46 protein-coding genes and 1 pseudogene (2 of these 47 cut by a window edge) are annotated in these 57671 nt (G+C 61.5%); 24 read left to right on the top strand and 23 right to left on the bottom strand.

Annotation, left to right across the window (positions count from 1 at the left end):
* Positions 1 to 993 carry the final stretch of a 1,4-alpha-glucan branching protein GlgB gene (gene glgB / locus ACLH0H_RS26995; protein WP_411380397.1) on the top strand. The gene continues 1245 nt to the left of window position 1, outside the view, so 993 of the gene's 2238 nt are visible here — the last part of the coding sequence; the start codon falls outside the window, past its left edge; it ends in the stop codon at positions 991 to 993.
* Between the two features lie 156 nt (positions 994 to 1149).
* Positions 1150 to 2220: a GGDEF domain-containing protein gene (locus tag ACLH0H_RS26990; RefSeq protein ID WP_411380396.1), complete on the top strand. Its 1071-nt coding sequence runs from the start codon at positions 1150 to 1152 to the stop codon at positions 2218 to 2220.
* Positions 2221 to 3086: 866 nt separating this feature from the next.
* On the opposite strand, the gene ACLH0H_RS26985 is transcribed toward ACLH0H_RS26990, so the two are convergent.
* The 3 genes from ACLH0H_RS26985 to ACLH0H_RS26975 all read right to left on the bottom strand — a co-directional run bounded on the left by ACLH0H_RS26985 (position 3087) and on the right by ACLH0H_RS26975 (position 7568).
* Positions 3087 to 5267 carry an ATP-binding protein gene (locus ACLH0H_RS26985; RefSeq protein ID WP_411380395.1) on the bottom strand — a complete coding sequence of 727 codons (2181 nt, stop codon included), beginning with the start codon at positions 5265 to 5267 and terminating at the stop codon, positions 3087 to 3089.
* Between the two features lie 153 nt (positions 5268 to 5420).
* On the bottom strand, positions 5421 to 6272 hold the full coding sequence (locus tag ACLH0H_RS26980) for a CAP domain-containing protein (protein WP_411380394.1): 852 nt from the start codon (positions 6270 to 6272) through the stop codon (positions 5421 to 5423).
* Positions 6273 to 6353: 81 nt separating this feature from the next.
* Complete coding sequence (locus ACLH0H_RS26975) at positions 6354 to 7568, bottom strand: MFS transporter (RefSeq protein WP_411380393.1); 1215 nt, start codon at positions 7566 to 7568, stop codon at positions 6354 to 6356.
* A 112-nt stretch (positions 7569 to 7680) separates the two neighbouring features.
* Between ACLH0H_RS26975 and ACLH0H_RS26970 the strand changes: the two genes are divergently transcribed.
* Together ACLH0H_RS26970 and ACLH0H_RS26965 are read left to right on the top strand one after the other, a co-directional pair.
* Positions 7681 to 8589, top strand: coding sequence for a LysR family transcriptional regulator (locus tag ACLH0H_RS26970; protein WP_411380392.1), 909 nt, complete (start codon positions 7681 to 7683; stop codon positions 8587 to 8589).
* Positions 8590 to 8609: 20 nt separating this feature from the next.
* Positions 8610 to 9275, top strand: coding sequence for a GNAT family N-acetyltransferase (locus ACLH0H_RS26965; protein WP_411380391.1), 666 nt, complete (start codon positions 8610 to 8612; stop codon positions 9273 to 9275).
* Positions 9276 to 9439: 164 nt separating this feature from the next.
* On the opposite strand, the gene ACLH0H_RS26960 is transcribed toward ACLH0H_RS26965, so the two are convergent.
* On the bottom strand, positions 9440 to 10033 hold the full coding sequence (locus ACLH0H_RS26960; protein WP_411380390.1) for a TetR/AcrR family transcriptional regulator: 594 nt from the start codon (positions 10031 to 10033) through the stop codon (positions 9440 to 9442).
* An 81-nt stretch (positions 10034 to 10114) separates the two neighbouring features.
* Here ACLH0H_RS26960 and ACLH0H_RS26955 point away from each other — a divergent pair, with 81 nt between their 5' ends.
* Positions 10115 to 10714 (top strand): NAD(P)H-dependent oxidoreductase, encoded by a 600-nt coding sequence (locus ACLH0H_RS26955; RefSeq protein ID WP_411380389.1) that lies wholly within the window; start codon positions 10115 to 10117, stop codon positions 10712 to 10714.
* Between the two features lie 2 nt (positions 10715 to 10716).
* On the opposite strand, the gene ACLH0H_RS26950 is transcribed toward ACLH0H_RS26955, so the two are convergent.
* The 3 genes from ACLH0H_RS26950 to ACLH0H_RS26940 all read right to left on the bottom strand — a co-directional run bounded on the left by ACLH0H_RS26950 (position 10717) and on the right by ACLH0H_RS26940 (position 13027).
* Positions 10717 to 11106 carry a hypothetical protein gene (locus tag ACLH0H_RS26950; RefSeq protein WP_411382470.1) on the bottom strand — a complete coding sequence of 130 codons (390 nt, stop codon included), beginning with the start codon at positions 11104 to 11106 and terminating at the stop codon, positions 10717 to 10719.
* Positions 11107 to 11137: 31 nt separating this feature from the next.
* Entirely contained in the window at positions 11138 to 12394 is a 1257-nt protein-coding gene (aroA, locus tag ACLH0H_RS26945) for a 3-phosphoshikimate 1-carboxyvinyltransferase (RefSeq protein WP_411380388.1), read from the bottom strand.
* Positions 12395 to 12472: 78 nt separating this feature from the next.
* The gene (locus ACLH0H_RS26940) at positions 12473 to 13027 is read right to left on the bottom strand and encodes a UPF0149 family protein (RefSeq protein WP_411380387.1); all 555 of its coding nucleotides are present in this window, start codon (positions 13025 to 13027) and stop codon (positions 12473 to 12475) included.
* Between the two features lie 185 nt (positions 13028 to 13212).
* Here ACLH0H_RS26940 and ACLH0H_RS26935 point away from each other — a divergent pair, with 185 nt between their 5' ends.
* Positions 13213 to 14025 (top strand): crotonase/enoyl-CoA hydratase family protein, encoded by an 813-nt coding sequence (locus tag ACLH0H_RS26935; protein ID WP_411380386.1) that lies wholly within the window; start codon positions 13213 to 13215, stop codon positions 14023 to 14025.
* 5 nt (positions 14026 to 14030) lie between these two features.
* Positions 14031 to 14864 carry an NAD(+) diphosphatase gene (nudC, locus tag ACLH0H_RS26930; RefSeq protein WP_411380385.1) on the top strand — a complete coding sequence of 278 codons (834 nt, stop codon included), beginning with the start codon at positions 14031 to 14033 and terminating at the stop codon, positions 14862 to 14864.
* Here nudC and ACLH0H_RS26925 read toward each other — a convergent pair.
* The 6 genes from ACLH0H_RS26925 to ACLH0H_RS26900 all read right to left on the bottom strand — a co-directional run bounded on the left by ACLH0H_RS26925 (position 14832) and on the right by ACLH0H_RS26900 (position 21012).
* Complete coding sequence (locus ACLH0H_RS26925; RefSeq protein WP_411380384.1) at positions 14832 to 15611, bottom strand: TSUP family transporter; 780 nt, start codon at positions 15609 to 15611, stop codon at positions 14832 to 14834. The two genes, nudC and ACLH0H_RS26925, sit on opposite strands and share 33 nt — an antisense overlap.
* 127 nt (positions 15612 to 15738) lie before the next feature.
* A complete protein-coding gene (pcsA, locus tag ACLH0H_RS26920; protein WP_186691341.1) occupies positions 15739 to 16455 on the bottom strand; it encodes a phosphatidylcholine synthase in 717 nt (238 codons plus the stop codon).
* 148 nt (positions 16456 to 16603) lie between these two features.
* A complete protein-coding gene (locus ACLH0H_RS26915; RefSeq protein WP_411380383.1) occupies positions 16604 to 17518 on the bottom strand; it encodes a class I SAM-dependent methyltransferase in 915 nt (304 codons plus the stop codon).
* 50 nt (positions 17519 to 17568) lie between these two features.
* Positions 17569 to 18057 (bottom strand): DUF1289 domain-containing protein, encoded by a 489-nt coding sequence (locus ACLH0H_RS26910; RefSeq protein WP_411380382.1) that lies wholly within the window; start codon positions 18055 to 18057, stop codon positions 17569 to 17571.
* Between the two features lie 61 nt (positions 18058 to 18118).
* Complete coding sequence (locus tag ACLH0H_RS26905; protein ID WP_411380381.1) at positions 18119 to 19369, bottom strand: ribonucleotide-diphosphate reductase subunit beta; 1251 nt, start codon at positions 19367 to 19369, stop codon at positions 18119 to 18121.
* A 227-nt stretch (positions 19370 to 19596) separates the two neighbouring features.
* Positions 19597 to 21012 carry a PLP-dependent aminotransferase family protein gene (locus tag ACLH0H_RS26900; RefSeq protein WP_411380380.1) on the bottom strand — a complete coding sequence of 472 codons (1416 nt, stop codon included), beginning with the start codon at positions 21010 to 21012 and terminating at the stop codon, positions 19597 to 19599.
* 123 nt (positions 21013 to 21135) lie between these two features.
* Here ACLH0H_RS26900 and ACLH0H_RS26895 point away from each other — a divergent pair, with 123 nt between their 5' ends.
* Positions 21136 to 21765 (top strand): LysE family translocator, encoded by a 630-nt coding sequence (locus tag ACLH0H_RS26895; protein ID WP_411380379.1) that lies wholly within the window; start codon positions 21136 to 21138, stop codon positions 21763 to 21765.
* A gap of 40 nt (positions 21766 to 21805) precedes the next feature.
* The gene (locus tag ACLH0H_RS26890; RefSeq protein ID WP_411380378.1) at positions 21806 to 23035 is read left to right on the top strand and encodes a M20/M25/M40 family metallo-hydrolase; all 1230 of its coding nucleotides are present in this window, start codon (positions 21806 to 21808) and stop codon (positions 23033 to 23035) included.
* Positions 23036 to 23206: 171 nt separating this feature from the next.
* Here the strand turns inward: ACLH0H_RS26890 and ACLH0H_RS26885 are convergent, their stop codons facing one another.
* From ACLH0H_RS26885 to ACLH0H_RS26870, 4 genes are all read right to left on the bottom strand, one after another.
* Positions 23207 to 23509: a contact-dependent growth inhibition system immunity protein gene (locus tag ACLH0H_RS26885; protein ID WP_411380377.1), complete on the bottom strand. Its 303-nt coding sequence runs from the start codon at positions 23507 to 23509 to the stop codon at positions 23207 to 23209.
* On the bottom strand, positions 23506 to 28221 hold the full coding sequence (locus ACLH0H_RS26880) for an RNase A-like domain-containing protein (RefSeq protein ID WP_411380376.1): 4716 nt from the start codon (positions 28219 to 28221) through the stop codon (positions 23506 to 23508). Before ACLH0H_RS26880 ends, ACLH0H_RS26885 begins: the two co-directional genes overlap by 4 nt.
* A 110-nt stretch (positions 28222 to 28331) precedes the next feature.
* Entirely contained in the window at positions 28332 to 31415 is a 3084-nt protein-coding gene (locus tag ACLH0H_RS26875) for an efflux RND transporter permease subunit (RefSeq protein ID WP_411380375.1), read from the bottom strand.
* A 2-nt stretch (positions 31416 to 31417) separates the two neighbouring features.
* Positions 31418 to 32524, bottom strand: coding sequence for an efflux RND transporter periplasmic adaptor subunit (locus tag ACLH0H_RS26870; RefSeq protein ID WP_411380374.1), 1107 nt, complete (start codon positions 32522 to 32524; stop codon positions 31418 to 31420).
* 98 nt (positions 32525 to 32622) lie between these two features.
* Between ACLH0H_RS26870 and ACLH0H_RS26865 the strand changes: the two genes are divergently transcribed.
* The 7 genes from ACLH0H_RS26865 (at position 32623) to ACLH0H_RS26835 (ending at position 42950) form a co-directional block, all read left to right on the top strand.
* Positions 32623 to 33828 (top strand): multidrug effflux MFS transporter, encoded by a 1206-nt coding sequence (locus ACLH0H_RS26865; protein WP_411380373.1) that lies wholly within the window; start codon positions 32623 to 32625, stop codon positions 33826 to 33828.
* Positions 33829 to 33904: 76 nt separating this feature from the next.
* Positions 33905 to 34771 (top strand): pirin family protein, encoded by an 867-nt coding sequence (locus ACLH0H_RS26860; protein WP_411380372.1) that lies wholly within the window; start codon positions 33905 to 33907, stop codon positions 34769 to 34771.
* Between the two features lie 166 nt (positions 34772 to 34937).
* Positions 34938 to 36383, top strand: a complete 1446-nt coding sequence (locus ACLH0H_RS26855; RefSeq protein ID WP_411380371.1) for a mechanosensitive ion channel domain-containing protein — start codon at positions 34938 to 34940, stop codon at positions 36381 to 36383.
* 159 nt (positions 36384 to 36542) lie between these two features.
* Positions 36543 to 37061, top strand: coding sequence for a sigma-70 family RNA polymerase sigma factor (locus tag ACLH0H_RS26850; protein WP_411380370.1), 519 nt, complete (start codon positions 36543 to 36545; stop codon positions 37059 to 37061).
* Positions 37058 to 37978 carry a FecR domain-containing protein gene (locus ACLH0H_RS26845; RefSeq protein WP_411380369.1) on the top strand — a complete coding sequence of 307 codons (921 nt, stop codon included), beginning with the start codon at positions 37058 to 37060 and terminating at the stop codon, positions 37976 to 37978. Before ACLH0H_RS26850 ends, ACLH0H_RS26845 begins: the two co-directional genes overlap by 4 nt.
* A 175-nt stretch (positions 37979 to 38153) precedes the next feature.
* Positions 38154 to 38369, top strand: a complete 216-nt coding sequence (locus ACLH0H_RS26840; RefSeq protein ID WP_003173733.1) for a molybdopterin-binding protein — start codon at positions 38154 to 38156, stop codon at positions 38367 to 38369.
* Between the two features lie 198 nt (positions 38370 to 38567).
* Complete coding sequence (locus tag ACLH0H_RS26835; RefSeq protein ID WP_411380368.1) at positions 38568 to 42950, top strand: hypothetical protein; 4383 nt, start codon at positions 38568 to 38570, stop codon at positions 42948 to 42950.
* A 49-nt stretch (positions 42951 to 42999) separates the two neighbouring features.
* On the opposite strand, the gene ACLH0H_RS26830 is transcribed toward ACLH0H_RS26835, so the two are convergent.
* On the bottom strand, positions 43000 to 44145 hold the full coding sequence (locus ACLH0H_RS26830; protein WP_411380367.1) for a MalY/PatB family protein: 1146 nt from the start codon (positions 44143 to 44145) through the stop codon (positions 43000 to 43002).
* Positions 44146 to 44245: 100 nt separating this feature from the next.
* Positions 44246 to 45097, bottom strand: coding sequence for a LysR substrate-binding domain-containing protein (locus ACLH0H_RS26825; RefSeq protein WP_411380366.1), 852 nt, complete (start codon positions 45095 to 45097; stop codon positions 44246 to 44248).
* 243 nt (positions 45098 to 45340) lie between these two features.
* Between ACLH0H_RS26825 and ACLH0H_RS26820 the strand changes: the two genes are divergently transcribed.
* The 7 genes from ACLH0H_RS26820 (at position 45341) to ggt (ending at position 53615) form a co-directional block, all read left to right on the top strand.
* Positions 45341 to 46162 (top strand): transporter substrate-binding domain-containing protein, encoded by an 822-nt coding sequence (locus ACLH0H_RS26820; protein WP_411380365.1) that lies wholly within the window; start codon positions 45341 to 45343, stop codon positions 46160 to 46162.
* A 3-nt stretch (positions 46163 to 46165) separates the two neighbouring features.
* Positions 46166 to 46900 carry an amino acid ABC transporter permease gene (locus ACLH0H_RS26815; RefSeq protein ID WP_411380364.1) on the top strand — a complete coding sequence of 245 codons (735 nt, stop codon included), beginning with the start codon at positions 46166 to 46168 and terminating at the stop codon, positions 46898 to 46900.
* On the top strand, positions 46890 to 47573 hold the full coding sequence (locus ACLH0H_RS26810; RefSeq protein ID WP_411380363.1) for an amino acid ABC transporter permease: 684 nt from the start codon (positions 46890 to 46892) through the stop codon (positions 47571 to 47573). The genes ACLH0H_RS26815 and ACLH0H_RS26810 overlap by 11 nt, the downstream gene beginning before the upstream one ends.
* Positions 47560 to 48384, top strand: a complete 825-nt coding sequence (locus ACLH0H_RS26805) for an amino acid ABC transporter ATP-binding protein (protein ID WP_411380362.1) — start codon at positions 47560 to 47562, stop codon at positions 48382 to 48384. The genes ACLH0H_RS26810 and ACLH0H_RS26805 overlap by 14 nt, the downstream gene beginning before the upstream one ends.
* Before the next feature lie 16 nt (positions 48385 to 48400).
* Positions 48401 to 48997, top strand: coding sequence for a cysteine dioxygenase (locus tag ACLH0H_RS26800; RefSeq protein ID WP_411380361.1), 597 nt, complete (start codon positions 48401 to 48403; stop codon positions 48995 to 48997).
* 86 nt (positions 48998 to 49083) lie between these two features.
* Entirely contained in the window at positions 49084 to 51798 is a 2715-nt protein-coding gene (gene metC / locus ACLH0H_RS26795; protein ID WP_411380360.1) for a cystathionine beta-lyase, read from the top strand.
* 92 nt (positions 51799 to 51890) lie between these two features.
* Entirely contained in the window at positions 51891 to 53615 is a 1725-nt protein-coding gene (gene ggt, locus ACLH0H_RS26790) for a gamma-glutamyltransferase (protein ID WP_411380359.1), read from the top strand.
* Positions 53616 to 53938: 323 nt separating this feature from the next.
* Here ggt and ACLH0H_RS26785 read toward each other — a convergent pair whose 3' ends face one another.
* From ACLH0H_RS26785 to ACLH0H_RS26770, 4 genes and pseudogenes are all read right to left on the bottom strand, one after another.
* On the bottom strand, positions 53939 to 54463 hold the full coding sequence (locus ACLH0H_RS26785; protein ID WP_411382469.1) for an AAA family ATPase: 525 nt from the start codon (positions 54461 to 54463) through the stop codon (positions 53939 to 53941).
* Positions 54460 to 55023 carry a nicotinamide riboside transporter PnuC gene (gene pnuC / locus ACLH0H_RS26780; protein WP_411380358.1) on the bottom strand — a complete coding sequence of 188 codons (564 nt, stop codon included), beginning with the start codon at positions 55021 to 55023 and terminating at the stop codon, positions 54460 to 54462. The genes ACLH0H_RS26785 and pnuC overlap by 4 nt, the downstream gene beginning before the upstream one ends.
* Positions 55024 to 55231: 208 nt before the next feature.
* Positions 55232 to 55966: a methyl-accepting chemotaxis protein gene (locus tag ACLH0H_RS26775; protein WP_394329493.1), complete on the bottom strand. Its 735-nt coding sequence runs from the start codon at positions 55964 to 55966 to the stop codon at positions 55232 to 55234.
* 120 nt (positions 55967 to 56086) lie between these two features.
* A pseudogene (locus ACLH0H_RS26770) lies at positions 56087 to 56776 on the bottom strand (cache domain-containing protein); the annotation flags it as partial.
* A 308-nt stretch (positions 56777 to 57084) separates the two neighbouring features.
* Here ACLH0H_RS26770 and ACLH0H_RS26765 point away from each other — a divergent pair.
* On the top strand, positions 57085 to 57671 hold the 5' portion of the coding sequence (locus tag ACLH0H_RS26765; RefSeq protein ID WP_411380357.1) for an undecaprenyl-diphosphate phosphatase. The gene runs 244 nt beyond the window's last position; 587 of the gene's 831 nt are visible here — the first part of the coding sequence; its start codon is at positions 57085 to 57087; its stop codon lies off the right edge, out of view.

Genomic DNA, 57671 nt, shown 5'->3' with positions numbered 1-57671 from the left:
TTCCACATCGACGGCTTGCGCGTGGACGCCGTGGCGTCGATGCTCTACCGCGACTATTCACGCAAGGCCGGCGAATGGGTGCCCAACCGCCACGGCGGTCGCGAGAACCTGGAAGCCATCGAATTCCTGCGCCATTTGAACGACGTAGTCGCCCTGGAAGCGCCTGGCGCGCTGGTGATCGCCGAGGAATCGACCGCCTGGCCGGGAGTGAGCCAGCCGACGCAACAGGGCGGCCTGGGCTTCAATTACAAATGGAACATGGGCTGGATGCACGATTCCCTGCACTACATCCAGCAGGACCCGGTATACCGCGCCCACCATCACAACGAGCTGAGCTTCGGCCTGGTGTATGCCTGGTCCGAGCGTTTCATCCTGCCGATCTCCCACGATGAAGTGGTGCACGGCAAACATTCGCTGATCGACAAGATGCCCGGCGACCGCTGGCAGAAGTTTGCCAACCTGCGCGCCTATCTGGCCTTCATGTGGATGCACCCTGGCAAGAAGCTGCTGTTCATGGGCTGCGAATTCGGCCAATGGCGCGAGTGGAACCACGACCAGCAACTGGACTGGTACCTGCTGCAGTACCAGGAGCACCAGGGCGTGCAGAAGCTGGTGGGCGACTTGAACCGCCTGTACCGCGAGGAGCCTGCGTTGCACGAGCAGGATGACGCGCCCCAGGGCTTCCAATGGCTGATCGGCGACGACGCGCTCAACAGCGTTTATGCCTGGCTGCGCTGGGGCAAGGATGGCAAGCCGGTGCTGGTGGTGGCCAACTTCACCCCGGTGCCGCGTGAGGCCTACACCGTCGGCGTGCCTTTCGCCGGACGCTGGAAGGAAGTCATCAACACTGATGCCGAGATGTACGCCGGTTCCAATTACGGAAATGGCGGCGAAGTCAACACCCTGGATGAGCCGCGCCACGGCCAACCGGTGTCGCTGTCGTTGAATGTGCCGCCGCTTGGGGTGCTGATCCTGCGACCGGAAGCGCACTAAAGGCTCTACCGCGCTGGATTCTATTGTCCGCGCTACTGGCAGGGTGCCACAATGGCGCCTTTGTCATGGCAGTCGGATCAGGCGGATCTCATGAATGGCCTTGGGCGTGGGCAGGATCAGGATTGCTTTATAGAGGAGCAGGTGCGAACTGACCGTTTGCATCAGCTCTTCCGGCAGTCTTTCGCCGCCATTTTCGGCAGCTACATAGCGGCGGTGATGCTGTGCTGGCTGTGCTGGGATCGCTTTGATAGCCAGGTCATCCTGATCTGGCTGGTGGTGCTGGCAGGCTCATCACTGTTGCGCGTGAAGATGTTCGTGGAATGGTTTCGTTGCCCAGAGGCCGAGCGTACGCCAAGGCGCTGGGAGCGCCGTTACTGGATCACATTGGTGCTCTCCGCCGGCATCTGGGGCCTCGGCGCCCTGGCGGTGATGCCTACCGATGACCGCTTGTCCCAGGCGCTGGTCATGCTGTTTACCGTGGGCATGTCGGTCGGCGCGGTTTCCTGTTACTCGGCTTATCGCTATATGTCGCTGGTCTCCATGGGCCTGGTGCTGTTGCCGTGCACCCTGTGGTTGTTGGTCCAGCCCTCTTCGATGCAGGTTGGCGTGGCCATTGCGGTGCTGGTGTTTTCGACCTTTGTGATCAGTGCCACACACAAGTTGTCCGATGCCCTGGAGAAGGCGTTTCGCCTGACCCGGCAGATGGAGCGTGCGCATACTATTTCCACGCGCGCCGCACAGACCGATGAACTCACCGGCCTGATGAATCGTCGCGCGTTTTTCCATCATGCCCAAGTGCTGTACGAGCGCTGCCGCCATCACCAGCAACCGCTGTGTGCGCTGATGCTGGACATGGATCACTTCAAGGCGATCAACGACACCTATGGCCACCAGGCCGGGGACCAGGTGCTGCGCCAGATTGGCGGGGTGATCACGGCCTCGTTCCGCCAGGCCGACGTCTATGGCCGGCTGGGCGGCGAAGAGTTTGCGGTATTGCTGCCCAACACCTCGCTGGAAACCGCGCGGGCGATTGCCGAACAACTGGTCAAGGCGATCGCCGGCCTCGCCTGTGAACCCGTGCATGGGTTGAGCGCCAGCCTCGGCGTGGCGCACACCGATGCTCAGGACCAAGACCTGCACAGCCTGATGAACACCGCCGACAAGGCGCTGTACCGCGCCAAGGCCCTGGGTCGTAATCAGGTGGCGGTGGCGGCCGAGCAGGGCTGAGCCCAAGGCGCCCTAAGCTTTAATGTGTGTGTCGAGCGCAGAGGCTGCGAAGGCGGCGGCACTGCTGGCATTTTCTTCGCCTGACCCACCGCTTTCGCAGCCTCGCTAAAGCTCGACAGCTCCCACAGGGGATCGCTGTGTTGCTTGGATTTGCGGCTTAGCGGCTGGCCCCATTTTCAGCAGCACCGCCGCTCAACTGTGGGAGCTGTCGAGCCCCAGCGAGGCTGCGAAGGCGGCGGCATTGCTGGCATTTTCGTCGCCTGACACTGCGCTATCGCTGCCTCGCTAAAGCTCGAGAGCTCCCACAGGGATCGGCTGTGTGGGTTGCATTTGGCGTGTGGCTGCGGGCGCTTTCTCAGCAGCGCCGCAACTCAACTGTGGGAGCTGTCGAGCCCCGGCGAGGCTGCGAAGGCGGCGGCACTGCTGGCATTTTCTTCGCCTGACACTGCGCTATCGCCGCCTCGCTAAAGCTCGAGAGCTCCCACAGGGGATCGCTGTGTTGCTTGGATTTGCGGCTTAGCGACTGGTGCCATTTTCAGCAGCACCGCCGCTCAACTGTGGGAGCTGTCGAGCCCCGGCGAGGCTGCGAAGGCGGCGGCACTGCTGGCATTTTCATCGCCTGACCCACCGCTTTCGCAGCCTCGCTAAAGCTCGACAGCTCCCACAGGGGATCGCTGTGTTGCTTGGATTTGCGGCTTAGCGGCTGGCCCCATTTTCAGCAGCACCGCAGCTCAACTGTGGGAGCTGTCGAGCCCCGGCGAGGCTGCGAATGCGGCGGCATTGCTGGCATTTTCATCGCCTGACAGTCCGCTATCGCTGCCCCGCTAAAGCTCGAGAGCTCCCACAGGGATCGGCTGTGTGGGTTGCTAGAGCATCGCCTTGGCCAGCGCTCGTGCCACCTGATCGGCGGAGTAGGGCTTGGGCAGGAACTCGAACCCTTCGTAGCCGCTGTCGGCCAGCTCTTCGCTGTAACCGGAGGTGAGTACCACCGGCAAATCCGGGCGACGTTCACGCAGCAGCCTGGCCATCGCAACGCCGGTCATGCCTGGCATCACCACATCCGAGAAAATCCCGTCGAACGCCAGGGCGTCTTCGCCGGCCAGGGCGAGGGCCTGTTCGGCATTCGTGGCCCATGTAGTCTGGTAACCCAGGTCCTGCAGGATCTGATTGGCGAAGCGGCCCACTTCCAGGTTGTCCTCCACGATCAGGACGTGGTGCTGCGTCGTGTCCTGGAGCTGAGGCTCATCTTCCTGAGGGAGAGGGTGCTGCTCTGCCTGCGGCGTTACTTCGGGCAGGTACAGGGTAAAGACCGCGCCCTGGCCGAGCTGGCTGGCCACGTCAACGTTGCCGCCGGACTGCTTGGCAAACCCGAATACCTGGGACAACCCAAGCCCAGTGCCTTTGCCGACCGCCTTGGTGGTGAAGAACGGCTCGAAAATATGCTCGAAGGCGTCAGGGGTGATGCCGTTGCCGGTGTCGGCCAACGAGATGCTCACAAACGGTTGCTGGGACGCTTCATCGCCTCGGATGCGCGGCATTCCTGCAACCTTGGCGACGCGCAAGGTCAGGGTGCCTTGGCCGTCCATCGCATCCCGGGCATTCAGGGCGATATTGATCAGCGCGGTTTCGAACTGGCTGGCATCCACGCGCACATGGCAAGGTTGCTCGGGCAATTGCACTTGCACATGAATGCGTGCGCCGGTGACGCTTTCGAGCATCTCGCCGATGTTGTGGACTCGTTGGCCCGCATCGAAAATTTCCGGGTTCAGCGGCTGACGTCGGGCGAAGGCAAGCAGTTGACTGGTGAGTTTGCTGGCGCGCTCGACGGTGTCGGACACGGCGCCCATATACCGTTGGCGCCGCTGCTCGGAAAGCCCAGGCTGGCGCAGGAAATCCACCGATGAGCGAATGATGGTCAACAGGTTATTAAAGTCATGGGCCACACCGCCGGTCAGTTGGCCAATGGCTTCGAGCTTCTGGGACTGGCGCAACGCCGCTTCGGCCTCGGTGAGCGCGGTGGTGCGCTCCTGCACCCGTTGCTCCAGGGTGGCGTTCAGCTCGCTGAAAGCGGCGAGGCCTTCGCGCACGGCAGCATCGGCCCGTACTCGCTCGATATGGGCCCAGGAGCGTTCAGTGACTTCGCCAACCAGCGACAGGTCATAAGGCGACCAGGCCCGCGCCGCTTCGTGGTGCACCGACATCAGGGCCGTCAGGCGGCCATCCTTGATCAGCGGGAAACACACCGTCGCCAGCGCCCCCAATGCCTGGTAGCTGGCGGCTTGCTCGGGCGGGAATTCGACGCGATTGTCCTGCACGACCAGCGGCTCGCCCGCGCGTAATTGCTGTACCGCTCGATCACCGAACGACGCCAGGCTGTAACGCCCCACAATGCTCGGCGAACCTGGCGCCGCCCAGTTGCCGCGAACGGTAAAACCATCTTCGTCGGCATCCATGTCGGCGTAGGCGCAATTGGACACCTGCAGCTGCTCGGCCAGCAGGCGCGTCGTGGTGGACATGATGCTGGCGGCGTCGGTGGCATTGGCCACGGCGCTGCCTATGGCGTCCAGCACGGCCAGGCGGCGGTTGAGGAAAACGGTAGCGGTGGTTTCAGTGACAGTATCGAGCATGCCCACGACCTTGCCTTGAGGGTCGCGGATCGGACTGTAGCAAAAGGTGAAGTAGGCTTGTTCAGGCCCCACGCCGCGCTCGATCAGCAGCGGGAAATTCTCGATATAGGTGGCATGGCCTTCGAACGCGGCGTTGGCGATGGGGGCGATCTCGGCCCAGGCTTCGCTCCAGATTGCGCTGAACGGACGCCCCAACGCGTAGGGTTTGTCGCCCAGGATCGGACTGAACGCGTCATTGTAGAGCGTGATCAGTTGCGGCCCCCATACGATGGCCTGGGGGAAACTTGAGGCAAAGCACAGCGCGACGGTGGTCTTTAGCACATCCGGCCACTGCTCCAGCGGCCCCAGGGGCGTACTCGCCCAGTCATGCTGGCGAACCCGCTCAGCCATGTCGCTGCTACTTTGCAGCCAATTCATCATTGCAAAACACCTTGTTAACCACGGTCTTGTCGGTTGCCTGACGGGTTCAGGCTGCCAAGCTACAGACCGGGTTGGCGGCCATCGGTTCCGGGACAATTATCCACGAGATGGCTATTTGATGTCTCCTTCGGATGAGTGAATTGGCCAACGTCCTTATTGCGCGCCGAAAACCGCCGTCCAGTAGATCCCCGCGTCGCTCTTTGGGTCCATGGCGTACGCCGCGCCCAGTTCGCGAAATTGCGGGTTCATCAGGTTGGCGCAGTGGCCGGGGCTGGCGAGCCAGCCGTCGACGACCTTGCGCGGTGTATCCAGGCCCGCAGCGATGTTTTCGCCAATATTCTTCGCGATATAACCGGCCAGTTCGGCGCGATCGCCGGGGGTACGCCCGTCGTGGTCGAGGTGGTCGAAGAAGTTGCCGTTGGCCATGTTGCGCGTGTGGCTGTTGGCGGCGCCGGCCAGGTCGTCATTCCAGGACAGGGGTGTCGTCGCGGTAAACCCCTGGGTGCCGCACTGACGCGGTTGCGCGCGGGCGCTGTTGATCAGGTTGAGCAGTTGCTTGCCTTCGGTCTGCCAGTCGCCCAGGCCGCTGGTGAGCAGCGGGCGGGCGAGCACGATGCGCCAGTCCTGGCCGCTGTTGCTCACGCCGATATCGACGAACTGCGGGTCCAGCACCACGCGGCAAAAGCTTTCGCGCACCGCCTTCATGGCCGACTGGGCATCCTTGGGCCCGGACAGACTGATCGCCTGCACGTTGACCATCGGGTAAGCGGCCCGCGCCAGTGCCTGCTGCAAATCGCCCACGTTGTTGGCCGGCAGCACCAACCGCGTATCGCTGGCCAGGGGCGGCAGTTCCTGAGAGCCCTGGTCGCCGCAGCGTTGCACCTGGCTGCGGTATTGGTTGACCTGTTGTATCAACTGACTTTCTTCATTCGCCATCGCGCTGGCGCAGAACACCAGGCTGGCGGCCAGCGTCGTAAGACCCATCATCAATGACAGAACGCGCATGGACGTTACCCTTGAGCTTGAAAGTGCCCATGATGCGCGATGTAACCCGGTCTGGCGCAACGCCTTTTTTGTTTTTTTGCCTCAACGGATGTTCTGCGGGGCATTCAACCCCGTGATGCGGCCAGATGCCATTGCACTGGCCAGCAGAATCAAACCCAACGCCACGCCAAAGGTCAGATGCATGCCGTGGGCGACCGATTGCGCGGTTGCATGGGTCACATCCGGGGTCGCCCAGGCGAACACCGCCCCCAGGGCCGAGGTGCCGAAGATCAACCCAAGGTTGCGCGACAGATTCAACAGGCCTGCGACCGTGCCGCGACGCCCACCTTCCACGTCGCTCATCACCGCCGTGTTGTTGGCCGCCTGGAACAGGCTGTAGCCGCAGGTCAAAATCACCAACCCGCCCAGGTACATCAACAGGCCCGAAGCGATTGACAGCAGCAGGGCGCCACAGGCCAGCACGCCCAACCCGGCAAGTGTCACGCGGCGGTTGCCGAGACGGTCGGTCAGGCGGCCGGCCGGTACGCCGCTGACCGCCGCGACACAAGGGCCGACGGCCATGGTCAGGCCCATCCACGCCGGCTTGAGCCCCAGGCCATGGGACAGATAGAACGGCCCCACGACAAAGGTGGCCATGATCACGGCGGCCACCAAGGCACTCATGGCCAAGCCGGCTCGCAACGAAGCGTCCTTCAATGAAGACCAGGCATTCGGACCCTTGGATGAAAGCGCGTGCGGACGGTCAACCGGTAAACAGCGCCAGGCGAGGACCAGCGCCAACCCCCCCAGCGGCACGCCCACCAGGAAAATCGCACGCCAGCCCCAAGTGCCCAGCAACATACCGCCAACGCCTGGCCCCATTGCGGTGCCGACGGCCGACATCGTACCCAGCAAGCCCATCACCCGTCCGGTGCGTTCACGGGGTACCGTGTCGCCGACCATGCCCATGGCCATGGCCATCATGACTGCCGCGCCAAGCCCCTGCAGGATGCGCGCGGCGACCAGCCATTGAAGTGATGGTGCCATGCCGCACAATCCGCACGCCGCGGCGAACAGGCACAACCCGGCGAGCAACAAGCGCCGCCGGCCCAGTCGGTCGCCCAGGCGTCCGGCGCTCACAATCACCGCCGTGATCGCCAGCAGGTAAGCCAGCACCACCCACTGCACGGCGTGAAACGATGCATCAAATGCCCTCGCCAGGCTGGGCAGGCCGACGTTTGCGATGCTGGTGCCGAGGGAGGCCAGCAACATGGACAGGGACAGGCTGGAGAGGCTGCCGCGTGAGGCGTTCTGCATGGGGAATCCTTGAGTGAAGGCAACTGTCACAAATTTACGGTGTGCCCTACCATGGCGGAAGACGCATGGCTTGCAGCTCACACATGCGCGTGACGCCTGATAAGGAATGCCAATGCCTGATTTCAATCTGCTGGTCACCCTGGATGTATTGCTCGCCGAAGGCAGTGTCGCTGCTGCGGCCAGACGCTTGCGCCTGAGCCCTTCGGCCATGAGCCGCGCGCTGGCGCGGTTGCGCGAAACCACGGGCGATCCGTTACTGGTACGCGCGGGTCGCGGCCTGGTGCCCACCCCAAGGGCGCTGGAACTGCGCGAACAGGTCAGCCGTCTGGTGCAGGACGTCAACGCCGTGTTGCGCCCCGTGCATGTCCTGGACATGGCACGGGTGGAGCGCACCTTTACCTTGCGCACCAGCGAGGAGTTTGTCGAAAATTTCGGCCCGGCGTTGTTGGCACGCATCGCTCAGGACGCACCCGGCGTGCGCCTGCGGTTCATCAACAAGACCGACAAGGACAGTGCATTGCTGCGAGAAGGCAGCGTCGACTTGGAAACCGGCGTGGTCGACCGCACCGCCAGCCCGGAAGTACTGACCCAGGCGCTGTTCCGCGACCGTCTGGTGGGCGTGGTGCGCAGCGGCCATCCCCTCAGCCAGGGCAAGATCAGCGCCGAGCGCTATGCCCGGGGCCAGCATGTCTATGTGTCCCGGCGCGGCCAGGACCGTGGCCAGGTCGACGACGCGCTTGAAGCCCTGGGCCTCACGCGGCAGATCAGCACCGTCGTCGCCGGGTTCGCCACCGCCATTGCCCTGGCCCGCGACACTGACCTGATCGCCAGCGTGCCAGAGCGCTACACCGCCCACCGACGACACGGCCTGCACAGCTTCGCCTTGCCCCTGGAACTGCCGGACTTCAGCGTAGCGATGCTCTGGCACCCACGGCTGGATGCCGACCTGGCCCATCGCTGGTTGCGCGGATGTTTGCGTGAGGTGTGCGCGGTGCAACAGGTACAATCGCCGCTGCCTTGATGCCAAGCCCAGGAATTTGCATGTTCAGCCTTACCCGCTACACCACACCGTGCCCCGAGCCAGTCAATGGCCAGATCCTGCAGATGGTGGTGGATAATCTCACCGACATCAGCAGCGTGGCACTGCCGCCGAGTAACCTGCTGTACAACATTTACCAGTACGCCATCGGTTTTGAGGTGCATCTGTACCTGGAAGCGCTTGATGGCTCCAAGGGTATTGCCGTTGAACTGGTCGTGGCGATGGACGACGAAAAACTGCTCGGCTTTTGCCTGTATCTACCCGTGAAGGACGACCCTCAAGCCTGCGGCATCGCGTTCATGGCGGTACAGGCCGGTTTCCGGCGCCAGGGCGTGGCGCGACGGATGATGCAGGACGTACTGGCCCGCTACCCCCATGCCGAGCTGGCGTGCGCGGTAGAGAAGGTTCCGGCGTTCGAAGCCCTGGGCTTTAAGCTACGCGGCGCGCGCGGTACCCAGGTGCTGATGAATACCCGCGACTACGGCACCGATGGGCTGATGGGCGTGCTGGATGTATCGGCGATCTACAGTTCGTTGGAAGTGCGGCAGATCCATACGTACCTGCTGCAAAAACATGGCAAGCGCGCGATGGCGGATGCCGAGAAACAGCGCGATCGGCATCTCGATCAGTTGGCGCGCAAGGTGCGGCTGTTTATTGCCGGGCGTTAGCCCCTGCCTGGCCCCAGCAGGGTCTGTAGTGAGCGGGCTTGCCCGCGTCGGGTGGCGAAGCCGCCCTAATCCAGTCACCACCGAGCTACAGATAAAACCGTGTCGCCTGGTTTGGGGCGGCTTCGCCACCCAGCGCGGGCAAGCCCGCTCACTACAAAGGCGGCTTACTTATGCGCGCGGTTGACCATTGCCAGGATGGTTTCCAGCAGCTCCTGCTGCGCCTCTTCACGGCTGATCTCGCCGCTGGCCGCTGCCTGGGACAGCTCTTGCGCCGCGCCCAGCATCGCTCGCAGTCCCGCCTGGGACACGCGGCCAAAGGGCGACAATGCATCGCGGCACTTGTCGAGAAAGATCGCCTCGTACTCGCGCTTGAGGCTTTCCAATTCCGGTGAGCTGCTCAGCGCCGCAATCACCCCCGGAATTTCCCGGCCCTGCAACAACACGCACTCCACATAAGACGCGGCGATGACCCAGGCCCGATCCTCAAGGTTCGCGCCGCTCGCTTCGATGCGTTCGCTGAACACGCGGTCCTGGCGCGCATCGAAATCCCGATACAGCGCGGCCAGCAACCCGGCACGGCTGACGAAATGGTCATAGACCACCGGCTTGGTCACCCCCGCCAACTCCGCCAGGCGGCCGAGGGTCAGGGCTTCGGTGCCTTCATCGCGCACCAGTTGCCAGGCGACGTCCAACAATTGGCGCAGGCGATCTTCACGGGACAGGCGACTACGGGGAGCAGGGGCTGAAGGACTTGACATGCTTATATACCAAAAGTAACTTAAGAATAACTTACTAAACGTAACTTAAGCCCAAGCCTAACGCCAAACGGAGTCAATGTCATGCACGCACTGATCGTTGTTGCCCATCACGACCCGCAATCGCTCACTCACAGCGTGGCCGCGCAGGTGGCCGCCGGGCTTGCCGCAGCGGGACACACCTACGAAATCGCCGACATTGCCGCCGAAGGGTTCGACCCGCGTTACACTGCCGCCGACCACCGGGTACACCGCACCCACGCAACGCCACCGGCCGACGTGCTCGCCGAACAGGCACGCATCGACCGCGCCGACGCCCTGGTGCTGGCGTTCCCGATCTACTGGTGGTCGCTGCCGGGCCTGCTCAAGGGCTGGATCGACCGCGTATTCGTCAACGGCTGGGCCATCGAGTACGGGCCCGATACGCCGGTGGTGAAAAAGCTCGGGCACTTGCCGGTGCACCTGCTCGCCTTGGGCGCAGCCGATGACGATGCGTTTGACCGGCATGGTTATGCCAAGGCGATGCGCACGCAAATTGACTACGGTATCTTCGATTACTGTGGCGCGAAGGTGGTGACCTCCGCGTTGCTGCTGGACTCGGAGAGCGGCGGGGCGCACGCGCATCTGCAAAAAGCCAGGGCTATTGGCCAGGGTCTGTTCCAGGCTGAAACGCTCGCCGATTAATTTCAACCTTCGCGAAACAGGTCGTGGGCATCCAGCAAGCGGTAGGCAATTTCCGGGCGTTTCTCCAGGCTCCGACGGATCGCGGCCGGGATGGATTGGCGAGTCTTGCGGCACATGCCCGGCAACTCGTCGATCACGATCTGAATCCCGCGCATGCTCTTGACCTCGGTATGACCCGGCGCGATATGCACGCGGATACCCAGCAGTTCATACATGCGCTGCTGCATGTGTTCCAGGTCTTGCAGGCTTTTGAGGTCTTCGAGGCGCTCGAGCAGTTTCTTCTCTTCGTGGCGCGTCAGGTTGAGGATGCGCAGGTCCGCGCCCGCGGCTTGCAGCAGCTGTTCGCGATCGCAGACGCAGGCGCCGGGTGGGCAGGGTTGGCGAATTGTCATGTGCATTGCCCCCCGTTCCGACGCCGCTGGATCAATAGCTCAGTTGGACCCCAAGACTGCCCAGGGCCTTCCAGTACCCAGGATAGGTCTTGGCCACGCAGTCCGGGTCCTGAATGCGGATACCCGACACCTTCAGCCCGGCCAGTGCGAAGCACATGGCGATGCGGTGATCGGCATGGGTGTCGATCAGCGCGTTGCACGACGTGCCAGCCAGGGCAGGGTCGCTGGCGACCAGCAAGTCGTCGCCTTCGATGCTCGCCAGGCCTGGACGGATCCCATTCAAACCGTCATGCAGCGCCTGCACGCGGTCGCATTCCTTGACCCGCAGGTTGGCCAGCTCAGTGAAACGCACCGGGGTGTTGTTGAAGGCGGCGAGCACCGCCAGCGTCGGGATCGCGTCCTGCATTTGCGAGCCAACCACCGTGGCCTGCATGTTGGGGAATTGTGCGATCACGGCCTGGGCCTTGGCGTCGGGCTGGGTGAAGTCCTGCGCGGCCACGCCGATGTCGATGTGGCCAGCGGTAAGCACTTCGGCGGCCCACAAGTAAGTGGCGGCGGAGGCGTCGGGTTCGATCAGGTAATCATGGGCGGTGTAGCCGGTCGCCGCCACACGCCAGGTGGTGTCGTCGACCGCTTCAACCTGGGCGCCGAAGGCACGCATGCAGTCCAGGGTCAGGTCCACATAGCCACGGGCGCCGATGTCCTTGCCGGTCAGCGCCACTTCAATCGGCGCTTCGCCGCATGCGGCGAGCATCAGCAGGGCGGAAACATATTGGCTGGACAAGCCGCCGTCGATCTCGAAGCGCTTGGCCTTGACCTTGCCCACCCCGTGCACGGTGACCGGCGGGCAACCGCTGGGGCTGTCGACCTGGATGCCGTTCTGGCCGAGGGTCGCGAGCAGCGGGCCGATCGGGCGTTTTTGCATGTAGCCGTCGCCGTCCAGCACCACGGTACCTTCCACGGTTGCGACAGCTGCGGTCAGAAAGCGCATCGCGGTGCCGGCGTTGCCGAGAAACAATGGCTGCGCCGGCAGTTGCAGCTTGCCCTGGCCTGTCACCACAAAGGTGGTGTCGTCCGGCTCGTCGATGGTCACGCCCATTTGGCGTAGGGCCACCGACATGTGCCGGGTGTCATCACTCTTGAGCGCACCGCTCAGGCGGCTGGTGCCCTTGGCCAGGGCCGCCAGCAACAAGGCGCGGTTGGTGATGGATTTGGAGCCGGGGGGTGCGACCTTGCCGTTGAGAGGGAAGTTGGGCGGTGTGACGGTCACGGTTTTCTGCGAACTCAAGGTACAGGGCTCCTGATTCAAGGCAAGGTCTGCGGGCGGACCCGAATAATCGGCCAAAGCGGCGGTGCTTGTCGAGGCTTAGCGCAGGCTCAGCCAGTAATCATGCAGGGCCCGCGCGGCCGGTTCGATCTCGCTGACGCGCTGCTGGTGCGCCGGCACATTCAGGTCGGCCGGCAGTTCGAAGTTGTCCTGCTCGGCGCACCACGACATTTTCTCCAGCGCCGCGGCCTGGGCGGCGGGCAGTTCTGGCCAGTTGCCAATGGCGGCGCCACGGATGTAGCCAAAGCACCACTCTTCGGCTAGGGTCACGAGTTGGCCCTGGTGCTCGGTTTCATCGAAGCGTGCCTTGAAGCCCTTGGCATCGATGGCCAGTTGCTCGGCCAGGGTGTTGATATGGCGCACGCACAGTTCGAGAAAGCCTTGCGCTTCGTCCGTGTTGTCCCACTGCGGGTTCTGACCGCCCCAGATGGCCGGGAACCACTCGGCAACATCGACCTGCATCGGGCTGGACACCAACGCGGTGAAGTAGCCGTCGAGTTCGGCCAGGTTCAGCACCGACTGGTCGTCGCCGTACTTGAGCAGGACGTTTTCGATGCATTCGAATTCGGCGGCGGTGAGCGGGTGGGTGTGCATGAGGATATCCTTTAAACGTCGAACGCCGCTGATGGGGCGGCTCAAAGCGCGAAGGATGGCGCGTGCGCGGGGTTTTATCCAGCGGATTTTCCGCCACCTTAGCCAGTCCCGCTTTTGGCCGATGCGCCCTTGCGCTCCCTTGTTATAGTTCGGCCCTCATCACTCGCCAGTCAGGGATCACTGCCATGTCCGAATACCAAACCTTCGTCGTCGAACTCAGCGGCAACGTTGCCCATGTGCAGATCAACCGCCCGGAAAAGATCAATGCCATGAACACGGCGTTCTGGACCGAGATTATCGACATCTTCCAGTGGGTCGAAGACACCGACGCCGTGCGCGCGGTGGTGCTCAGCGGCGCGGGCAAGCATTTCTCCTCAGGGATAGACCTGATGATGCTGGCCTCGGTGGCCAACGAATTCGGCAAGGACGTGGGCCGCAACGCGCGCCTGCTGCGGCGCAAGATTCTTGACCTGCAAGCCTCGTTCAACGCGGTCGACAACTGCCGCAAGCCGGTGCTGGCGGCGATCCACGGCTACTGCATCGGCGGCGCCATCGACCTGATCAGCGCCTGCGACATGCGTTATGCGGCCGAAGATGCACAGTTCTCCATCAAGGAAATCGATATCGGCATGGCCGCCGATGTCGGCACCCTGCAGCGTCTGCCGCGCATCGTCGGTGATGGCATGTTGCGCGAGCTGGCCTACACCGGTCGCCAGTTTGGCGCCGAGGAAGCGCGCAGCATCGGCCTGGTCAATCGCGTCTATCCCGATCACGCCAGCCTGTTGGCCGCCGTGATGGACATCGCCCGGGAGATCGCCGCCAAATCGCCGATTGCGGTCACCGGCACCAAGGCCATGATCAGTTACATGCGTGACCATACAATCAACGACGGCCTGGAATACGTTGCCACCTGGAACTCGGCTATGTTGCAATCCAACGACCTGCGTGTGGCCATCGCGGCCCATATGAGCAAGCAGAAACCCGAATTCGTGGATTGACCGACATGACCCCAGGCTGGATTACCACAACGCTGCTGGACAACGACACCCCCGGCGGCTGGGCCGTTGCGCGCAGCCGCGACGGCTTTTTGCATGACCCCAACGGCCCGCTGTTCCCGCGCGAATGGCTCAAGCGCCAGGACCTGCCGGTGTTTGCCGAACACGGCATCGGCCACCTCGACGGCGAACCGGTGTACCTGCTGGAACTCGACTCGGCGGCATACGTGCCGGGTTGCAGTTGGCAGGGTTTGCGCGGCTTCATGCTGCAAGGCGATCACACCCTGTACAAGGTGCTGGGGTACGCGGCGCAGATCGGCACCTGGGCGCGCGAGCATCGGTTCTGCGGGAGTTGCGGCCAGGCCATGGTGCAAGTGCCACGCGAGCGCGCGATGTATTGCCAGGCCTGCGACCTGCGCAGCTACCCACGGATCTCGCCGAGCATGATCGTGCTGGTGACCCGTGGCGACGAGATTCTGCTGGCGCGTTCGCCACGCTTTGTCACGGGCGTGTACAGCACGCTGGCGGGGTTTGCCGAGCCGGGCGAATCGGCCGAGGAGTGCCTCATCCGCGAAGTGCGCGAAGAGGTCCAGGTGGAGGTGAAGAATATCCAGTACATGGGCAGCCAGTGCTGGCCGTTTCCCCATTCGATGATGCTGGGCTTTCACGCCGAATACGCCGGGGGCGATATCGTGCCCCAGGCCGACGAGATTGAAGACGCGCAGTGGTTCAACATCCACGACTTGCCGCCGCTGCCGGCGTCACGTTCGATTGCGCGTTACCTCATCGACCTCTACCTGGCCCGTCGCTTAGGCCACGCTGAACCAGTGCTGCCAGGCTAGGCGTACGGTCAGGCCGAGGACCACGGTGATAAACACCGGGCGAATGAATTTGGCGCCGCCGCTGATGGCGCTGCGTGCGCCAAAGAATGCGCCGCACATCACCGAAATGCCCATCGCCAGGCCGACGATCCAGTCCACTGAGCCGTTGAAGATAAACACCGACAGCGCCGCCGCGTTGCTGACGAAGTTCATGCTGCGCGCCACGCCGCTGGCTTTGACCAGGTCGATCGGGTGCAGCAGCATGGTGCTGACCGTCCAGAATGCCCCGGTGCCGGGACCGGCCACGCCATCGTAGAAACCGAGCCCGAACCCCTGGGTGGCTTGCCACTTTTTCTTGATCGGCGCTTCGGCGTCCAGCGGCGCCTTGGGCGTGCCGCCGAACAGCAGATACACACCGCAGGCGAACACGATCACCGGCAGCATCTTGTTCAGGGTTTCGGCGGGCAGGTAATGCGCAACCACGGCGCCGGCCAGCGCCCCTATCAGCGTACCGACAATGGCGTGCACCCACTGGCGCGGGTGGAACAGCTTGCGTCGGTAGAAGGTAAAGCTGGCGGTCGCCGAGCCGAAGGTGGAGCTGAGTTTGTTGGTGCCCAGCACCAGGTGCGGCGGCATGCCGGCGGTGAGCAGGGCGGGGGTGGTGAGCAGGCCGCCGCCGCCGGCGATGGCGTCGATAAAACCGGCGATAAAGGCAACCACCGCCAGGATGGCGAGGGTGGTGAGGTCTACGCTGAGTTCGATGGGCATGGGCAGGGCTTATTGTTAGCGGGGCACAGCGAAGAGGCTGCACCAAAGGCCTGCATCTTACCTGCCGGATGTATGCAAATCCAAATGTGGGAGCGGGCTCCCACATTTTGCACGGTGCCCGCTTGATTCAGCGGTGGGTTTCGAGCCACTCCAGCGCCGTACGCCAGATGCAAATCCCCAGAAAATACGCCGACATCACCGACCACAACCCAAACGTCCACGGGTTGGTATTCGGGTAATCCACCACCATCAAAAAGCTGCACAGCAACCAGATCGTGGTCACCGCGATATTGATCGGCATGAAGCGCTTCACCCGGAACGGGTGCAGGAACTTCATCGGCGTCACGGTCAGCAATGCCAGGCCGATCACCGTGAGCAACGTGACCCAGGCGTCCGGCTGGATGATATACACGCACAGGGCCACCACGTTCCATGCGGCAGGGAAGCCGACGAAGTAGTTGTCCTTGCTTTTCATGTTCACGTTGCAAAAGCAGAACAGCGACGACACCAGGATCACCGACACCGTCAACAGGTGGGTAAACTCCGGCAGGTCGATATAGCGGTAGATAAACAGTGCCGGAATAAACACGTAGGTCAGGTAGTCGATCACCAAGTCCAGCACCGAGCCGTCGAAGCTGGGCAATACCGTGCTCACATTGACCCGTCGTGCCAGCGAACCGTCGACGCCGTCCACCACCAGCGCCAGGCCGAGCCACAGCAGGCAGGCCTTGGGGGAGTTTTCGAGCAGCGCCAGGGTGGCCAGGAACGCCAATACCACGCCGGTGGCGGTGAAGCCGTGGGCGCCCCAGGCTTTAAGTCTGGCTACATGCAGGGTCGATATCACGGGTGGTTCTCCAAAAGTCAAACGGGGCAGCCGACGACGTGACGCCGTCGAGTCTGGCCGGGGAATGCAGGTATCGACCGGAAAGAAGGTAAGAAGGTTCACCAGCCCGGCGCATCACTTAGGGTAGCAAGCGTAAGACGTTTCGGCATCAACCTTGGCGGAACACCAGTGCCTTTAAACCACTTTGTGCATCAATATCAGGAAATTCCGGCGGGTTTTCCAGCCGTTCGACAAAACGCAATGCGGGTGCCTCCTGAGTCACGCCGTTGATCAGGAAGTCTTCGCCAAACGCGGGGTCGTTCATGCAGGCAAGCACCGTGCCCTGTGGCGTCAGCAGATCCGGCAGGCGGCGCAATACGCGCTGGTAGTCCTTGGTCAGCAGGAAACTGCCTTTCTGGAACGACGGCGGGTCGATGATGACCAGGTCATAGGGGCCGCCTTGGCTGACTTTGGCCCAAGACTTGAACAGGTCGTGGCCCAGGAAGCTGACCTTGCCCAGGTCATGACCATTCAGGCGATGGTTGTCGCGGCCACGGCTCAGGGCACCGCGGGCCATGTCCAGGTTCACCACGTGGTCGGCACCGCCTTCGATGGCCGCTACGGAAAATCCGCAGGTGTAGGCAAACAGATTGAGCACGCGCTGGCCCTTGGCCTGTTCGCGCACCCAGTTGCGGCCGTAGCGCATGTCGAGGAACAGACCGCTGTTCTGCTTTTTACCCAGGTCTATCAAGTAACGCAGGCCGCCTTCGGTGATGGTCAGCTCGTTGACAGGCTCGCCCGCCAGCCATTCGAGAGTGCTTTGCGGCAGGTAGCGGTGCTGCAGGGCCACGGTGTAAGTACCGAAGTGGGCTTGCAGCAGTTGCTTCAAGGCTTGCAACGGCGCAGCGTCCGGCTCCTTGAACAACGACACCAACAGCACGCCTTGCAGCCAGTCCACCGTCAATTGCTCAAGGCCCGGCCAGCAGCGGCCACGGCCGTGGAACAGGCGACGGGTTTCGCTGGGCGGGGTTTGCAGGGCGGTGAGCAAGTGCGTGTGCAGCGTGGTAAGTGCGTCAGGGTTCATCGTTGAGGGTCGGTCATTGAACGGCCGACATTTTAACCACAATCACGGCGTTAAAAGGCAGCAATCAGCGGCGCGCCAAACACCTCGCGCATGAACCCCGGTGCGATATAACGCTCGTAATGCGCTTCGGACAGCAGGAAGAACTCGCGGTCAACCGCATCGCGCAGATCGGCCAGGCTGCGCTCGCGAAACTCCGGCAACAAGGCCAGCCCGTACGCTTCCAGCTTGGAAATGACCCGCGCGCCTCGAGCAATCAACTGATACGCCCAGCAATAAGGCGACTGGTGCGGCATAAAGCGAATCTTGCGATTTTCCAGTTGCTGGCGCAGCAGGTGCGGATCAAACACCTCCAGCTTGCTGGCTATCACCTGCACCAGCAATTGCTCCAGGCGCAGCCACACCGCCTGTTTCTCGTCGGCATTGTAGCCGTTCCACTGGATGACTTCATGGTGATAACGCTTGCAGCCCCGGCAGACCAGGTCACCGTAAACGGTGGAGCACAGGCCGACGCAGGGGGTTTTGATGGTTTGATTAGGCATAAGGCTTGTACGCAAAGTCTATGAATCACCGCAGACTTCCATGTTGGCTCTGCGTCGTTGGTCAGTCCCAGCTCAGCGCGCCGCCAGTCTGGTACTCGATCACCCGGGTCTCAAAGAAATTCTTCTCTTTCTTCAAATCCATAATCTCGCTCATCCACGGGAACGGGTTGGTCGTCCCTGGATACTCTTCTTTCAGACCAATCTGCGACAGGCGGCGGTTAGCAATAAACTTGAGGTAATCCTCCATCATCGCCGCATTCATCCCCAACACCCCACGCGGCATGGTATCGCGGGCATATTCAATCTCCAGTTGCGTCCCCTGCAAAATCATCTGGGTCGCTTCTTCCTTCATCTCGGCATCCCACAAATGCGGGTTTTCGATTTTGATCTGGTTGATCACATCGATCCCGAAGTTCAGGTGCATCGATTCATCGCGCAGGATGTACTGGAACTGCTCGGCCACGCCGGTCATTTTGTTGCGGCGGCCCATGGACAATATCTGGGTGAAGCCGCAGTAGAAGAAGATGCCTTCCAGCACGCAGTAGTAGGCGACCAGGTTGCGCAGCAGCTCTTTGTCGGTGTCGACGGTGCCGGTTTCGAACTTCGGATCGGAGATCGAACGGGTGTACTTCAGGCCCCAGGCCGCTTTTTTAGCGACCGATGGAATCTCGTGGTACATGTTGAAGATCTCGCCTTCATCCATGGCCAGGGATTCGATGCAGTACTGGTAGGCGTGGGTGTGGATCGCTTCTTCGAAGGCTTGGCGCAGGATGTACTGGCGGCACTCCGGGTTGGTGATCAGGCGGTAGACGGCCAGCACCAGGTTGTTCGCGACCAGCGAATCGGCGGTGGAGAAGAAGCCGAGGTTGCGCATGACGATGCGGCGTTCGTCGTCGGTCAGGCCTTCGGGGTCTTTCCACAGGGCGATGTCGGCGGTCATGTTGACCTCTTGCGGCATCCAGTGGTTGGCGCAGCCGTCGAGGTACTTTTGCCAGGCCCAGTCGTACTTGAAGGGCACGAGTTGGTTGAGGTCGGCGCGGCAGTTGATCATGCGCTTTTCGTCGACGGCGACGCGGGCGGAGGCGCCTTCGAGTTCGGCGAGGCCTTCGGCGACGTCGAGTTTGTCCAGCTCGGCCTTGGCGCGCGCGATGGCGGCGGAGTCGTTGGCGGTCACGTGACGCGCTTCCAGGGCAGCGGCGGCGCCGGCACCGTCGAGGCGGTCCATGTTGGCTTCGCTGGCGTGGCCGGCGTTGGCGCCCTTGATCACCGCTGCACCGGTGTCTTCGTTGTCGACTTCATCCCAACTCAGCATTGAATTCTCCTTCCGCGTACTCGAAAAATAAGGGTGTTTGCAGGCTTCAAGGCATTGAAATACTGCGCATAGTGTGGTCGGTAAATACCGATACTGCACACTATGTAGTGGTCTGTTTTGTTTGTTGGCACACTATATGGTGTGTGGCAGGCATGGTCAACGCGCAAGCGCAAACATCTAAGACGCAGGGAGGCCTGCGTGCGCAACCCGACTTGTCGGCGGTTGCTCTACCTGCTGTCCAGGCTTTCATCCCGCAACAATGCCTCGAACACCTGCCGTACCTGGGGCTCATCGCTGTGGGCCACATTGAAACGCATCGAATCGCGGTGCGCCGGGTCATAGCCAAACAGCGCGCCCGGCGCCAGCACCATGCCTTGTTTCAACGCGGCCTGGGCCAGCACTTCGCCGTTGATCCCTGGCGGCAGGCGCGCCCAGATAAACATCCCGCCTTCATAGCCCATTGGCAATTCGCAGCCGCAACGCTTGAGCCATTGCTCGACCCGTCCACCGGTCTCCAACAAGCGCTGCACCATGCGCTTGCGGTGCTTGGCGTAGCTGCCTTCGCTGAGCATGCGGTACACCAGTTGCTCAAACAGCTCCGAGGTCACGCCGCCGCTCATCAACTTCATATTGGTGAGGTTGGCCGCCAGTTGCGGCGCGGCCACCACGAAGCTGACGCGGGCGTTGGCGCTGAGGATCTTGGAGAAGCCCGACAGATAGGTGACCTGGTCCAAGCCGGCGAGGGCGGCCAGGCGCGGCGGCGGGTTGGGGTGCAGGTCGCCGTAGAGGTCATCCTCGACGATATGGCAGTGGTAGCGCTGGGTCAGTTGCAGCAGGCGAAACGCCTGGCCAGGGCTGAAGGAGTGGCCGGTGGGGTTGTGCAGCACACTGGTGGTCAGGTACAGGCTGGGGCGATGTTCTGCCAGAAGCTGCTCGAGGGCATCGAAGTCAAAGCCGTCGGGCCGGCGCTGAACCGTGACCACCTTGACCCCGTGCAGCGCCAGGTTGGCGTGGAAGTTGAAATAGCACGGCGTATCCAGCAACACGCAGTCGCCGGGGCGCGCCAGCAGGCGCATCAACATGTCCAGACCTTGCACGGTATTGGGGGTGGTGATGATCTGATCCACCGACACCGACAAGCCCTCGCCGTGGAGTTTCTGTTGCAAGGCCTGGCGCAACGGCAATAGCCCGGCCGGCGTGCCCAGCCCGGCGATGCGCAACGATGGCGCGCGTACCACGCTGCGCAGGGTCTGGCGGATGGCATCGCTGTCCAGCCATGCCTCGGGCAAGTGCCCGCCACCGGGGCGCAGGTCGCCAAAGGCTGAGGCAAGGGGGCGGCGCAATACACTGAGCAGGTCCTGAGGCAGCAAGTCGGCCCAGTTAGCCGTCGTCGGGCGCGGGCGGTCCATCGACACAAAATAACCACGGCCTTGGCTGGAGGTCAGCAGGTTGCGTCCGCGCAGGCGGTCGAGGGCTTCATTGAGGGTGAACTTGCTCACGCCCAAGGTCTCGGTCAGCTCGCGCACCGACGGTAACTTGCTGCCGGGCGCCCATTCGTCGTTTTCGATGGCCTGGCTGAACGCCTCGACGATCTGTTGCACCTTGGAAGTGCCCTCTGCAAAGGCGATGGCCGATACGAACATGCTGCTTCCTTATCTTTGCCTGTCATTTTACCGGTGAAGTTCGGCCGGATTAGGCCTGACTTCACCTGCCATGTGCAATGCCACCTGCCTAGACTGCGGGCTCTCCTCCCCAGGTTCCAGGCCATGACCAGCGCGTTAACCCTCTCTTCGTTCCTGTATTTCCTGTTGTTTTGCGCGACGATGACCTTCAGCCCCGGGCCCATGACGTTGCTGCTGTTGAGCCTGGGCCTGCGTAACGGGCTGCGCAGCTCGATCCCGGCGCAGCTCGGCGCCAGTGTGTCGTACCTGGTATCGATACTGATTTTTGCGGTCGGCTTCTCGGAACTGATCAAGGGGCACCCCGTCATCACCCAGGCCATCCAGGGCATCGGCGTGGCGTACATCCTTCATCTTGCCTACAGACAATGGACCAGCAGCGGCGCGGTGCTCGACCGGATCGGTGTCGTGGAAGGCGCGCGCAGCTTGTTCGGCAAGGGCTTGCTGACCGGTTTTTCCAACCCCAAGACCATCATCCTGTTCAGCGCGGTATTCCCCCAGTTCGCAGGGGCCGGCGAGCACAGTTCGGCCCTGGATATTGCAATTCTCGGGCTGACGTTCCTGTTGCTGCAATTTGCCAGCGGCTGCCTGTATGGCTACTTCGGCCAACGCATCCAGCATGTGCTGGAAAACCCCAAGCGCCGTGTGGCGTTGCAGCGGATCACGGCGGTGCTGCTGTTGTGCGTGGCATTGATGCTGGCGCGGACTGTGGGGTAGGGTGTGGCGGCACCTTCCAACAAAAAACAAGGATCGGTTCATGCTCTTCAACTTCCCCCGCACCCTCCTGGCCGCCACCCTGGCGTTGTCCTTCGCCGTACCGGCCTACAGCGCCGAGCCCCACAAACCGATCCAGGCGCAAGCCGAGCAGTACAAGGCAGAGGCCTTGAAGCTGCTGGAGCGCCTGGTCAACATCGACTCGGGGTCGGGCTATGAACCGGGCCTGACCCAAGTGCGCGACATCGCCGTTGATGAGCTCAAACAGCTGGGCTTCAGCATTGAGCTGGTGCCGGATAAAGCGGCCAATAACAGCCATGTGGTTGCCACCCTCAAGGGCACCGGCAAGGCCAGGATCCTGCTGATGGCGCACATGGACACCGTCTTCAAGGAAGGCTCGGCCGCCGAGCGTCCGTTCCACATCAAGGACGGCCGCGCCTATGGGCCCGGCGTGATGGACGACAAGGGCGGCATCGTCGCCGGCATCTACGCGCTCAAAGTCCTCAAGGACCAGGGTTTCAAGGACTACGCGCAAATCACCTTCCTGCTCGACGCCAGCGAAGAAACCGGCTCCGAGGCCGCCTCGGAAATCATTCGCAACACCGCCAAGGGACACGACGTCACCCTCAACCTCGAACCCGGCCGCCCGGCTGATGGCCTTGTGGTATGGCGCAAAGGCAGCGCCACCGCCGTGGTCGAAGTCAAAGGCAAAGCCGCCCACGCCGGCGTCGCCCCGGAACTGGGCCGCAACGCCGCCATGGAAGCGGCGCACCAGATCCTGCAACTGGGCAAACTGGGCGATGAAGAAAAGAAAACCACCATCAACTTCACCGTGCTCAAGGCTGGCGACCGCACCAACGTCATCCCCGACCAGGCCACCGCCAAGGCGGACGTGCGCGCGGCGCTGCCGGAAGAATTCGATCGCATCGAGAAGGATTTGGTGCGAGTGTCGGCGAACAAACTGATCCCGGAGACAGAAGTGAAAACCACGTTGCAGCGCGGGTTGCCACCGATGCCGCAGACGGCGGAGTCGGATAAATTGGTCGCGATTGCCCAAGGGATTTATGCGGAGTTGGGCAAGAAGCTGACAATTGAGGGTAGTGGCGGGGCGGCGGATGCGAGTTTATCGGCTGGGGTCGGCACGCCGACGTTGGATGGGTTTGGGATTGTGGGGGGCAATATCCATACGGCGGACGAGTATGCCGAGGTGGAGAGTGTGGTACCGCGGGTTTATCTGCTTAGCCGGATGATCATGGAGCTGAGCACACGCTGATCTGGCCCCTGTGGCGAGCAGGCTTGCCCTGCGTCGGGCTGCGCAGCAGCCCCAAAACAGACAATGCCGATTTACCTGAAAATACGCATTGCCTGGGGATGGGGCCGCTTCGCGGCCCAGCGCGAGTAAGGTTAAATTGCTCCTTAGGAATAAAGTTTCTTAGTTGGTTGTCTAGGGTTTTCTGTCTTTCAAAACGGAAGCAACATGGTTCAGCCAAGACTTACCGTCTTTCCACTCGCTGGGATAATAATAGCCGCAGCCGATATGTTTGAATAAATAATCTTGAAGTTCTTGCTCGGATTGTTCGACAAGTATCAATTTTTTGAGCTCTTGCTGTACTCGCGAAAGCATGCCTGTTGAAGCTTCGGACATGAAGAAGTTGATTACGTCGTCAGCGCTCTTGTGCTCATCTACCCAATCTTCGTTAAAATATCCAGCTAAAAACTGTTGTAGTTCGGGGTAGTCTTTGTTCATGGGTTTGGAAATCCTGTATGTATTCTATAACCACTAGGCATTTTTTTGTCTTTTCGTATAATCAGGCGAATTTCTGTTCCGGGAGTTGGCGTGCTTGCTCCTCGCTTCCAGCTAGTACCTATTGGTTCTGGGGTTTTTTGAGTAATTATGAGTTGAGATTCCTTGCCTTTAAGAAACTTTGTTATGTTGGATTGGTTGTTGTCGAGAACTTTTGATATTGCGGACTCTGCGGTAGCCCGGTCTGGGAATGTAGAGGCTGTTGGGACATGGGGTTCACGTTCCAAACGTTCTGCAAGCTGTTGGTCGGTCCTGCCGATGTGCTTTTCCATCAAATGCCCTCCAGCCGCTTCGTGTGCTGCCAAGCCTCCCCCTGGAACTATTGCGCTATACGGCCCTTCAGGACAGTTTGCGTTTTTACAGCTCAGACCTAATGGATCCGCCCACCCTGTAGGGTTAGGCACGTATCGGTACGCGTTGATCCCACCCGCCAGCTTCACCGGGTCCGGCGTCAAGTAACGACCAATATCCGGATTGTAGTAGCGGTGGCGGTTGTAGTGCAGCCCGCTTTCCGGATCGAAGTACTGACCTTGGAAGCGCAGCGGGTTGTCGACTTTTCCTATGTCTAGCCGGGTGATCTCGCCGTAGGCGCGGTAATGCGCTGACCAGACGATTTCGCCGTCCGGGGCGGTGAGTTCCTGTGGTGTGCCGAGGTGGTCGAGTTGGTAGTGGTAGGCCTTGGTTTCTTTTGGACCGAAGCCTTCCAGCAGGGCCAGCGGGCGGAAGCTGTCGGGTTCGTAAAGGTAACTGCGGTGCCGGTCCGCGTGGTGTTCAGCGATGAGCTTGTCGCCTTGCCAGAAAAATTCGGTGGTTTTGCCGTCGACGGTTTTGCTGATGCGGCGGCCAAACGGGTCGTAGCGGTAGCTGGCGGTTTTTCCGTTGGGTTGGGTGATGCTGATCAGGCGGTGCTGGCAGTCGTAGCGGTATTCGGTTACGAGTTGTTGGCCTTTGCCGCGCCGTTCGCGGATGAGGTTGCCGAAGGCGTCGTAGTCGTAGTGGCGGTCGCCCTGGATCAGCAGGCGGTTGCCGGCGACGATGTCGGGGCCGGGGCGGTCTTGCATGAGCAGGTTGCCGGCCGGGTCGTGGGCGAAGCGTTCGTTCTCGCCTTGGGAGTGGTCGGCGCGGGTGAGGCGGTTGAGTGGGTCGTAGTGGTAGCGATGTTCGCCTTTGCGGGTGTCGTTGAGGCGGGTGAGGTTGCCGGATTTGTCGTAGTCGTAGTGGCGTTGGTAGAAGTAGTTGTGCTGTTGAGTGACGGCGTGGGTGTGGAGGCGCTGTTGATCGTCGTATTGGTAGCGGCTGATCAGTTGGCCTTGTTGGCGTTGGTGTTCCTGGCCGGCTTTGAACAGGTGTGATGTGAGCACTTCGCCGTTGAGTTCGACGCTGGCGAGGTGGCCGCCCTTGTTGTGGTTGAAGGTGAGGCGGTTGTTGTCGGGCAGGCGCAGCTTTTGGAGCTGGCCACAGGCGTCGTAGCCGTAGCGCAAGGTGCCCCAGCCTTGGTGTTCGGCGGTGAGGCGGTTTTGTGGATCGTATTCGTAGGCTAAAAACCAATGGCCGTCGTCGACGCTGAGGAGATTGCCCTGGCGGTCGTAGGCGTACTCGATGATGTTGCCGTCGGGCAGGGTTTTTCTGACGAGGAGACCGGCATGGTCGCGTTCGTAGCGGGTGATTAGCTGACTGCCGTCGTCGCCGTGTTCGGTCTTTTCCTGCAGGTTGCCGTTGAGGTCGTAGACGTAGGCGGTGCGCTGGCCGTCAAAGCCGATTTCCTGCTGGATCAGGCCGTTGTTGTGGTACTGGAGTCGGTAGGTTTCGCCTGATTCGTTTTCGATCTCGGTCAGCAGTAGCCGGGCGTTGTCGTAGCGATAGTTGACCTGGGTGCCGTCGGCGTTGATGCGGCGGCTGATCAGGTGCAGGCCATCGGCGTATTCGTAGCGGGTGACGTGGCCCAGTTCGTCGTGTTCGGAGGTGATTTTGCCGTAAGCGTTGTAGGTATATTTACGCGTGTCGCCGCTCGGCAGGGTGATTTGGACTAATCGCCCAACGTTGTTCCATTCAAATTGCGTCAGCGCGCCGTGTTCATTTTCCTGGGTGATTTTTCGCCCGAGGTCGTTATAGCGATAACGCTTGATTCCTCCATTCGGCAATTGCTCTTCTAGCAATTGCCCGCGCGCATTCCATACCAACCTATGACAGCTGTGATCGGGGTACCAGGCCTGCGTCAGTTGGCCGTATTTGTTGTAGGTGTAATAGGTGCAATTACCGTCAGGATCAGTCCTGCGCGTAACATCGCCCTGATCGTTTCGCTCATATTTCCAGACCGCTTCACCACGCCGCACCACCCGCACGAAACCGTTGTCATGCTCGTAGGTCGTCGGTTCGTCATCCCCTGGAAACAACGCCACCAAGCGCCCGGCTTCGTCGTACTGATACGCCGTGATCGCCCCGAGCGGATCCTGCTCAACCGTCAGCCGGCCTTTGTCGTCATAGGATTTGAAGTGCTGGGCGCCATCCGGATCGATGCGCTGCACCAAGCGCGCACGATCATCGTGGACATAGACTTCCTGACTGCCATCGGCGTTATGAACGACAACGCTGCCGTCATCGCCCCAGGCATACCGCGTGTCCATCTGCGAGAAAATCGCCCAATGCCGAACACACCGTGCTGCCTTGCCAGCCCGTTCCCATTGCCAGAAAAAACTCGCCCCACCGGCCAACCCACGCTCAAGAATGACGTGCTGCTCGTCGTACCGATAAACCTCGCTTTCGCCTACCGCATTGGTCGCCGAAACCAGCCGTCCAAGGTCGTCATAGGCGTAGGAAACAACGTTCTGATCCGTCACCCAGACAAACGGACCGTCGTTCATCGCCCGCTCAATCTGGTAATCCACCGCCACAATGCGGCCCGACGCATAGCGCAAAAACAACGAGCGCCCGACACTGTTATCAACCCGCTCGATGCGCCCCAAAAAATCTCGGGAAATGCGCAACCGGTTGTCATAGGCATCGCTGATCGAGAACAGCACGCCATCGCGAAAGTGATAGAACCGCGATGCCTTTGCCAGCACCAATTCACCTGGCAACGCCCCCAAATAGACCGCAGCTTCCGCCAGGCTATTGGTAATCGCCGGCCGAGCAACAGTCGGCAAGGGCAGGATGGTCGACCGGTTCTCATGATCGACCCACACCACCGAATCACCGGAAACACTCAGCCGATGCGATAAAGAATGACTCCAGCCAAACCCCAACCCGCCATCCACTTCCACGGCACTGGTGCGGTACAACCGTGTCCACTCAAACGGCAAAACTCCGTCCAGCACACCATCGGTCAGCGTCAGCAATTCCTCCCCGGTGACCATCGACACCGGGCAACCATTGGTCACGGTCTTATCCGAAGAATCAGCCGCATCCCCCGCCGGATTCTTAGCAACAGCAGGCACATCGTCGACATGTTCTTGCCGCACCAACACCGTCCGCTGGGACGTGCTGCGAACCACCGGCACCGGATTCGAAACCAACTGATCCCCAGCCCTCAACGGCGCATCCGGAATCGTCCTGATCGGCGTCGCAGGCCCACCCAGCAGAATCGGCTTGGCGAACTCGGCATGGCCATCCACGTGAGCTTTGCCAAATTGCCCGGCCATGTGCTCCAACCATCGGCGCGCACGTTGAGACTTAATGCCGCCCAGCACCTTCGTACTCATCCGCACCGCCATGCCCATCCCGGCAGTGGCGAGACCCAGCAACAGGTTGATCAATACTTCGGCGGTGATTTCCCCGAGCAATTCGTTCAGGTAAGGCGGCGGCAACATCCGCATCCAACTGACCATTGCCGCCAGGTAGATAAACAGCAGCGGCTCGTCGCTGAGTACCAAAAGGCCCTTGGCCAGGGTGTCCGCGCCGAGACTCAGCAGCGTGTCCAATTCGTCCTGGGACAGGTAATGCAGCAGCTGTTCAGCATGAGCCAACGGATGGGCAAGCCACTGAGCCAACTGCTTGAGGTTGTCCCATAGCGAGTACAGCGATTCGCCGAACCCACGCGCGTAGGCCTGATGCAGCGAAAGGTAGCGCTTGAGGAAGTTGGCTTCGGAATACCCCTTCCACAGCGGTGCGAAGGTGCTGGCCCATTCGCTGCGCAGCCAACCTTCCAGCGGGGCAATGACCGATTGATAGGAGGCGTACAACGCTTTGAAATGCGCTTTGGAAACATCGGGGTAGAAACTGACGCGGTAGCGCTGGTTGCGATCGCACTCCGTGATTTCGAGAATGCCGCTTGGGCCGATGGTCTTATGGATCGGCTCGCCCAAAGCGCCGCCGTCGGGGTCGATGCGCTGCACCATCACGGGCGTATTGCCAATGGGCACGAACCGTGAACTCTGGAACATATGCACCAGGGTCAGCGTGCCGCTTGCCGGGCACATCGCAACGGTGCTGCTGGGGATAATCGAACGGTTGATCGGCGCCACCAGCGCCACTTCATCGCCAACCTTGAAGACCTGTTCGATAGCCAATGCCGAAAAGCTGAAAAAACGCTCGGCCCAGGCGTCGTAGTGGTTGAGGCAGCGCTTGAAGTCGCTGAGAACGGATTCGACGTCCCGCGTTTTCGAGTCCATCGCGGCGAGCACCAGGTAGCCAATGGTTTGGCTGGTTAGCTCGATCATGAAGCCGCCCCGTCAACCGGGGCACTGACACATAAACCCATCTGCAATCCCTCGCACTGTGTATTCAGGCGAGGGACTTTGCAGAGCTTTGCGCAGGAGGGGAGTAGAGCTTATCCGGCGGTTATGTGGGACGTTTCGACAACTCTCGTCTTCTCCCGGCCCAGCACCAAACTGCACAGCGCCGGCAAAAACAGCAGCGTCAGCACCGTGCCCACCAGCACGCCACCAATCAGCACAAAGGCCAGGGACGACCAGAACACCGACAACGTCAGCGGGATAAACGCCAGCGCCGCCGCCAGCGCGGTCAGGATGACTGGCCTTGCGCGGCGCACCGTGGCTTCGATGATCGCCTCGCGAATCGGCATGCCGTGGTCCTGGTTCTGGCGAATCTGGTCGGTGAAGATCAGCGTGTTGCGCATCAGGATCCCGCCAATCCCGATCAAACCCAGAATGGCGTTGAAGCCGAACGGCTGGTTGAACAGCAGCAAGGTCGGCACCGCGCCAATCAGCCCCAGCGGGGCGGTGGCGAAGACCATGAACATGACGCCGAACGAGCGCACCTGGAACATGATCACCGTGAGCGTCAGCAGGATCATGATCGGGAACAGCGCGGCCAGGGCGACGTTGGCCTTGGCGCTTTCTTCCACCGGGCCACCGATGTCGATCCGGTAACCGGCGGGCAGCTTGGCGATCAGCGGCTGCAGGTCTTTGTACACGGCCATCTCCACGTCGGGCGGTTGCACGCCGTCGATGATGTCGGCGCGCACTTCCACGGTGGTTGCGCGGTTGCGGCGCTTGAGGATCGGTTCTTCCATCACCGCCTGGAAATGCCCGACCTGGGCCAGCGGCACCGAGGTGCCGGCGCTGTTAGTCAGGGTCATGTTATTCAGGTTGCCGAGGTCCTCGCGCTGGCTGCCCTGGGCGCGAGCGACCACCGACACGGTGCGGTTGCCTTCGCGCACTTCGGTGATCGGGTTGCCACTGAGCAGGGCATTGAGCTGGGACTTGACCTCGTTGGGCGTAAAGCCCAGCAGGCGCAGGCGGTCCTGATCCAACACCAGGCGATAACCGCTGGCGCGCTCGCCCCATTCGAGGAAGGCATCGCGGGTCAATGGGTTGGCGGCCACGACTTTACGCACCTCTTCGACCACACCCCGCAGAACGTCCAGATTAGGGCCGGAGACCCGAAACACCACCGGGAACGGCACGGGCGGGCCGAACAGCAGCTGCGTCACACGCACGCGCGCCGAGGGGAATTCACCGGCGGCAATGCGCGCGCGCATCCGCAGCTTCAAGGCGTCGCGGGCATGGGAGTCCGGCGTCTGCACGATCAGCTTGGCAAACGCCGGGTCGGGCATCTCCGGGTTCAACGACAGGAAAAAGCGCGGCGCGCCGCCGCCCACATACGTATCCACCATGCGAGTCTGCGGCTCTTGCAGCAAGGCTTTCTCTAACTGCGCCGCCACCGCTTCAGTGCTTTTGAAGGCGCTGCCCGGCGGCATGTACACCTCAAGAATCAGCTCGGAACGGTCGGAGTTGGGGAAAAACTGCTTATTCACCACACCCATGCCCAGCACGCACAGCACAAACGCGGCCACGACCAGCCCCGTCACCCACCAGCGCCGACGCACGCAGGCTTCGACCAACCCACGCAGTTTCTGGTAATAGCGCCCGGCGTAGATCGCATCGTGGCCGCCGGGCACCGGCTTGATCTGCGGGAGCAGTTTCACGCCCAGGTAGGGGGTGAACACCACCGCCACCAGCCAGGATGAGATCAACGCAAAGCCGACGATCCAGAAGATATTGCCGGCATATTCCCCGGCGCCCGATCGGGCAAACCCCACCGGCAGGAAGCCGATGATCGTCACCAGGGTACCGGTCAGCATCGGCGCCGCCGTGGAACTCCAGGCAAAGGTCGCGGCGTGGATACGGTCGAAACCCTCTTCCAGTTTCACCACCATCATCTCGATGGCGATGATGGCGTCATCCACCAGCAAGCCGAGGGAAATGATCAGCGCGCCCAAGGTGATGCGGTCGAACTCGCGGCCGGTCAGCAGCATGATCACAAACACCACCGATAAGGTCAGCGGCACCGCCGCCGCCACCACCAGGCCGACGCGGAAACCCAGGGCCAACAGGCTGATGATCATCACCACCGCCAGGGCGACGAAAAATTTAAGCATGAACTCGTTGACCGCCAGGCTGATGTTTTTTGCCTGGTCGGAGACCTTGGCGAAATTCACCCCCAGGGGCAGGTCGGCCTGGATTCTGGCCTCCTCGGCCTTGAGGCTTTTGTCCAGTTCCAGGCCGTTCCAGTGTTTTTCCATGATCACGCCAAGCATCAGCGCCGGGTCGCCCTGGTGACGGATGCGGTAGCTGGGCGGGTCTTCGTAGCCACGGCTGACGCTGGCGACATCGGCGATGCGCAACAGGCGGCCGTTGACTTCCAGGGGCACGTTTTCAATCAGCGCCAGGCTGTCGAATGCGCCGTCGATACGGATGTAGGCGCGGGCACCGGCGGTTTCCACGAACCCCGACGGCGCCACGGCGTTCTGCGCGGCGAGGGCGGCGAAGATCTGGTCCGGCTTGATGCCCAGGGTGGCCAGGCGCTCATAGGAAAACTCGACGAAAATGCGCTGGGCCTGCTCGCCGAGGATATTGACCTTCTTCACCCCCGGCAGGTTGAGAAAACCCTGGCGCAGGTCTTCGGCCATCTGCACCTGCTGGCGGTGCGGCAAGTGCTCGGCTTCCAGGGCATACAACGCAAAGTACACATCGGAATATTCATCGTTGAAGAACGGCCCTATCACGCCGTTGGGCAAACGCGCGGCTTCATCGCTGAGCTTTTTGCGGGTCTGGTAGAACAGGTCCTGGACCTCGCTGGGGCGCGTGGACTCCTTGTAGGTCATGCGCATCGACACAAACCCCGGTTGGGCGATGGTCTCCACGCGGTCGTAGTAGTCGAGTTCCTGCAGGCGCTTTTCCAGGCGGTCGGCCACCTGTTCCTGCATCTCCTCGGCCGTGGCGCCTGGCCAGGCGGCGGTGATGGTCATGACCTTGACGGTGAACAGCGGGTCTTCGGCGCGCCCCAGTTTGCCGAACGAGAAGACCCCGGCGGCAAGGATCGCAAGGATCAGAAACAGCGTGACTGCGCGGTGCTTCACCGCCAGTTCGGAGAGGTTGATGCCGCGCATGCTCAGTTATCCTGTTTGCGGTTGAGGGCCAGCACCTGGGCGGGCAGCAGGCGTACCGCATCACCGCTGTGCAGCAGGTGTGCGCCGAGGGCAACGATGACCTGGCCGGGCACCACGCCGCTGTCCAGCAAGGCGTCTTCCTGGCCGAGACTGGCGACTTTCACCGGGGCGAAGCTGACCTCGTCGTCGGCGCCGATCAGCCATACGCCGGTGCCTTGTCCCGTGTCGTGCAGGGCGCCGATGGGCACGCGGGTTTGCTGGGCCTGGCCGTTGCCTTGCAAGCGCACGGTGATAGTGGAACCGAGGGCGAAACGCTCGACGGCACCGTGCAACACATAACGGGCACGGTAGGTGCGGGTGGTCGGGTCGGCGCTGGCGGACAGTTCGCGCAGGGAGGCGGTCACGGCCTGGTCCGGGGCGCCGAAGGGGAAGGCCAGGGCTTTCTGCGCAGCTTGCCCACGCTGGTTTTCCGGCAGGTTGACGATGGCTTCGCGGGCGCCGTCATGGGCCAGGCGCGCGACGATCTGGCCTTCGGCGACGACCTGGCCACGGTCCGCCCGCACGTCGGTAATGATGCCGTCGCCATCGGCCTTGAGCACCGAGTAAGTGCGGCGGTTCTCGATCTGGCTGGCATCGGATTGTGCCGCGGCCAGTTCGGCTTCGGCGACGCGCAGGTTGGTCGCCGACTGGTCGAAGATCTGCCGCGACACTGCGCCGGTGCTGGCCAGGCGCTGGTAGCGGTTTTCGTCGTCACGGCGCTGGCGCAGTTGCGCCTGGGCGGCATTGACGCGATTTTTCGCCGAGCGCAGGGCCAGTTCAAAGTCGCCGATGTCCAGCACCAGCAGAGTATCGCCACGGGACACGTGCTGGCCGGGATCGACCTTGCGGTCGATGACCTTGCCGCTGACCCGGAACCCCAGGTCGCTTTCAGTACGGGCGGCCACTACGCCGGTGTAGGCGCTTTGCTGGGTGCCGGCCGCTTCGACTTTGGCGGCCAGGACCGGGCGCGGTTGCGGCGCTTGGGCGGTGACGTCGGCCTGGCTGTTACAGCCATTGAGGACGATCAACAGCGCCACGGGCGTGAGAAGACGCAGGGGGAGAGGGTGCATGGCGGGCTCCGGGTAACCTATAGGCAAAAAATTATGGACATAATTTTTCACGCATATTATGGTCGAAATATAAATTAATCCAGCCCCGGATGTTCCCTATGGCAAACGCCCCGGCCCCATCGCGCAGTTTGTTGTTTTTACTGGTGGCCCTGACGGCGCTGGGAGAGGTGTCGACCCAACTGATCATCCCCGGACTGGGCGCGATCGAGCAGGCACTGGCGGCGCCCGCCGGTTCCGCATTAATGGCATTGTCGGCGTTCGTCGCAGCCTTTGGTCTGGGGCAATTGCTGTTCGGCCCGCTGTCGGACCGGATCGGCCGCCGCCCGGTGCTGATCGGCGGCCTCCTGCTGTATGTGGTGGCGACCTTGTTGATGCTGCTGGCCCACGACATTTATCAGTTCATCGCCGCCCGCGTGCTGCAGGGCCTCGGCGCCTGCGCCGCGCTGGTGCTGGCGCGCACGGTGGTGCGCGACGTGTGGAAGACCGAAGCGGGGCCGACGCTGGCGCTGACCATGATCGGCATGCTCTACGCCATCGTGGTGGCGCCGATGGTCGGCGGGCTGCTGATCAAACTCTTGGGTTGGCGCGCGCCGACCATCCTGGCGCTGGTGATCGGCAGCATGGTGTTGCTGCTGGCCGTGTGGTTCTTTCGCGAGAGCAACCACTCCCTCGATCCCAGGGCGGGCCACTGGCGCACATTGGGCGGGCAATACCTGGATCTGCTCAAGGGCCGCCAATACCGCGCGTTCGCTGTGGCCCTGGCGTGCACCTATGGCGCCATGTTTGCGGTGATCGCCGGGTCATCGGCGGTGTTCATCAATCTGCTGGGGTTCAGCAGCCTGGAATACGGCGTCAACTTCGGCCTGATCGTGTCGATGCTGATCGTCGGCTCCACCTATACTCGGCGCAATATCATGCGCCTGGGGCCGCAGCGCATCGTATCGATGGGCGTCGCGCTGGTGGCCTGCGGTGGGGTGCTGGCGGTGGTCATCTATGCGCTGTTCGGCCTGTCGGCAGTGGGCCTGGATATTCCCATCGCGCTGGCCACCCTTGGCGGTGGCCTGGTTCTGCCCGGTTCGGTCACCGGCGGCGTGATGCCCAATGCGCACCGCGCGGGGCTGGCGGCGGGGCTGATGGGCTTTTCGCAGATGTTTGGCGCTACCTGCAGCGGCGTATTGTTGAGCCAGCTGCGCGACGGCAGTGCTGCGCCGATGATCATCATCCAGGGGGGCTTTGCGGTGATGGCCTTTGCCGCGTTTCACCTGTTGCGTGAGCGTCAGGTCAAAGGATTGTCCTATACGTAGAACGAAGAGGGCTGCTTTTCCCTTCTAGTGCTTAGCCGCTGAGAATCTTAAGGTGTATGCACTTTGGAGGACCATCATGAAAAAACTCATCGGCATCTACACCAGCCCTCGCGCTCACTGGGTCGGCGACGGCTTCCCGGTACGCACGTTGTTTTCCTACGACTCGATGGGCGAGCACGTCAGCCCATTCCTGTTGCTGGACCACGCCGGCCCCGCCAATTTCACCCCGACCCAACAACGTCGCGGTGTCGGCCAGCACCCCCATCGCGGCTTTGAAACAGTGACCATCGTCTACGACGGCGAAGTCGAACACCGCGACTCCACCGGCGCCGGCGGCAAAATCGGCCCTGGCGACGTGCAATGGATGACCGCTGCCCAAGGCATCCTCCACGAGGAATTCCACTCGGAAGCTTTCGCCCGTAGCGGCGGGGTCATGGAAATGGTGCAACTGTGGGTCAACCTGCCGGCCAAGCACAAAATGGCCGAGGCGGGTTACCAGACCCTCGTCGACCGCGACATCCCTGTGCTGCCACTGCCCAACGACGCCGGGCACCTGCGCCTGATCGCCGGCGAGTTTGCCGGTGCCCGCGGGCCGGCCCGTACCTTCACACCCATTGATGTATGGGACTTGCGCCTCAACGCCGGCCAACCAGTGACCCTCGACCTGCACCAGGGGCGCAACACCGCCCTGGTGATCCTGAGCGGAACCGTGCGGGTCAACGGCGAGGAGGTCGCCCGCCAGGGGCAACTGGCTTTGTTCGAGCGCGACGGCACCCAACTGACCCTGACGCCCAACGAAGACGCCAAGGTGTTGCTATTGAGTGGTGAACCTATCGACGAGCCTATCGTCGGTCACGGGCCGTTTGTGATGAATACCGAACAGGAGATTCATCAGGCGTTTGCCGACTTCCACTCTGGCCAATTCGGGCGGATGCACGCCTGACGGCTCGGCACAAAACCCTGTGGAAGCTGGCTTGCCTGCGATAGCATCAGCGCGCTGTGACTGATACACCGAGGCGTGCGCATCGCAGGCAAGCCAGCTCCCACATTTTGTTTCCAGCGTTCCCGTTTCATGCGATCTTCCCGTCATTCGCCCTGGAGTCGCCTGGATGCCCTCATTTATCGCTGATCACCCGATGCTGTGCGCCCTGGCGCTGATCTTTATTGACATCGCCGTGTGGCGCCTTATTTCCGCCGACCTCGCCAACTGGAAGCTGGCGGCGCGGTTGGTGATTTTTGCCGTGTTCAGCGCCGTGCTGTTCAACGACGGCATGAACCCCATGCAGCTTGCGCCTTATGCGGACGACACGGCGCTGCACCTGGCGGCCACCGCCTTGCAGATCGGCTGGTGGCTGTTTGCGGCGCGTACGCTGACGGTGTTGCTGGGTGCGCTGATGACGCAGCGGGTCGGGCATACCGGGCGATTGCTGCAGGACCTGATGGGCGCGGTGATCTTCCTGATTGCGATCATTGCCGCCATGGCCTACGTGCTCGACCTGCCGGTCAAGGGTGTGCTCGCGACGTCCGGCGCCGTGGCGATCATCGTCGGCCTGGCGTTGCAGAGCACCTTGAGCGACGTGTTTTCCGGGATTGTGCTCAACACCACCAAGCCGTATCAACTGGATGACTGGATTTCCATCGACGGCACCGAAGGCCGGGTGACCGACATCGACTGGCGCGCCACGCGCCTGCAAACCTCCCAGGGCAGCATGGCGGTGATCCCCAATTCGCTGGCGGCCAAGGCCAAGATCATCAATTTCTCGCGGCCGGCGGATATGTTCGGCTTGGCGGTGAGCGTGCAGGTCAGCCCCCATGCGCGTCCGCAAACGGTGATCGAGGCGCTGGAGCGGGCGATGCAAGGTTGCCGGCCGCTATTGAGCAAGCCCGCGCCGAGCGTGGCGTTCAAGACCTCCGCCAGCGGCGGTGTCGAATACGAAATCAGCGGGTTCGTTCCGGCCATGCCGCTCAAGCGCGAAGTCCGTAACCAGCTGTATGATCTGGCCTTCCGGCACTTGCAGGCGGCGGGCGTGAGTCTGTTGTCGGCCGCCGAAAGCGCTACCCCGACGCAAACGTCACGGGCGCGGGCGCTGTTGGATAATTCGACGATTTTCTCCACCTTGCGGCAGGAGGAAAAAGACACCTTCAGCCAGAACATGACCCTGCACACCTACCGTGCCGGCGAGATGATTTTGCCGGCGGGAGAGGTCAGCGATCATTTGTTCATTGTGGAGTCCGGCGTGGTCTCGGTGATGCTGACCAAGGGCGGGCACACATTCGAAGCAGGGCGCATGGGGCCGGGCGAGGTGATCGGCGAGGCGGGCATCCTGACCGACCAGGCCGCGCTGGCGGACTTTTGCGCCAAGACATTCTGCACCCTGTACCGCATCGAGAAGGAATACCTGACGCCCTGCCTGGACGCGCGCCATGACATCGGCGATGCGATGAAAACCTTGCTGGATTTCCGTATTCACGCCGCGCAAGCCTTGACGGAGGAGGCGCCGGTGGTGCCGGTGAAGAAGGGATTTTTGCAGTGGTTGCGCAGGCGCGGGCTCTGACGAATGTGTCGGACCTGGCAATGCTGCCGTGAGCGGGCAGGTGTTTGAGGCAGAAGCGCCCATATGAACACAACGTTGAAAAGATCATGGTGTGTCGGCACGATATTAAATAGAATGAATCTCATTTGAGACTCACTCGCGCCGCGCAGGTCGCTTGCCATGAATGATGCTGTTGTCCCGTCCCACGTCCCCGAACTGACGTTGGCCAGCCTGTACCGCGACCATCGCAGCTGGCTCGAAAGCTGGTTGCGCCGGCGCCTGGGCAATGCCTGGGATGCCGCCGACCTGAGCCAGGACACGTTCTTGCGCGTACTCGCCAGCGCGCAGCCGATTGCGCAGATGCAGGAGCCGCGGGCGTACCTGGTGACGGTGGGCAAGCGTCTGCTGGTGAATTTCCATCAGCGGCGCAGCCTCGAACAGGCCTACCTGAATGCCTTGGCAAACCTGCCGCAAGCCTGTGTGCCGTCGCCCGAACAGCGCTGGCTGGTGCTGGAGACCCTGCAAGCCCTGGATGAACTGCTCGATGGCTTGCCGGTGCTGGTGCGCCGCGCGTTTCTCTGGAGCCAATTGGAAGGCCTGGGCTATCGGCAGATCGCCGAACGCCTGGACGTGTCCGAACGCACGGTCAAACGCTACATGGCCCAAGCCTACGAACATTGCCTGCTGGCGGACCTGTGAGCCGTGACGTCGCCCGCGCCGCTGCCCAGTGGCTGGCGCTGCTTGAGTCCGGTGCGGCCACCGAGCGTGATCATGCCGCGCTGCAACAGTGGCGTGACAGCCACCCGCAACACGAACAGACCTGGCAGAAAGCCCAGACCTTGCGCCAGCGTTTCAGCGACTTGCCCCAGGCCCTGGCGATGGCCAGCCTCGACCGCCCGCAACCGGGGCGCCGCGCCGTGCTCAAGCGTGCCTTGGGTCTCGCGGCATTGGTGCCGACCGCCTGGTTGATCAGCCGTCAATTGCCCATCGAGGCATGGCGCGCCGACCTGCACACCGCGACCGGAGAGCGCAAACGCGTGCTGTTGGACGACGGCGGCAGCCTGCAACTCAATACCGCGACGGCGCTGGATGTGGACTTGGCGCAGCGGCGCATCACATTGGTGGACGGTGAATTGGCGCTTGATGTGCCTGGTGCAGCGCCGATGACCGTGCAGACCCGCTATGGCGAGTTGAAGGTCAGCCAGGCGCAGGTGTGTGTACGACAACTGGCCGCGGGTTGCCTGGTGTCTGTGCTCCAGGGCACGGTGCAGGTGCGCGATCTGGGCGGGCAAACGGCGATCTTGCAAAAAGGTCAGCAAGCGCGGTTGAAAACTGGCGGGCTGGGGGCCTGGGTACCGTTCGACGTGCTGCAACTGGGCTGGCGCGACGGCGTGCTGACCGCGCAGAACCAACCGCTGGGCGATTTCCTGCGGGAGCTGCAACGCTATCGGCCAGGCGTTCTCCGCTGGGAGCCCAGCCTTGAAGCGTTGCGGGTCACCGGTAGTTTTCGCTTGGACGACACCGATCGGATCCTTATCCTGTTGGCCTCTACTCTGGGGCTCGAAGTGCAGAATCGAACCCGTTACTGGGTGAGCCTGCACAGAGCGCTTGGTTGATCGCCTTTTGGTGACGGCATCAACTCCCCCATTGACCTGCTGTTTTCAGGTAACTCATATATCTTAATTGCATAAACAAATAGTTATATATTCCTTTTAATGTTGGTGTGGGTGGCGCATTTTGAAGGCCTGCGCATTCGTGCGGATTGACCCAACAGCCAAAAGGAAAGCCGACATGACCATTAAAGCAATTAACGTGCGCAACCAGTTCAAGGGTGTGATCAAGGAAATCCTGCTGGGGGAAGTGGTGTCGGAAATCGACGTGCAAACCGCGTCAGGCATCGTCACTTCGGTGATCACCACCCGGTCGGTGCGCGACCTTGAATTGAAGGTGGGCAGTGAAGTGATCGCCTTTGTGAAGTCCACCGAAGTGTCCATCGCCAAGTTGTAAACCAATCGAATGTCCGGCAGCTTCTACATAAGAAAATATGAATTGAGTCTGGCGCTGACTTCAATTTAAACGACGCCATAAGCCGAGAGCGGAAAAGTCTGATAGGTGTCCTGATGCAGGATTGGTAGGTTGGCCTGAATCAGGATATCCAACTACAAGGACGGTAAGCCTCATAACTTTGCCGTGAGACTGATTCACATGACCTCCTCAATCGCCCCGCCGGCCTTTCAACCTGCCTACCTGCCTGATACTGATGCACCCTCCATCGTACAAAAAAAAGCACCCGAGCACAGTCGCCCGCGTCGGGATACGTTGGGGCATGACCTCGCAGGCCCCTCCAATGGCATTCTGGATGACGACGTTCCTGAGTTATTTCAAGCAAAAGTGACAACGGCTAAACATGATTTCACCCGCGAAGATTACCTGCGAGGCTATAACACGCCGTCCTCAATAGCATTGCCTGGTTATTACTCGTCAATGAGCGATGTGGCGCTCATGCGGCTTGCGGTGGATAACCAGCTAAGCCCGGAACAGATCGGTGCATTGCAGCGTTTGGCTGAGCAGCGCGTTATCAAAAGTGTTCAAGACATGATAAGCCGGTTCACGAAGGTAATCTCGACCCATGGCGTAAAGGTAACGCCCGCGCCGCAAAGCTACTACCTGTCCATGGTGAACCAGCTGGCTGGAGGGGAATGCGCGGGGCTTTCACATTTACTGTCCCTGGCTGTAGCGGAGGGTAAACACCAGACTTTTCTGAGTAACCTCTACTACGCCGTCGTAAATCCGGATGCGCCGGAATCCGAGGCTTTTTTCCGAAAAATTGCCGAGGTTCAGGCTCGTGTAAAGATCCCTGAGGTTGCGCACGATCCTGCCACCGTGAAGGTCGCCCCCTACACCGAGATCGCCCCGCAATTGCTCAATTCGCCTACGACAAAAACGCTCTTGATCAGCAGTCAGGGGCATCGTCTGACCGCAGGCGTTATCGTTGACCCACAGAAGGGACGAACGTATTACTTCAATGACCCCAATGTGGGTTTTACTGAGGTCGTTTCCGAGAAATTATTTAAAGATGTGTTGAAAAAAATATTTACCGATCCCGCGCTTAAACACTTAGTTAAACCTTTGAGCGACTTTCCGGGCGAGCCGAGATATAGGATCAGTGTATTTAATCGAGATTTTATTCCGCAGATTAGCGGCGCCACCAACGACATCAAGTTCACGTACGACCGCCCTTTGAGTGGGCTCGACACTGTCAAAGTACTCAATGCCTCACAGCTGCCGACGGTGGAAGATTCCCATCTTCAAGCGTATTCCCCCGAACCCACTGCCATGAAAGATTATGACCAGGTGGTGCAAGGGCTGGAAAAAATGCACGCCAGCAAAGGCATGTCGCAGTATCACCAGGCAGTAATGCTGCTGGAGACAATCGGTCTATTCATCAACGCCCACCCCGGTTCCGTGCTTGTACCGGCCATGCAGGCGCTCAAACAGCACTTGACAAGGCTGATCATCGAAGCGGCTGCGCCTGTTGAGTATCCCTATGTCTTCGAGCGCATGGAAAAAAAGCGTGCAGAGTTGGCCGAGGATAAACTCGGTAAGCTGACGCATTTTCAAAGTGAAGTTATTCAAGGCAAGACCGTTGATATAAAGAGCGATGTGGGTGGCGACCCCGGCAAGGCCGCGCGTGTGAAGGATGCCGTGGACGAAGCCTTGGCAAAACTCTTGCAGAGTGACCCGGCCGCCGCGCAGGCGATCGGGAGCAAGATAAAGGTGATCATTGCCAACCCTGGCGACCAACCGGAAACGCGGCTGCACTTCAACAACCCGCCGACGTTGATCATTGGCGATGATTTTTTTGTCTCGCCCTCCGCGAATGACGCCACAGTCGCCGATCGAGTAGGTCATCGGACCCCAGCGGGCGCCGCCGATGCTCAAGCTCGCAAGCAAGCTGCGATGATCGCAGGCAAACTAGGGATGCTGAGCTACTACAAAGCCGACTCCCAAGGGTTCCTTGAGGTGGCTGACAACAAGGAACCTTTTCGCGACGGCGGCGATAATGTCAGCGCACGCGCGACCAGAAGCCCAGCGGATTTCATGGAAGAGACCTTCACCGCACGGTTATACGATGGGAAGCTCGACAGTAAAACCGATGCCGCACTCAACAGGCTTTTCGCCCCAGCCGCAAACGCCTCTCCACCCACCACGACGCAGGCACCGAGCCAGCCTGCGCCGCCTCCGTCGGCCGAAACGGTGACACCAACGACCACAGCGTTGAAGGCGATTGACGAAGCTGAAGTAAAACGCCTCCAGGTTCTTGATGAGACTCATCCCCCCCTGCGAATCGGGGAAGTGGAAGTCAGTCGTACCGAACTCTACAAGATGGGCGTGCATGTCAACGGCAAACCGATCGAACATACATTGCCCGTTGATGCCCAGGGACGTATCAGCGGCGACGTGGAGATCGACTACGACCGTCTTCTGGCGTTTCTGAAGTCGACATCGCCGGAAGTCGGTGCGCGCGTTACCGGGATCGTCAGCGGCATTGCGGCCAACCGCAGTCCCGGCGCGCCACCTTTGGCGACCCGCGGCGACGGTAGTCTTGTCCCAGAACAGTTCCAGAAAAGCCTGCGTGACACAACGCAACAGGCCGCTGCGATAGGTGACCTGGAGCGCAGCGGTAAACCATTGCCCGCAGATTTTTTCTCCTCGGGAGAAACACCAGGTAAGCCTGGCGGGAAAACCAAAGTCGCTGGCCTCGGTTTCCTGGCGTTCAGCACATTCCAGGGGCTGCGCAGTTCCATTGAGAGTTTTCAGCGTGGCGATACGACGGCAGGGATCATCAGCGCGGGTGCTGTAGCGTCTGACTATGCCGGGACGGCCGTAGAGGTTGGCCTCAATAAAATGGCGCAGTCGGCAATCGCCAAGGTGACGCCAACGATACTGAGCTTTCAGGCCTCCACTATCGGAAAGATGATTGGAAAGGTCGCGGGTGTTGCCGGCACGGCTATCGGTGTTCCTTTTGATATCCACAATGCCGTCGATTCATTCAATAAGGCGGCTGGCAGTACCGGTAAGGAAGCTCAGGATCACTATGTCAACGGCGCATTCGCCATCACCAATGCGGTCACCTCGATAGGCTTGAGCGCTGCATTCCTGGCGGGCTTCAGTGCTGCCGGGCCGGCGGGGCTCGCAGTGGCGGCAGTATTGATGACCGGGCAAGCAATTTACTCGGCGGTGCGCACGGTGGAAGACATTAATGAATACACGCCGCTGTCAGGTTCGAAAAAGTTCGAAATCGGCCTGAAATCTTTCCTCGGGTTTGAACCGGGGTTTGATGTCATAAAACCTTACTGGGAAGCGAAATACGCCGAGGGCTATGACATACAGAAGAGGGAATATCATCAAGCATTCCTGAACGGCCCGGGTAAAGACCATTTCGAACGTGTTGTGTTTGGCTCCGGGGACGTAGTCGTCACACAGGTTCCGGGGAAGGTAAGCCTGACGGGCCAGCACTGGTGGGCCCCGATCACTTTTTTGCTGAATCTGATCCAGGTGAATGGGCAAGTCCCCTCCGTCAACATCAGGGACGCAAATGATCGTATCAATGCACCTTCCGATTCGTGGGACGGCATGTCGATCAAACCGGTGGAAGGCGCAGAGGGGTCAGGAAAGGCCACGCTTTGGGACCTGGGCGATGGCGATGACGAAGTGGCAGGAGGATTCAAGAAACCCAACTATTTTTTGTTGGGGGGCGGGAAAAAACTGATCAGCGGGGGAGAGGTCGACGATACGGTGATTTTCAGCGCTGATGCCCGTCAGACCCTGCAGCAGGCGGAGGAGGTCTGGAGGACTGAAAAGAACGGCTTCAGTAAAAAAGCAACTGAGCTCTGGGGAGGCGAGGGCCGCAACACCTTGGTTTTTTCCGGCAATCTGAGCACCCCTTACACTGAAGGCAACGACGCCAAAACCGCCACCTATTCAGGCCATGTCATCAACTTCAAAACCGGAACGGTTTCAGTGAGCACTGCGGCCTCGAAAACGGAAGGTGTTTCCCCCATTGCGTACTTTCATGAGTTTTCAAACGCTGCCACCGTTGAAAATGGCGAAAGTTACATAGTCGGCGATGACCAGAGCAACCTGTTTACCCTGAACGGCAAGAAAGATGTGGTTTTAACCGGTAAGGGTTCTAACGTTATCGTGATCAATGGCGGCGCTACCGTGGTCGGGGAGGGTGGCCCCAATACTTACATCGTCAACAAAAGCAACAAGGCTGTGACGATCAAAGACCCGAACGACAGCGTCATCAAGCTGGATTACAGCGCTGCACAGGTATCGGGCTGGAGCGTTTCACCCTCGGGAGACCTGACCGTGAACCTGAAGGGGGATGAGCCTGGAAACCAACGTAAGCTGGTTATCCAGAACGCTTTTGCCAACGATTCAACGGGTGATAAAGCACGGCCTAAATTCATGACCAACGACGGCATGTTGATGACAGTCAGCGCGCCACGCCAGCCTGGTTCAGCCACACGTGTCGCGCAGGTCAGCAGTGTCACGTTCCAGGCTCCCGCGCCTCAAGCGTGAGTCATTGTGCAGCAGCGGCACCGCTGAGATAGACGATCACCGGCACAGGTCAGCGATGTCGCAGACTGCGCTCCATGCGTTGCAGCCCTTCTTCGAGCATCGACCTTGGGCAGCCGAAGTTCAGGCGCACGAACTGCTGGCTGTCATCGCCGAACTCGAGACCGGCGCTCAACCCTACCTTGGCCCGTTCCAGGAAGAACTGCTGCGGGTCGGCAAGCTCCAGGGCGCTGCAATCCAGCCAGGCCAGGTAGGTGCCTTGCGGGGCATGCATCACCACGCCGGGCAGGCGGGTCTGCACGGCATCGAACAGGTAGTCGCGGTTGGCTTGCAGGTACGCCTTCAACGCCTCCAACCATTCGCCGCATTCGCTGTACGCTGCGCGGGTGGCTTCCAGGCCCAGGGGGCTGACGCTGTCGACCATGCCGCAACGGGCCGCGTTGAAGCGCTCGCGGATCTCGGCGTTCTGCACCACCGCAAAGCAGGTCTTCAGGCCGGCCACGTTATAGGCCTTGCTCGCCGACATCAGGGTAATGGTGCGCTGGGCGATCTCCTCGCTGAGGCTGGCCGTGGGGATGTGGCGGCGGCCGTCGAAGCACAGCTCGGCGTGGATTTCATCGGAGATGATCAGTGCGCCGTGTTCCAGGCAGGCATTGGCCACCGCCAGCAGCTCTTCGCGGGGGAAGACCTTGCCGATGGGATTGTGCGGGTTGCTCAACAGCAGCGCGCCCGCGCCAGCCAGCGCCTGGCGCAGGGCCGGCAGCGGCGTGAGGTATTCGCCGTTGCTCAACTGGAACGGTACTTCAATGCGCGGCAGGTTCCAGTTTCCCGGCGCCAGGCGGATCGGCCGGTAGTTGGGCGTCTGCAGCACCACCGGTTGGCCCGGCTGTACAAACGCGTGCAGCGCCATGTTGAAACCCGGCTCGACGCCCGGCAGGAACAGCAGCTCATCCGGCTGCACACGCCAGGCGTACTTGGCCCATAGGTCGGCGACAATCGCCTCACGCACATCCGCGCCGGCGACGCTGTAGCCGAGGACCTGCTGCTCGAGGCGCGCATGCAAGGCCTGGAGCACGGCGGGCGGCGCGGCGATGTCCATGTCGGCGATCCACATGGGCAAGACGTCCTGCGGGTAGCGGTTCCACTTGGTGCTGCCGGTGCCGAAGCGCGAGTGGATCGTGTCGAAATCAAAGCTCATGGGGGGCTCGTATCAAGGGAAGCAGGCGAGAAAGGCCGTGATTCTAGCGCCGCCAAGCGCAAAACATAACCACGAGATCGCTGCAGTCTCCAACAGGGGATCACAACCCCTGGCTGCCTCGGATCAAGTCATATGCCTTCCTGGCAATCGGGTTCGCCGTGTGCGGCCTAATCCACAGGTAGTACGTCACCTCAGGCAAGCGCGGCAACCCATCCGTCTCCCCCAGCACCCGCATGTCCGGCCCGAGCATTTCCATGCTTCGCGGCGTCACCCCCAGTCCCGCACGGGTCGCGGCCTTGATGCCGATCAGGTTTGACGCCAGGTAGGCCTGGCGCCAGGCAATATTGGCCCGCTCCAACGCTTCCAGCGCATAGCGCCGGTAGATGCTCGGCTCATCCACCAGAATCAACGGTAGCGGCTCACTCGGCTGATGAATGTACTGCGCTGAACAAATCCACCAGACCGGTGACGTGCGCAACGCAAAACCTTCCAGGTCCGGGTCGGAGCGGGTGGAAATCACCATGTCCACCTTGCCACGATGCAAGTCATCCATCAGGAACGGGCTGCGGCCCACATCGATCTCCAGGCGCAAGCGCGGTGCGGAGCGGGCGATGTGGCTGAGGATCGGCGGCAGGATGGTGTCGGCGATATCGTGAGGCGAGCCGATACGCAATACGCCGCTCAGGCTGCTTTCGCGCAAGGAGTTCAACGCATCGTCATTGAGCGAAAGCATCTGGCGTGCATGGCGCAGCAACTGCAGGCCGGGTTCGGTCAGTTGCTTTTGCCGGCCACGCTTCTCGAACAGCCTGACCCCTACTTGCTGCTCCAGACGCTGCATATGCTGGGTCACGGACGATTGGGTGCGGGCCAGGTGCGTGCCAGCCTCGGCGAAACTGTGGTGATCGACCACGGCAATAAAGGTGCGCAGCAGTTCAAGGTCGAGGGTCGACATGGCCGGTTCCAGAAGCGGTTTTACATCACGGGTGTGACGTTAAACATTACATAGTTTTATGTATCGGCGATAAATATTTTTAGCTGGCCCAATGAATATTGGGTTATGCCTGAATCAAAGGTTGTCCATTCACGTTAAGTTATAACGATATGAGATATCTGCATTTCCGTTGCTTGCCCACTCTCCCTAGCATGCCCCTCTATCAGGTCGGGGTACGCCGATCATTCGCCAGGGGGAAGTCCAATGAAATTGAAGCAATGGTTGCCGGTGGCCCTGGGGTCGCTGATCGCGTTGGGCGCCAATGGGGCGGCACAGGCCGATGCGACCCTGGACAAGATCGAGCAGCGGCATGTGCTGGTCGTGGGTGTGCTGTTGTCCGGCGGGCCGTTCGGCAGCATCGACCCGGCGACGCAACAGCCCAAGGGCTTGAACGTGGACCTGGCCAACGAGCTGGGGCGTCAACTCAAGGCTCAAGTGCAACTGGTGCCGGTATTGCCCGCCAACCGGGTGCAGTTCCTGCAGCAGGGCAAGGTCGACCTGCTGATCGCCAATATGGAATGGACCGCCGAGCGCGGTGAGATCCTCGGTTTTGTGCCCACTCCGTTCTACCGCATCGGTGGCGCCGCGGCAGTGCTCAAAGACAGCAAGATTGCCCGCTGGCAAGACCTCAAGGATCAGCCCGTGTGCACCTCCCAAGGCAGCAGCTATGTGAAGCCGCTGACCGAGTTCGGCGCCCAGATCAAGGCGTTCAAAAGCTCCTCCGAGTCCTTGCTTGCCTTGCGCGGCAACAACTGCGTCGCGGCGGTGCATGACGCCACCCTGATCAACCCGCTGGTCAACGACAGCGCCGAATGGAAGAACTACCGCGTCATCACCCCGGAACTCAACCCGGCGCCCTCGGTGATCTGGACCCGCCGCGGCGAAGGCGACACCCAGGCCAGGCTCGACCCGATCATCCAGGCACTGCACCGCAGCGGCTGGCTGATCGAAGCCCAGACCCGCAACCGCATCAGCCCTGCATCGCCTGCGCTGGTGGAATTGCAGAAACAGTTCAAGGGCGCTTGAGGCATGGCCCCACTGTTGGAGCTGTTTGTACAGTGGGCCGCCGGCATTGGCCTGAATTACAACTTCCTGCTCGACGCTTACCAGCGTGGCACGCTGGTGCAGGGCGCGCTGACCACCGGCCTGTTGTGCCTGTTCACTATCATCGGCAGCCTGCTGGCGGGGGTTTCCTTGGCGGCGATGCTGACCTCAGGCAACCCGTGGCTGGCCAAGCCGGTGCGGGTGTTCGTGGAAGTCACGCGCAATACGCCAACCCTGGTGCAGCTGTACTGCGCGTTCCTGGTGCTGAACATGCTGCTGACCCAGGCAGTCGGCGCGGCCAACCCGCTGACGCCGTTTGCCTGGGTGGTGATCGTGATCTCCCTGCACAAGGGCGCATTCCACGCCGAGGCCCTGCGCGCCGGCATTGAAGCGGTGCCGGCCGTGACCCTGGAGGCCGCCAGTTCCCTGGCCTTCAGCAGCCGCCAACTGCTGTGGAATGTGCAGTTGCCGCTGGCGCTGCGCTTTGCCTTGCCGTCGCTGATCAACAACCTGATCGACCTGGTGAAGATGACGGCCGTGGCCTCGGCGATTGCCGTCGGCGACATCACCTACGCGGCCATCATGATCTGGACCCAGAGCGACAACGTGCTGGAGCTGATGATTCTGATCCTGAGCTTTTTCGGGCTGCTGAGTTTTATCGTCAATTGTGTGGGGCGCTGGCTGGAAGCGCGCCTGAGGATGCCCGGCTATGGCCATTGATTCATTCCCGGTACTGGCTGCGTTGCTGCAATGGTCGCCGGCGCTGGTGGCCGGTTTCGGCCAGAACATTCTGATCAGCGTGGTGGCGATTGCCCTGGGTTCGATGCTTGGCCTGCTGGTTGGCGCACTGGCGTTGTCGCCCCTCGGGTTTGTCGCGCGGCTGTGGGTGCAGGTGTTTCGCAACGCGCCGTGGCTGGTGCTGATCTATTTCACCACTTACGTGTTCCCGTTCGAGATCCATATCGGCAGCAGTTACGTGTCGTTCCCCGATTGGGTCAAGGTCACCCTAGGCCTGGCCTTGCCGGCGAGCGCCAACGTTGCGGAGATCTTTCGTGGCGCCATCGGTTCGATCCCCAGCACCCAGTGGGAGGCCGCGCGCTCGCTGGCGTTTACCCGGGGCCAGTTGTTCCGTTCGATCATCCTGCCGCAGTGCTTCAAGCGCATGTTGCCGCCGTGGATGAACCTGTATGCGGTGGTCGCCATGGGCACGGCGCTGGCCTCACTGGTGGGCGTGCACGACGTGATCGACACCGCGCAGATCGCCAGCAACACCGTGAACATGACCGGTTTCACGGTGGTGGTCTACCTGAGCCTGCTGGTGCTGTTCTTTGCCTATTGCTATCCGATTTCCCGTCTCACCCAACACTTGGAGCGCCGTTATGCCTTCTATTGAACCCCTGGTGAGCCTGCGCGATGTGCACTTGTCATTCGGCGCCAACCCGGTGCTCAAGGGCATCGACCTGGAGGTGCTGCGCGGCCAGGCGGTGTCGATCATCGGGCCGTCGGGCTCGGGCAAATCCACGATCCTGCGCTGCATCACCGGGCTGTTGCAGCCCCAGCGCGGGAGCATCCGCGTGGGCCAGACCCAGGTCGACACACTGGCCCAGGAAACCCAGCGCATCGAGTTGCGCAAGCGCGTGGGGTTTGTGTTCCAGCAATACAACCTGTTCCCACACCTGTCGGTGCTGGAAAACCTGGTGATTGCCCCGCGCAAGGTGCTGGGGCGCAACCGCACCGACGCCGAGAACGATGCCCGCGCCTTGCTGGCCAAAGTGCGCATGGAGCACAAGGCCGATGCCTACCCCGGCCAGCTTTCCGGCGGCCAGCAACAGCGCGTGGCGATTGCCCGCGCCCTGGCGATGCGCCCGGAATTGATCCTGTTCGACGAGGTGACCTCGGCCCTCGATCCGGAAACCGTCGGCGAGGTGCTGACGGTGATCCGCGAGCTGACCGAAGAGGGCATGACCTGCGTGCTGGTCACCCACGAAATGCGCTTCGCCGAAGAGATCAGCGACGTCGTGTACTTCACTGAACACGGCGTGATTGTCGAGCATGGCAGCGCCGCACAGATCTTCCAGAACCCGGCCAGCGAACGCACCCAGACGTTCCTGCGCCATGCCCTGGGCGATTCGGGGCGCCGTGGCCCCGTCGCCCACGACCCGTACCTGTTGACCCATTTGAGCCGTTACAGCCTGTCTGTCTGATTAGAGGAAGTTCGTGATGAGTATCGAAAACCGTGCCGCCGTTATCGAAGCGTTTTTGCAGCAGATCCGTGTCATCAACCAGCGCGGCGTAGACCGTGCGGCCCTCGTAGAAATTACCGGCCTGCTGGAAAACCTCGCAGGGCGTCGTGACCTGTTCAACTTCGACCAATTTCCCGCGCCGGTACCGGGGCAGGGCTGCACCGCTTTTCGTTACCGCCTGAACGACGACGGCGATACGCCGACCCTGTACCTGAACTCGTTGCTGCCGGGCAAAAGCACCCTCGCGCACAACCATGAGACCTGGGCGATCATCAGTGCGGTTGAAGGTCAGGAAATCAACTACGTCTACGCGCGCAATGACGATGGACGCGAGCCGGGTTTCACCACACTGACGCTGGAAAAGGAAGTGATCGTGCAGCCGGGTACGTCGATCGCGTTCCTGGGCGAAGACCTGCATGGCATCAAGGTTGAAGGCGAGCAGGCGACGCTGCACTTCCACTTATATGGTTTGCCGCTCGAATCGCTGAACGGCCGGTATGGCGTGGACGCGGACGGACGCATCCTCAACTACAACGCGTCGCAGATGGCGCCGTCGATCCGGGCCTACGCTTAAATCCACCGCCGACCAACTGTGGGAGCTGGCTTGCCTGCGATAGCGCTGGTGTTGCAGTAATTCTTACTTACTTTGTTGGGACTTCCATGAGCCAGACCATCACCCCAAGTCAACTGCAGCAATGGCTGTTCGACGGACAGGAAATCGCCCTGTTCGACGTGCGCGAATATGGGCAATACGGCGAGGCCCACCTGTTTCACGGGGTGAACCTGCCCTACAGCCGCCTGGAGCTGGAAGTGCGCCGCCTGGCGCCGAACCCGCAGGTGCGCCTGGTGATCTACGACCAGGACGGTGGCGAGATCGCGGCGCGCGCGGCCGAGCGTTTACAGGCGCTGGGCTACAGCCGCGTGCAGGTGCTGAACGGCGGTGCCGAGGGCTGGCGGGCGGCGGGCCTGCAGTTGTTTGCCGGTGTGCACGTGCCGTCCAAGGCGTTTGGCGAGTTGGTGGAAGAGACCAGCCACACGCCGCACCTCACCGCGCGGCAACTGGCAGAGTGGCAGGCGCGTGGCGAGCCGCTGGTGGTGCTGGATGGGCGGCCATTCGATGAGTACCGCAAGATGACCATTCCCGGTTCCATCTGCTGCCCCAACGGCGAACTGGGCTACCGCGTGCATGAGCTGGTGCCGGATGACAGCACGCCTATAGTGGTCAACTGTGCCGGGCGCACCCGCAGCATAATCGGCGCGCAGACGCTGATTAACCTGGGGCTGAAAAATCCGATCTACGCCCTGGAAAACGGAACCCAGGGCTGGTACCTGGAAGACTTCCCGTTGGAACACGGCAGCACGCGGCAATATGCCGACCACGTCAGCGCAGACCTGGCCCAACAGCGCCACGCCGCGCGCCAGTTGGCCGAGCGGGCAGGGGTAGTGAATGTGTCGGCGGCTCAGGTGCGCCAATGGGCCGATGATACCGGGCGCAGCCTGTTCCTGTGTGATGTGCGCACCGCTGAAGAGTTTGCCGCCGCCAGCTTACCGGGCGCGCAACACGCGCCGGGCGGGCAGTTGATCCAGGCCACCGACTTGTACATCGGCGTGCGTCAGGCGCGTGTGGTATTGGTGGACAGTGACGGCGTGCGTGCGCCGATTGTCGCCAGTTGGCTGCGCCAGTTGGGGCATGAGGCCTACGTGTTGAGCGGCGGTATCGACAGTGGCCTGGCATTGCCGGTGGTGCCGCCGGTGGCGTATGAGCCGTTGCCGCTGATCAGCCCTCAGGCCTTTGAGGTGAAGGATGTCAACCTGATCGACCTGCGCCCGAGCATGGTCTATCGCAAGGGGCATATCCCCGGCTCCCGCTGGTCAATCCGTTCACAATTGAAAACCGACCATCGCCCGTTGGTGCTGGTGGCGGACGATCCCGCGTTGGCGGCGTTTGCCGCCGAAGGTCTGTCGGCACAGTTGCTCGACGGCGGTTTCGCTGCCTGGGTCGCCGCTGGCCTGCCGGTGAGCCAGGACCCGCACAACCCGGCCGATGCACAGTGCATTGATTTTCTGTTCTTCACCCATGACCGCCACAGCGGCAACAAGGACGCCGCACGCCAGTATCTGGCCTGGGAAATCGGCTTGCCGGCGCAGATGAGCGAAGCGGAAATCGCCAGCCTCATGCCGCTGGCTGCACCCTCGCGGGTGCGTACTCGGCTGGTGCATGCGGCACGCACCGAAAAAGGCCAGGGCGGCCGCGCAGTCAACGTGCCGGTCACGCGGTTGAGCACGGTGCTCTTCGACAACCTGGCGCAGATGCGCGACGCCCGCGCCCGCCGTGACAGCGAGCGGGTACTAAGCTATGGCGCGCGCGGCAACCCGACGTCCCACGCCCTGGAGGACTTGGTCACCGAGCTGGAAGGTGGCTACCGCACGCGTCTCTACGGCACCGGTCTGGCCGCTGCCGCCCAGGTGTTCCTGGCGTATCTGCGCCCCGGTGATCATGTGCTGATCACCGATGCGGTGTATTCGCCGGTGCGCAAGTTGGCCCGCGAGTTCCTGCGACCGTTTGGTATCGAAGTGAGCTATTTCTCGCCCGATGGCCAAGGGCTGGAGGCGCAACTGCAAGCCAATACCAAGCTGGTCTACGCCGAAGTTCCGGGCTCGCTGCTCTATGAGTTGTGCGATCTGCCGGCGATTGCCGCCCTGTGCAAGCCACGCAATATCCTGCTGGCCGTGGACAACACCTGGGGCTCGGGCTATCTGTACCGACCGCTGGCGCTGGGCGCGGATATTTCCATCATGGCCTTGACCAAGTACCTCGGCGGCCATAGCGACGTGATGATGGGCAGTGTCTGCACCACCCAGGCGGCCTGGCCGGCGCTGGGCAGGATGAGCGATACCTTCGGCAACGCGGTGAGCGCCGACGATGCCTACCTGATCTTGCGCGGCGCCCGCACCCTGGCCTCCCGCCTGGATGTGCACGAGCGCCAGGCGTTGGACATTGCGCTGTGGCTACAGGCGCAGCCCCAGGTCAAGCGCGTGTTCCACCCGCCGCTCCCCGAACATCCGGGGCATGCGCTGTGGCGCCGCGACTTCACGGGCAGCAATGGGTTGCTGTCGTTCGAGCTGGCCAATGCCGACGCGGGCTCTATCGAGCGCTTTATCGATGGCCTGCAACTGTTCGGGTTGGGCGCATCGTGGGGCGGCTATGAAAGCCTGGTCACCGTGGCCGATACCCAGGATCGCGACAGCGCGGCGGACCGGGCGCTGAACCCGGTGGTACGCCTGCATATCGGCCTGGAGGACGTGGCGGCGTTGATCGAGGACCTGCAACGCGGGTTTGCCGTCGCAGGCGGGGTTTTCGACGCCGTTCTGTGACCGACAGGTTCTGTAATAAAAACGCCATTGCACTGGGGATTGGATTCGCAACGGGCTATTTTGGTGCATCTCAATAACCCGAGTAGCCATGGATGAAATACCAACCCTTCAGCCGTACCTTGATTGCCACAGCCCTGGTGTTGACGGTCAGCGGTGTGCAAGCCGCTTCCCAGGCCCCGGTGGCCGGTGAAAACGGCATGGTGGTGACAGCCCAGCATCTGGCCACTCATGTGGGCGTCGATGTGCTCAAGGCCGGCGGCAATGCCGTTGATGCGGCGGTGGCCGTGGGTTATGCGCTGGCGGTGGTGTACCCGGCGGCGGGTAACCTGGGCGGCGGCGGTTTCATGACCGTGCAGTTGGCGGACGGGCGCAAGACCTTCCTCGACTTCCGCGAAAAAGCGCCGCTGGCCGCCACCGCCAATATGTACCTGGACAAGGATGGCAACGTCGTCGAAGGCCTCAGCGCCAAGGGCCACCTGGCCGTCGGCGTACCGGGCACCGTGTCGGGGATGGAGCTGGCCCTGAGCAAATACGGCACGCTCAAGCGCGCCCAAGTCATCGCTCCGGCCATCACGCTTGCGGAAAACGGCTTCGCCCTGCAGCAGGGTGATATCGACCTGCTGCACACCGCCACCGGCGAGTTCGAAAAAGACAAGGACATGCGCGGGATCTTCCTGCACAACGGCCAACCGATGCAGGTCGGCCAGAAGCTGGTGCAGAAGGACCTGGCCAAGACCCTCAAAGAAATCTCGGCCAAGGGCAGCGACGGCTTTTATAAAGGTTGGGTCGCCAAGGCCCTGGTGGATTCCAGCCAGGCCGGCAAAGGCATCATTACCCAGGCTGACCTGGACAAGTACAAGACCCGCGAGCTGGCGCCCATCGAATGCGACTACCGTGGCTACCACGTGGTTTCGGCGCCACCACCGAGCTCGGGCGGTGTGGTGATCTGCCAGATCATGAATATCCTTGAAGGCTACCCGATGGCCGACCTGGGCTATCATTCGGCCCAAGGCCTGCACTACCAGATCGAAGCGATGCGCCACGCCTATGTGGACCGTAACAGCTACCTCGGCGATCCGGATTTCGTGAAAAACCCGATCGAGCACCTGCTGGACAAAAACTACGCGGCGAAATTGCGCGACGCCATTGACCCGAAAAAGGCCGGTGACTCCCAGGCGATCAAGCCTGGTGTGTCGCCCCATGAAGGCAACAACACCACCCACTATTCCATCGTCGACAAGTGGGGTAACGCGGTCTCGGTCACCTACACCCTCAACGACTGGTTCGGCGCGGGCGTGATGGCGAGCAAGACCGGGGTGATCCTCAACGATGAGATGGACGATTTCACCGTCAAGGTCGGTGTGCCGAACATGTATGGTCTGGTCCAGGGTGAAGCCAACGCCATTGCGCCGGGCAAGGCGCCACTGTCGTCGATGAGCCCGACCATCGTGACCAAGGACGGCAAGGCGGTGATGGTGGTGGGTACGCCAGGCGGCAGCCGGATTATCACCGCGACCTTGCTGACCATCCTGAATGTGATCGACTACAAGATGAACATCCAGGAAGCGGTGGACGCGCCGCGTTTCCACCAGCAATGGATGCCGGACACCACGAACCTTGAGACCTTCGCGGTCAGCCCGGACACCCAGAAGATCCTGGAAAGCTGGGGCCACAAGTTTGCAGGGCCCCAGGATGCCAACCACCTGGCGGCGATCCTGGTGGGCGCGCCTTCGCTGGGTGGAAAACCAGTGGGTAACAACCGTTTCTATGGCGCGAACGATCCGCGTCGCAATACTGGCCTGTCGCTGGGCTACTAGCGCCTGACTAGGTTGAAAATGTGGGAGCTGGCTTGCCTGCGATAGCGGCGGGTCAGCAACACAGGTGTGATTGAAGCGCCGCCATCGCAGCATGGGTATCTACACATTTTGTAGTGAGCGGGCTTGTCCCGCGCTGGGTGGCGAAGCCGCCCCAATAAAGACACCGCGCAATTTCAGAAAAAACCAATTGGCCTGGTTTGGGGCGGCTTCGCCACCCAGCGCGGGACAAGCCCGCTCACTACAGGAGATTTTTCAGCCTTTTAAAAATTGTGTAGATACCTATAGCCATCGCAGGCAAGCCAGCTCCTACAGCTAGCGCCGTGTCAGAGCTGCAGTAGTCGTTTTACGGCTGAAAACGCCATGGTGCGGCGCTCTTCCCAATTTCCTCCGATAACCAGCACCGCTTGCTGATGCCGCTGCAGCCATTCCAGGCTGTCCTGGAAAAACGCGCGGCGGTCGGCCAGTTCGGGTTGGCAGCGTTGCCCGTCGGCCGTCCACTCCACATCTTCCGGCGACAACAATAGGTGCATGTCGTACTGCCGCGCCAGCAGTTCGCTGTCGAGCCACGCGGGGCAGTCGCCGAACAGGGCCTGGCTCCAGAGTTTGTTGGCCAGCAGATGCGTGTCGAGGATCAACAGGTCGGGGTGTGTGGCGCGGGCCTCGTCTTCCCAGGCCAGTTGGCCACGGGCGATGGCGGGGATGTCGGCCAGGGTGGTGTCACGTTGATGATGATCGATGAAATGACGCACGTATTCACCGACCATCAACCCGCCAAAGTGTGCGTGCAGCTGCGCCGCCAGCCAGCTTTTACCGCTGGACTCGGGGCCGGCCAGTACCACCACCTTCATGCCTGCAACGCCGGGTCGGCGCGCCATTCACGCCAGCCTTGCACGGCGATCACGGTGAACAGCGCGTAGAGCGCGGCGGTGAGGTAGAGGCCTTTGTAGAGGAACAGGCCGACGAAAATCACGTCCACGGCGATCCACAACGGCCAGCATTGCACGCGCTTCTGCGCCATCCACATTTGCGCCACCAGGCTGAAGCCGGTGAGGGCGGCGTCGAGCCAGGGTTGGGCGGCATCCGTCCAGTGGGCCATGGCGGAACCGAGCAACAGGCTGCCCAGGGCGCCCGCCGCCAGGCTGGCGATGATCGCCGGCACGCCGAGGCTGGTGACCTCGCGCCCTTGCCTGACCTCACCAGCGCGGGTCCATTGCCACCAACCGTATACCTGCAGCGCCGCGTAGACCACCTGCAGCAGCATGTCGGAATAGAGTTTCACGTCGAAGAACACCCAAGTGTAGAGCAGCACCATCACCAGGCCGATGGGCCAGCACCAGGGGTTCTGTTTGACGGTCAGCCACACGGCGGTCACCCCCAGGGCAGCGGCGAAGAGTTCAAGCCCGGACATGGTGGTTCCTCGGGACGGTGGGAGAGGGCGCAGATTGTAACCAAAGAAACGTGGAGGTAGGAATTGGCTCTTGTAGTGAGCGGGCTTGCCCCGCGCCGGGCTGCGTAGCGGCCCCCATAAAAACACCGCGTTCTGTCTGGCAGAGCGCGGTGTCTGGTTTTAGGGCGGCTTCGCCCCCCCCAGCGCGGGACAAGCCCGCTCACTACAGTCACACTTTGAACTGGCGCAGCAGCCCATCCAGCTGTTCGCTCAGGCCACGCAACTGTGCGCTGGCCACGCTCGACTGCTCCGCCGCCAACGCCGTGCTGTGGGACAGACTGGCAGCCTGGGTGACGTTCTGGTTGATGTCTTCCACCACGTGGGCTTGCTGCAGGGTGGCGCTGGCAATCGAGGCGTTGAGGCCATTGAGATTGCGCAAGGCCTGGCCGATGGCGGTGAGGCTGGCCCCGGCCTGGCCGGCCTGTTCGATGGTCAGTTGCGATGCGCTGTGGCTGTCGCTGATTACCTTGACCGCCGCTTCCGAGTGGCCTTGCAGGCGTTCGATCATGCCCTGGATCTCGGCGGTGGACTTTTGCGTGCGCTGGGCCAGCAGCCGTACTTCATCGGCGACCACGGCAAAGCCACGGCCTTGTTCGCCGGCGCGTGCCGCTTCAATCGCCGCATTGAGGGCCAACAGGTTGGTCTGGTCGGCAATGGAGCGAATGACTTCAAGCACACTGCCTATCTGGGTGCTTTCAGCGGACAGGGTACGGATCACGTCCACCGCATTGCTGATGGTGCCGGAAAGCTGGTCGATCTGCTGCAGGCTGCCGTCGATATTCACCTGGCCCTGTTGCGCCTGGGCCTGGGCATCACGCATTTCGCTGGCGGCGTGTTCAGCGTTCTTGGCCACGTCCTGCACGCCGTAGGTGACTTCGTTGATCGCGGTCGCCACCAGTTCCATCTGCTGGGACTGCTGCTGGCTGCGGTCGTGGGCCTGGGTCGCGTTGTTGCCCAGTTCCTGGGAGGACTGGCCCAGGGCGTTGGCGCACACCTGCAACTGGCCGACCACCTGGCGCAGCTTGGCGGTGAAGCTATTGAAGTGTTGCGACAGTTGGGTGACTTCGTCCTGGCCGTGGGTGTCGAGGCTGCGGGTCAGGTCGCTTTCGCCGCTGGCGATATTGCCCATGGCGTTCACCGCCGCCTGCAGCGGCCGCACGATACTGCGGGCGATCAGCGACACCAGCAAGCCCATCGCCAGTGCGATACCCAGGCCGATAAACGAGGCTTTCCACACCTGCGCGCTGAACTCGGCCTGCACATCGTCCACGTAAACCCCGGAACCGATAATCCAGCCCCACGGCTCGAACAAATGGATATACGAGGTTTTCGCCACCGGCGCGTCGGCGCCCGGTTTCGGCCAGCGGTAGTTGACGATGCCGGCGCCCTTGGCTTTGGCCAGGCTCACGAACTCGTTGAACACCGCAAAGCCGTCGGGGTCGCGGATTGCCGAAAGGTTCTGGCCGTCGAGCTTGGGGTTGGCCGGATGCATGATCATCACGGGCGTGAGGTCGTTGATCCAGAAATAATCGTCATGGTCGTAGCGCAAGCCACGCACCGCGCTCAGGGCTTGCTTCTGGGCGGCGTCGCGGGTCAACACGCCGGTGGTTTCCAGACCGTGATAAAACGTCAGGATCCCGCTGGCGGTTTCGACCACGTATTGGGTCTGCTGGCGCTTGGCCTGGTACAGGTCATCGTGGATCTGCTTGAGCATCAGCAAACCCAGGGCCAGCAGCATCAGCACGGCGACTATCAGGATCAGCCAGAGGCGCCGGCTGATCGACATATTGCGCAAACTGTTCATCGTCCTGTCACTCCGTGCTTTTTATAATTGTGGCGCTGCATCGACTTTTCCGCCTTGTCTGATAGGCTTTCGGCCCGTACTCGGAAAACCTGAGTACTGTCTGATTTTTCACAAGATTTTTGCCGGTCAGGGTTGCCACCCACCACCATGTCTTGTCGTCAGTGAACCATTAAAAAGATCAACGAGGCTTGCCTTGAAGCAAGACCTTAGGGGGAAGCATGGATTTTTGGACCGCCATTCAGGCAGTGATTCTTGGCATCGTGGAGGGGCTTACCGAGTTCCTGCCGATTTCCAGCACCGGCCACCAGATCATTGTCGCCGATTTGCTCGACTTTTCCGGCGACCGCTTCAACGCGTTCAATATCATCATCCAGCTGGGCGCCATCCTGGCGGTGGTGTGGGAGTTTCGCGGCAAGATTTTCGAAGTCGTCAAGGGCCTGCCGACCCAGCGCAAGGCTCAGCGGTTCACCGCCAACCTGCTGATCGCCTTTATGCCGGCGGTGGTGCTGGGGGTGATTTTTGCCGACGTGATTCACCACTATCTGTTCAACCCGATTACCGTCGCCACCGCCTTGGTAGTGGGCGGCGTGATCATGTTGTGGGCTGAGCGGCGCGTGCATGAGGTGCACGCCGAAACCGTCGATGACATCACCTGGAAAGACGCGCTCAAGGTCGGCCTGGCCCAGTGCCTGGCAATGATTCCGGGCACCTCGCGTTCGGGCTCGACCATTATCGGCGGCCTGTTGTTCGGGCTGTCACGCAAGACGGCCACCGAGTTCTCGTTTTTCCTGGCGATGCCAACCAT

It is taken from the genome of Pseudomonas sp. MPB26, from assembly GCF_046605355.1.
Classification (GTDB): domain Bacteria; phylum Pseudomonadota; class Gammaproteobacteria; order Pseudomonadales; family Pseudomonadaceae; genus Aquipseudomonas; species Aquipseudomonas cedrina.
This window is presented reverse-complemented; position numbering and strand designations above follow the sequence as displayed.

Excerpts from the sequence above, each read along its gene's own strand:
- ACLH0H_RS26985 (WP_411380395.1), bottom strand. The coding sequence starts at position 5,267 with ATGATGAATTGGCTGCAAAGTAGCAGCGACATGGCTGAGCGGGTTCGC.
- ACLH0H_RS26980 (WP_411380394.1), bottom strand. The coding sequence starts at position 6,272 with ATGCGCGTTCTGTCATTGATGATGGGTCTTACGACGCTGGCCGCCAGC.
- ACLH0H_RS26975 (WP_411380393.1), bottom strand. The coding sequence starts at position 7,568 with ATGCAGAACGCCTCACGCGGCAGCCTCTCCAGCCTGTCCCTGTCCATG.
- ACLH0H_RS26970 (WP_411380392.1), top strand. The coding sequence starts at position 7,681 with ATGCCTGATTTCAATCTGCTGGTCACCCTGGATGTATTGCTCGCCGAA.
- ACLH0H_RS26965 (WP_411380391.1), top strand. The coding sequence starts at position 8,610 with ATGTTCAGCCTTACCCGCTACACCACACCGTGCCCCGAGCCAGTCAAT.
- ACLH0H_RS26960 (WP_411380390.1), bottom strand. The coding sequence starts at position 10,033 with ATGTCAAGTCCTTCAGCCCCTGCTCCCCGTAGTCGCCTGTCCCGTGAA.
- ACLH0H_RS26955 (WP_411380389.1), top strand. The coding sequence starts at position 10,115 with ATGCACGCACTGATCGTTGTTGCCCATCACGACCCGCAATCGCTCACT.
- ACLH0H_RS26950 (WP_411382470.1), bottom strand. The coding sequence starts at position 11,106 with ATGACAATTCGCCAACCCTGCCCACCCGGCGCCTGCGTCTGCGATCGC.
- ACLH0H_RS26940 (WP_411380387.1), bottom strand. The coding sequence starts at position 13,027 with ATGCACACCCACCCGCTCACCGCCGCCGAATTCGAATGCATCGAAAAC.
- ACLH0H_RS26935 (WP_411380386.1), top strand. The coding sequence starts at position 13,213 with ATGTCCGAATACCAAACCTTCGTCGTCGAACTCAGCGGCAACGTTGCC.
- nudC (WP_411380385.1), top strand. The coding sequence starts at position 14,031 with ATGACCCCAGGCTGGATTACCACAACGCTGCTGGACAACGACACCCCC.
- ACLH0H_RS26925 (WP_411380384.1), bottom strand. The coding sequence starts at position 15,611 with ATGCCCATCGAACTCAGCGTAGACCTCACCACCCTCGCCATCCTGGCG.
- ACLH0H_RS26915 (WP_411380383.1), bottom strand. The coding sequence starts at position 17,518 with ATGAACCCTGACGCACTTACCACGCTGCACACGCACTTGCTCACCGCC.
- ACLH0H_RS26910 (WP_411380382.1), bottom strand. The coding sequence starts at position 18,057 with ATGCCTAATCAAACCATCAAAACCCCCTGCGTCGGCCTGTGCTCCACC.
- ACLH0H_RS26905 (WP_411380381.1), bottom strand. The coding sequence starts at position 19,369 with ATGCTGAGTTGGGATGAAGTCGACAACGAAGACACCGGTGCAGCGGTG.
- ACLH0H_RS26900 (WP_411380380.1), bottom strand. The coding sequence starts at position 21,012 with ATGTTCGTATCGGCCATCGCCTTTGCAGAGGGCACTTCCAAGGTGCAA.
- ACLH0H_RS26895 (WP_411380379.1), top strand. The coding sequence starts at position 21,136 with ATGACCAGCGCGTTAACCCTCTCTTCGTTCCTGTATTTCCTGTTGTTT.
- ACLH0H_RS26890 (WP_411380378.1), top strand. The coding sequence starts at position 21,806 with ATGCTCTTCAACTTCCCCCGCACCCTCCTGGCCGCCACCCTGGCGTTG.
- ACLH0H_RS26885 (WP_411380377.1), bottom strand. The coding sequence starts at position 23,509 with ATGAACAAAGACTACCCCGAACTACAACAGTTTTTAGCTGGATATTTT.
- ACLH0H_RS26880 (WP_411380376.1), bottom strand. The coding sequence starts at position 28,221 with ATGATCGAGCTAACCAGCCAAACCATTGGCTACCTGGTGCTCGCCGCG.
- ACLH0H_RS26875 (WP_411380375.1), bottom strand. The coding sequence starts at position 31,415 with ATGCGCGGCATCAACCTCTCCGAACTGGCGGTGAAGCACCGCGCAGTC.
- ACLH0H_RS26870 (WP_411380374.1), bottom strand. The coding sequence starts at position 32,524 with ATGCACCCTCTCCCCCTGCGTCTTCTCACGCCCGTGGCGCTGTTGATC.
- ACLH0H_RS26865 (WP_411380373.1), top strand. The coding sequence starts at position 32,623 with ATGGCAAACGCCCCGGCCCCATCGCGCAGTTTGTTGTTTTTACTGGTG.
- ACLH0H_RS26860 (WP_411380372.1), top strand. The coding sequence starts at position 33,905 with ATGAAAAAACTCATCGGCATCTACACCAGCCCTCGCGCTCACTGGGTC.
- ACLH0H_RS26855 (WP_411380371.1), top strand. The coding sequence starts at position 34,938 with ATGCCCTCATTTATCGCTGATCACCCGATGCTGTGCGCCCTGGCGCTG.
- ACLH0H_RS26850 (WP_411380370.1), top strand. The coding sequence starts at position 36,543 with ATGAATGATGCTGTTGTCCCGTCCCACGTCCCCGAACTGACGTTGGCC.
- ACLH0H_RS26840 (WP_003173733.1), top strand. The coding sequence starts at position 38,154 with ATGACCATTAAAGCAATTAACGTGCGCAACCAGTTCAAGGGTGTGATC.
- ACLH0H_RS26835 (WP_411380368.1), top strand. The coding sequence starts at position 38,568 with ATGACCTCCTCAATCGCCCCGCCGGCCTTTCAACCTGCCTACCTGCCT.
- ACLH0H_RS26830 (WP_411380367.1), bottom strand. The coding sequence starts at position 44,145 with ATGAGCTTTGATTTCGACACGATCCACTCGCGCTTCGGCACCGGCAGC.
- ACLH0H_RS26825 (WP_411380366.1), bottom strand. The coding sequence starts at position 45,097 with ATGTCGACCCTCGACCTTGAACTGCTGCGCACCTTTATTGCCGTGGTC.
- ACLH0H_RS26820 (WP_411380365.1), top strand. The coding sequence starts at position 45,341 with ATGAAATTGAAGCAATGGTTGCCGGTGGCCCTGGGGTCGCTGATCGCG.
- ACLH0H_RS26815 (WP_411380364.1), top strand. The coding sequence starts at position 46,166 with ATGGCCCCACTGTTGGAGCTGTTTGTACAGTGGGCCGCCGGCATTGGC.
- ACLH0H_RS26810 (WP_411380363.1), top strand. The coding sequence starts at position 46,890 with ATGGCCATTGATTCATTCCCGGTACTGGCTGCGTTGCTGCAATGGTCG.
- ACLH0H_RS26805 (WP_411380362.1), top strand. The coding sequence starts at position 47,560 with ATGCCTTCTATTGAACCCCTGGTGAGCCTGCGCGATGTGCACTTGTCA.
- ACLH0H_RS26800 (WP_411380361.1), top strand. The coding sequence starts at position 48,401 with ATGAGTATCGAAAACCGTGCCGCCGTTATCGAAGCGTTTTTGCAGCAG.
- metC (WP_411380360.1), top strand. The coding sequence starts at position 49,084 with ATGAGCCAGACCATCACCCCAAGTCAACTGCAGCAATGGCTGTTCGAC.
- ggt (WP_411380359.1), top strand. The coding sequence starts at position 51,891 with ATGAAATACCAACCCTTCAGCCGTACCTTGATTGCCACAGCCCTGGTG.
- ACLH0H_RS26785 (WP_411382469.1), bottom strand. The coding sequence starts at position 54,463 with ATGAAGGTGGTGGTACTGGCCGGCCCCGAGTCCAGCGGTAAAAGCTGG.
- pnuC (WP_411380358.1), bottom strand. The coding sequence starts at position 55,023 with ATGTCCGGGCTTGAACTCTTCGCCGCTGCCCTGGGGGTGACCGCCGTG.
- ACLH0H_RS26775 (WP_394329493.1), bottom strand. The coding sequence starts at position 55,966 with ATGGAACTGGTGGCGACCGCGATCAACGAAGTCACCTACGGCGTGCAG.